The following is a 57,671-nucleotide window of genomic DNA, read 5'->3' as shown; positions in this document are numbered from 1 at the left end:
GTGCGGTTAGCGCCGGATTGTTGCTCACCATTGTTGTATCTATCTTGTCCCTGACCGGAGTTCTGTTGTTGAACAGACGAATCGGCAAGCTGCAGACCTTGCTGAGCAAGCATCTCTCTCAAGCGAGGTAAGGTTTGTTCAATCACATCTCTCGCTTGCTGATTACTCACCGTAAAGTGCACGTTTGCCACGTCATTATTCATGGTCATGCGGATTTTCATTTGGCCCAATTCTGGTGGGTCGAGACGAATGTCCAAGTTCTTAAGGTTCTTAGACATCATCATTTGTACTTTTTCAGCCACTTGCTCATTGGCTAGCTCTTTGGTGAGCTGTAAGGGCGCTTGTTGAGCAGCTTGAATTTCAGCTCGCGTAGGTGCTGAACCCACCGTTGCCGTACCTTGTGCACCAGCCGCAGAAGCGATCTGCTGAGCAAAGGTCGAATCTTTAGAATCTTCTTTAGCACCCGCTTTACCCAAACCAGACAGTGCTGCTGCACCGGCGCCCGCTTTAAGAAGCGTATCAGTCGAGCCTGCTTTTGTGGCAGCTGGCGTTGCATTCATCGCCATTCCTTGCGCGGTTAAAGCTGGATCCAACGTTGCTTGCTGCTGAGGTGAAGCCACATTAGCTTGCTGAGCTGCGGCCTGTTGGGCTGCATGTGCATTATTGGCGTGCAGCATTGCCGCCTTGTCCGTAAGAGCATTGTTTGCTGATTGAGAAGCGGCCTGCGCTGACACTTGTTGTGTAGCCGTCGCTACAGCTGCTGTTGATGCTGCCGCAGCTAAGGCTTTAGTTTCGCTTGAATCCGTATTATCCCAATCGATAGCAGTGGGTTCACCAGACGCACTGTTCGCAGCCGGAGCTTGACTTAGCAAAGCTGTTACTTGTTGTTGAACGTTAGCGAGCTGTTGATTCAACAAGTCTAGGTTAGAGGTCGCTTTAGCCAAAGCGGCTTGCTCATCAACCGTCAACTTAGCGCCACTTTGTTGCTTATCAAGCAAGCTATCGACAACAGACTGCTCTGATTCGATTTGTCCATTCAATTGGTTTAGCGCTTTGGTATGGGCATCTACTTGCTTTGCCAGTTCAATATCCACGGCTGACAATGCTTGGCTCTGCTCGGCAGCAACCGCACTAGCTGCATTCTTTTGGCTCAGCTCTCGGCTCATACTGGCTTCAATTTGTTCTGGAGTGACGCCTTTATCCATCAACTGTCGAATTTCAGTATCAGTTAGCTGAGAAACACCCTTACCTCCGGTAAGTACAGCGATTTCAGAATCGACTTCAAGGCTCTTCTCCTGATTTGCAGCCTTAGCTTGTTGTGTCGCCTTATCCGTAACGGAAACTCCTGCAACAGAAGCACCGGTGATATTACCTTGGGCTTGTTCTACCTGACCTTGCTGAGGCAAGCCTTTGCCGTTTGGCGCTTGATTTAGGGTTTTGTTTGCCTCATCCAATTGACCAAGCAATTTATTGCCTTCGCTCATCGCTGCATTGGCTTGCGATGCCTGCGTAGCACCATCTACCGCTGATGGACCCTGAGTTTGGGATTGAGCAATATGTTCTTTAGACTCGTTAGTCGTATCCTGCGCATCTTTACCATCTGCCTTATCTGCAACAGTCTTATCAGCGACAGTGCTATCAGTGCCCGAATTGGCTTTGAGCTGAGCCTCAGATCCAGACGCAGCCTCTGCTGATGTTTTATCAGCAGCTTTCTCGCCTTCTACTTCTGAAGCTGCTTGCTTGCTTTGCGCTTCGCTCACTTCGTCAGTAGCCTTTGATTCAGCGGAATCACCTTTGTTCGCTTCGGCTGACGCTTCACCTTCGGTAGATGTCTGTTTAGTATCAGGTTTCGCAGTGCTTTCTGTGTCTTTTGCTGCGACTTTACTGTCACTTTCTTCAAAGCCGAGCGCTTCTTTGAAGGACTCAAAGAAACCTTTAGAGTCGCCGGTTTCTTCTACCTTGGAAGAGGCAGAACCGGTGTCCAACAACGATGACATTTTGTTGGTCGCTGAATTTGAGGAAAGACTAACATTCATATATACAAGCTCTATCTACTAGCTTTGCTGCCATGAATCAGGCAACAAAAAGAAAGTCGGATGCTTTTCATGCCTTTGGTGGGCATAACGCGCAATTTTATATAAAACGGAGCAAGAAACATGCCTATAAGTTCGGTTTTCACAATATAGAGAACAGCACTGACGTCATTCGTGGCTTAGGATCACATCTTCTTTCGGCTGTATAACAGAGTCGAAAACTCATCCATTTGCTTTTGTTCTCTTCGATCTTGCAGCTTTGCTTTCTCTTTCTGCTTTTTCTCCATCAACCACTCGTAGGATTTACGTTTTTTGCGTAACTCCATCCAGTAGCCTTGGCAGTTGTCGACTTGATTTTTAAAGTGGTGCTCGGCTTCTCTCTGTTTGGATAATGTTTCATCCAACTGAGTTAAGAAGCGGTTCAAGTGACCATATTGGCTCGCCGTTAAGCCTGCCTTGCCGCGGTCAACGAGCTGCTGACAGTAATCCAGTCGATACTTTTCAATCTGCGCAACCTGCTCATAGTAGCCTTGCAGCTCAGAGTTCGCTTTGTTGAGCGCAAGTACCGCTTGGTTCTCTTGATCTTTGGCTTGATCGAGCAAAAATTCTAATGCGTTATCCATGACTAACCTTATTCACCCGTTAGCCACCCAATACATGTTTCAACATGTTGACGCACATGTCGTATGGGACGGTCTCTTTCATCTTCTGCTGCAAGTACTCATCCAGTTTTGGTTTCAACGTGAAGGCACTATCGATTGCTGGATCCGTTCCTGGCTTGTAAGCACCAATCGACACCAAATCTTGGTTTTTACGGCAGATAGACAGCACTTGCCTTACCGCTTTCGACATCAAGACATGTTCTTCAGTGGTGATTTGCGGCATAACACGACTGACGGATTTCTCAACGTCAATCGCTGGGTAGTGACCGGCATCGGCCATCTCACGAGATAACACAACGTGACCATCGAGAATCGCTCGCGATGCATCGGCAATCGGATCTTGGAGGTCATCGCCTTCGGTTAACACGGTAAAGAAAGCCGTGATAGAACCTTGTTCATCATTGCCGTTACCTGCTCGTTCCACCAGCGCAGGAAGCTTAGCGAAGACTGATGGCGGATAGCCCTTGGTTGCTGGCGGCTCACCCACAGACAGAGCAATTTCACGCTGAGCTTGAGCAAAACGGGTCAATGAATCCATGAGTAGCAGAACATCTAAGCCTTGGTCGCGGAAGTACTCGGCGACAGCCAACGCGGTTTGACAGCCTTTTAAGCGCATCAATGGTGATGAGTCGGCAGGAGCGGCAACAACAACCGAACGCTTACGGCCATCTTCACCAAGAATCTCTTCAATAAATTCTTTAACTTCTCGTCCACGCTCACCGATTAGGCCTACGACCACTACTTGCGCAGTTGTGCCTCGAGTCATCATGCCCAGAGTTACGGATTTACCGACACCAGAGCCAGCAAACAGACCGATACGTTGCCCTTTACCCACGGTTAGCAAACCATTAATCGCTTTCAAGCCGACATCGAGTGGTTCAGAAATCGGTTTACGAGCTAACGGGTTGATTGGCTCCGCATTAAATGAAGCGCGTTGCTCTGTATAGATTGGACCTAAACCGTCGAGTGGATTACCTACGCCGTCGATCACTCGACCGAGCAGTTCCATTCCAACAGGGATACCACTTTCGGTAGTCATTGGCGTGACGCGAGCGCCAGGTAAGATCCCGGTGATTTGCTCACTCGGCATCAAAAATAGGTTATCGCCAGAGAAACCGACGACTTCGGCTTCCATCTGACCAGACATGGTTTCGACTAAACACAAACTGCCGATTGGCGCTTTACAGCCGGTCGCTTCAAGCGTTAAGCCAACAACGCGTACTAATTTACCAGAGGCAATTGGTCGCGATTTTAGCCCCTCGACTTTGTACTGACTGAGACGATTCGCTAACTCAAGCATTACTCATGACCTTGGTGACGATTTGCGCCGCAGAAATTTTGAATAACGTTCTTTACACGATCTTCCATGCGGTAGTTAACGCTCGACTCACCCGCTTCAATTTGTACATCACCACGGTTGAGTGCTGGCTCTGCGACCAGCGTCCAATTACGGCAGTCCAATTCAGTCTCGCCATACGCAGAGCGAATGATCGCCACATCTTCCGGATTGAGTTTCAATGTGATTGCGTGACCAGAAATCGGCAACGACTCTACCGATTCTTTAACGGTATCTAATATGATTTGTGGGTTGGTTTGCACTTCAACATGAACCACTTCTTTGACCATGGTAAGCACCATGTCGACCAATTGCTTCTCCACCTGAGCGTTCATCAACTCTAATGGTTGAGCGAACTGGTTTGCCAGCCCCATGAAGACGGCCACCTGCTGTTGAATGTACTCTTGACCCGCGGTTACGCCTTCAAGCTTGCCGGCTTCGTTGCCTTCTTCGTGACCGGCAGCAAAACCTTCTTCTTTGCCTTTTTCATAGCCTTGCTTAAAGCCCGCCTCTTGGCCTTGATGCAGCCCTTCCTGATAAGCGCCTTGTTTAATCAGCTCGATTTGCTCTTCAGTCAGAACCAGCTCTTCATCTTCAATGGCTTCTTCAACCGTTGGCATCCAACTAGGGTCGTAGTTAAAAGCGGTTTCTTTGGCTTGTTTGCTCACGTCAGAGGTGTAGTCAGGCAGCCCCCATTTCTGAGGTTGGGCAACCGTATTATCTTCTTCAGGGCGAAGGAAGCCGCGTTTTCTATCACCTGACATATCAGTACCTATCTATGAGTGGCTTAACTGTATTGTGAATTCAAGCAGTTAAACTGAGTTAATCTGTGGTTCGAGATTGGATAAAGAAAAGCCCCAACAGTGTGGGGCTTTTGAGATTTCTGTATTAAAGGAACTCGTCGGCGCCACCAGACAGCATAATTTCGCCACTGTCTGCCATCTTCCTCGCGATACCCAAAATCTCTTTCTGAGCCGCTTCAACATCAGAGACTTTGACTGGCGGCATCGCCTCAATATCGTCTCTCATCATATCGGCAGCACGTTTAGACATGTTCTTGAAGATCTTCTCACGTAGACCTTCATCTGCACCTTTAAGTGCTTTCTGTAGAATATCTTGTGGAACATCACGTAGTAGTCGTTGAACACCTTGGTCATCAACTTCAATAAGGTTTTCAAAGACAAACATCAGATCTTGAATCTGTGTTGCCATGTCTTCGTCTTGGTCACGGATTTGATCCATCAAGACGCCTTCCACGTTGTTATCCATGTAGTTCATGATCTCAGCCGCGGCTTTCAGGCCACCAATTTTGGCAGCTTGAGCACCCGCTTGACCCGCGAACTGTTTCTCCATGATTTCATTCAGTTCAGCAAGCGCCGAAGGTTGAACTTCTTCAAGGTTGGCAATACGCATCATCAGATCCAGACGAACTCGCTCTGGGAACTGAGACAGGATCTCAGCCGATTGATCGGCATCGAGGTACGACAACACAATAGTTTGAATTTGAGGGTGCTCGTTGATGATAATGCTCGCCACCTGACGAGGATCCATCCACTTAAGCGAATCCAAACCTTTCGAACCTGTGCCGAGAAGGATTTGGTCAACAAGGTTATTCGCCTTGTCTTCACCCAGAGCAGCAACTAACGCATTACGCATGAAGTCTTCGCTGCCCATACCAATGTTGGTGTACTTCTGAATATCATCTAAGAAAGCACGGTGCACAGCGCCTACTTTCTCTTGGGATAGGTCTGTAGCTCGCGCCATCGCACTACCTACACGCTGAACCTGCTTTGGCTCTAGGTGACGAATAATACCAGCAGCATCTTCTTCATTTAAACTGAGCAACAAGATCGCAGCGCGCTCATCGCCTGAGATAGAGCCGATATCCACGCTAGAGACATCAAGCACTTCACCGCCTTCAGTTTGTTGTGGAACTATTTCGTTAGCCATCTACCATCCAATTCTTAACTACTTGAGCTGCTAGCTCTGGTTCATTCGCTACAAGTGCACGTACTGCTTTCAGCACGTCCTCGTCTTTATGAAGGTTTGGTAAGTCGATACTTGAACCAAATTCAAACAGCTCACCACCTTCAATATCACCACCAATTAAGCTGGTTTCGCCGTCGGCACCAATTGGCATGCCATCAGGTCCGTACATCTGTTCATCGTTGTCTGCTGCTGGGTTAAGCAGTTTCTTCATTGCAGGGCGAACAAGTACCAACACCACCACAATGATAACCAAGGCACTTGCAAACCAACGAACCCAATCATTGAAGTTTGGATGCTCCCAGATTGGTACATCAGCAACAACATCTGTTACTTGAGGTGCAAACTGCATGCTTAATACGTTGAGCAAATCACCACGAGTTTCATCAAAGCCCACCGTACCAATCAGTACTTGGCGAATCGCATTGATCTCGCTCGCCGGAATCGGAGTATGAACCACTTCACCCGTATCTGGGTTCAAGGATTGGCGGTCTTTGATCGCAACAGAAACCGTCTGACGATTAACCGTGCCGCTCTGTTTACGTTCATGACTGATGGTGGTGTCTAGCTCAAAGTTTCGAGTCGCTTCTTTGTGAACAGAGCCTTGACCTGTCATCGCGCCGTCTTTCATCTGAGCCACATCTTGTGGAATTGAGGCATCCGCTGGAGGCTGGTTACTCAACGCACCCGGAATACCCGCCACCGTATTTCCATTGTTGTAATCTTCTAAAGTGTATTCACTTCGAGTCGCCGGTGTATTCGGATCAAAACGTTTTCTGGTTTGCTCCACAGCACTGAAATCGAGCTGGATATCAACCTGAGCGGTGTAGTTACCAAACCCAAGAATAGGAATCAGGATGGAGTCAATTTTTTCACGCAGCGCTTGTTCTTGATTGCGCTCTAACTCGTGTTCTTTACGACGCGCCGCTGACATAGGGTCTTGAGAGCCTGAGCTCAACAATCGGCCATGCTGATCGGTCACCGTAATACGTGAGGTTTTCATTCCCGGAACGGCACTTGCCACCATATCCACAACAGAATCAACTTCTTGCTGCTTGAGGTTAGTACCTGTTTTTAGAGTTAGGAATACAGAAGCAGAGGCTTCTTGATTATGACGTACAAAAACACTCTGCTTCGGCAGGGCCAATAAAACCTGAGCTTTACGCACCTGTTTCATCTGCTCAATGGCTTTGGCAAGTTGTCTTTCGCGGCTTAATTTAAGGCGTTCTTGTTCTAAACGTTGTGATACACCAAAACCCATGTCTTGCATGAGGATGTCATCACCCGCGTTTCGCTCTTGATTCAAACCCGCTCGTACCATATTAAGCTTTAATGAGTTGTACTCACTCGCCGGTACTGAGATGGTATTGCCTTCAAGCGTGTACTGGATCTTTTGCAGATCCAAGTAATCAAGAACGGGGATCAATTCTTCTGTTTCGTAAGCCCCTAATGGACGCATTTCTGGCTCTTTTACCCAGAAAAACAGCATCACAATCAGCGCTACACAGATAGAGATAGAAAGGACTAAGACGACCTGACGAAGTAAATCGAGATCACCGACAGCCATATCGAACTTCGATGAACTGCGTTCACCTAGATCGGGATTTTGCCCTTCTCCGTCTAGCTCAGAGCCTGCAATCAGTGCGTGGTCATTGCTATCGCTTACGGTTAAATCTGTTGTTTGACTATTATCTGCCACTATTTAACTACCCAACTTATACCGGCATATTCATCAGCTCTTTGTACGATTCGACCAATTTATTTCTAATTTGGATCGTCGCCTCAAAAGCCACACTAGATTTATTACGAGCAATCATCACGTCCGATAGGGATACGCTTTGGTCGCCACTATCAAAACGAGCTTGAAGATCACCTGAGGTCTTTTGTAATGAGTTCACATTATTGATGGCATTAGTCAGCATGTTGCCAAAATCTGCACCGACCGCTTGCCCCGTTGCTGCGGGACGCGCGCTGGCAGCTTCGACCATCATCGCCTGCATTTCGCCTTGTAAACCATCTATTCTCATCTACTACCTCAGGAGTCAAAATTATGACCATCTATTTAGCTATATTATTGACAGAGCAATTAGCGTGCCACACATTAAATTGACTAGATATCGTATTACACTAGTCAGAAAGCTGACACTACTAATCTATCCTCAGTTTGGGATATCTATTCCAGCATCGCGCATTTTAGCCAACTTGTAACGCAGTGTACGAGGGCTAATACCCAGTTTTTCAGCCATATCTTTGCGTCGGCCATTACATGCAATCAGGGTTTCAAGAATGATCGCATACTCTTGATCTCTAAGCTCATTACCTAACCCTTCGCTGCTAGCCGCGATTTTATTGATTGGGTTTGCTTCGGTAATAGGCTTAATTTCTGGCGCAGCTACGTCACTGCCTTCGACGATTTGTTGTAGGCTGCTTGCGTCTTGCCAATCGACACCTTCAAGAAGGATATGCTCACCAGAGATGTTCTCTTGTTCGCTCAATATTAGCGCACGCTGTACCACATTGTCTAATTCGCGAACATTGCCCGGCCACGGATAATTGACGAGTTTGCTGATCGCTTGTGCTGACATAACGGGTACAGGCATACCAAGTTTGGTGCAGTGGCGCTCAACTAAGTGCTTGGCTAAAGGCTCAATATCGCCTTTACGCTCGCACAATGGAGGCCAAGAAATTGGGAATACATTCAGGCGGTAGTATAAATCCTCACGGAAATTCCCTTCAGAAACATACTGTTTAAGGTCTCGGTTACTGGTCGCTAATACACGAACATCCAATTTGATGCTCTTACGACTACCTAATCGCTCAACTTCGCGCTCTTGCAAAACACGCAGTAGTTTGGCTTGTAGGCTAAGATCCATTTCACTGATCTCATCCAACAGAATTGTACCGCCCTGCGCTTGCTCGAATTTCCCCGGGCAAGCTTGAATAGCGCCAGTAAATGCGCCTTTTTCATAACCAAACAGGGTCGCTTCCAACATGTTATCTGGAATAGCGGCACAGTTAATCGCAACAAATGGACCGTCTTTACGGCTAGAAGCATTGTGAATGTAGCGAGACATCACCTCTTTACCAGAACCACTCGGGCCCAACACCATGACGTTGGCATCGGTTTTCGCAACTTTATCAGCCAGCATCATTAGCTTGATACTTTTTTCATCAGCAACGATAGCGTCGCCGTTGTCATCCGACTTTACAGGCGCATAACGGCTGACCATGTTGAGCAGCACTTCTGGCGCAAATGGCTTTGCCATATAGTCGATAGCGCCCTCTTTCATTGCAGCAACGGCATCTTCGATGTTGGCGTACGCTGTCATTAGCAATACCGGCAAATTTGGCCAATGCTGCTTAATGTTTCTCAATAGTGCCAAGCCACCCATGCCCGCCATCTGCACGTCAGATACGACAATATCAACGGAGTTCGATTTTAATTTGACCAGAGCATCTTCCGCACAATCCGCTTCCAGCCATTCATAGCCAGCAAGCGCGAGTGTGTCGACAAGGGCTTCGCGTAGACCTTCATCATCTTCGACGATTAACACTTTGCTTTGAGCCATAGGATTCTCCAGTGTAAATTCAGTTAAAACTTATTAGTCTTCAGAAGAAGCACTTCTTTCAAGCGGTAGACACATGGTAAAGCATGCGCCGTCGCCTTCTTCTGATATCAATTCCAGTCGGCCTTCATGTGCTCGACATACCATTTGTACAACCGCTAAGCCTAGACCTGTACCTTGTGAACGAGTGGTAAAGAAGGGTTCCATTATTTTACCTTGAAGCTCTTTCGGTACGCCGGGGCCACTGTCTTGCACTGATATCTTAAGCTCGCCATTTACGGGCCTAAAAAACACATCGATCTGCGATTCCTTACCCGCAATTTGAACCGCGTTCAACACTAGGTTGCTTAACGCTGAGGCGATAGCATTGGCGTTGCCGAACATTTGAGTCTGTTCGCCCTCAACTTCTTGGCAATAATCAATCTGGTTAGTTTTCAATGCCGCTTCCACCATAGGGTGAAATTCAGTGATCAATTCAGCCACAGTAAATGGCTTAACGACTTTGTTGTCACCACCTTTGGCAAACAACAGCATGTCGTTCACTTGCTTCTCTAAGTCATGCAATCTATCCATAAGCTTAGATTGAAAACGCGTTTTTGTTGCCGGCGGCAGATTTGGCGCGGCAAGGTTTGATGCATACAGCATCGCACTTGAAAGCGGCGTTCGCACTTGATGGGCAAGCGAGGCCACCATTCTACCTAATGAAGACAAACGCTGAAGATCACTCACGCGAGACTGCAATAGTCGGGTCTCGGTCAGATCGGTAATCAAAATCAGCTGACCCGTGGTAGAGGCTGAAATCGCCAAACGCACTTTTCGCCCGTTCTTCAATGAGATCTCATGACCGTCATCGTCTTTTGGGTCAAAGGCACTTTGAATCACTGAAAACCACTTCTCGCCAACCAACTCAACACCAAGAATACGATGCGCTTCAGGGTTCGCTTCTCTCACTTCGCCGTGTGTATCTAACAAGATAACCCCAGCTGGCATCACGTCGAGTACTTGCTTATAGCGCTCAACCTGCTGTTCAACAGAATCTAGGTGTGATTGATTTTCTGGTTCGTTAGATACGCGCATGTCAAAAATTTGCCTCAAATACTAAAACAGCCTGAGACGTACAACACGAGTCAGGCTATTTGCTATATTTATCACATAGTTAAGCAAGCAACAACTCGACTATGGTTTATCTGTTCACTTAGCTAGAGTTACCAAATAGCTAAAAAGTGTGTGCTAGTTTTTCGTTTTCATCGAAAACTGGACACTATCGCTGCAAGTTATATTTACGCATTTTTTCAACCAGAGTGGTTCTACGCATTCCAAGCATGTCAGCAGCACGAGCAACAATGCCGCCCTGCGCTTCCAACGCTTGATTGATCATATTCACTTCCATATCCGCGAGTAGCTCTTTCAAGTTAACCCCTTCTGGCGGTAACTCTTGAGGCGCATTAGCATTGTCGGCAATATCATCTTGCTGATCAAAACTGAAATCTTCTGAGAATAAGTCAGCAAGTGCATCACGCTCTTGCTCCTCTTCAGATCCAAAGCTATTAAACTCTGGCTGGAACTCAGGGATATCGCTGTATCGATATTTAGTTGGCAGGTGATTCACATCAACCAAGCTGTTTGGATACAAGATAACCATTCGTTCAACCAGGTTCGCTAGTTCACGAACGTTACCTGGCCAGTAATGCTCCATCAAAGAGTTGATAGCACGAGCCGTGAAACAGATAGGCATGCTGCCTTCCGCTTCCATTCGAGTCATCAGCTCTTGAAGCAACAGTGGAATATCTTCTTTACGATCTTGAAGCGCCGGCATTTCAATCGGGAATACATTTAAGCGGTAGTAAAGATCTTCACGGAACGAATCATCGTCGATCATATCTTCAAGGTTGCGGTGGGTTGCCGCAATCACTCTAACATCAGCTTGTATGGTGCTATTGCCACCTACACGCTCAAAGCATCGCTCTTGCAGTACTCGTAGCAGCTTAACTTGCATCGCCATCGGCATATCGCCAATTTCATCAAGAAACAGTGTGCCACCTTCAGCCAATTCAAAACGGCCTTTACGTGCGGTAATCGCCCCAGTAAATGCGCCCTTCTCATGACCAAACAGTTCACTTTCAAGCAAATCAGGTGGAATCGCGCCACAGTTTACAGGAACAAAAGGCCCTGAACGACGTTTAGAGTGATAGTGAATGTTACGCGCTACGACTTCTTTGCCTGTACCAGATTCACCAAGAATCAGCACGTTCGCTTCCGTAGAAGAGACTTGTTCAATTAAGTGACGTACTTCTTGAATGCCAGCACTTTGTCCTACTAGGCTGCGAAACAGGGTGTTCTTGCGTGCCGAAGACACAACTTGAACACCTTTGCGGCCTAAGAAGTCTTTACAGTGTCTTAATGCATCACTTAATTGCGGGTAGTTAAGAGGAAGTTCAAGCTCACCAACATAGTTAGTCAACTCGTCAACCGGGTGATTGTTTTTGCCAATCACCAGTAAAGGGATGTGATTGGCGTGAACAAGCTTCTCATTCAGTAATGCGTTGAAGCCTTTACCTTTAATGGTACCAATAATGCAGCCGGCCCACTGTAGTGACCAGTCAACTTTACGTGCTTGTTCAGAGCTGATTACTTCGCAGCTCTCTCCTACAAACTCTAATATTGTGCTTAAATTGTGACGATCTTGAGCGTTATCGTCGACGACAAGCAGTTTTGCCAAACCTTGCATAAGTAGGAATTATTGCCTTTATTTTGGTGCGATGCGGAAAAACGGTGAGCAACGTAGTCTATAAAACAGTGAGATGTATCAATGATTATGGTCTACGTGGACAAATTTAGGAAATCAGCAACGAAAAAAGCCATTAGGCTATCTAATGGCTTCTATTTTATTTGATTAAAAAAATAAGGCAACCAACCAATTAAGGGATATGAGATTGGTTAAAACTGCAATTTTTCTTTAAATACCTACGTCAGCGGACGTCAAGTTGTGATATTCGTTCGGAATTTGGTCCCAAGCGCTCTTAATTTCGCGAATAATATCGATAACATCATCAATAGGCTGTGGGTCATTTTTGTGATTTGCCGCAGAAATTTGCGTGATCATGAACTCATAAAGTTGATCTAGGTTTTTCGCAATATCGCCACCATCGTCCATAGATAGGCAACTACGTAGGCTAATAATGATATCTAGAGCCTTACCAAGTCGCTCACCTTTCACTGGGATGTTGCCTGCTTGCATTGCCGCTTTGCCTTGAATCAAACGCTCGATAGCACCGGCCATTAGCATTTGTACAATCTTATGCGGTGAGGCAGCCGTTAGCTGACTATCCACTGATACCTTTTTATATGCCTGTAAAGAACCGCGCATAGTAAACCTCTTCTATAAAAACTTTTTGTATTGTTGAACTGATTTAGCGCCGTGACGGTATTTATGTAGGGTCTTACCTACTCGACTCGTCTCAGACTGCATCAATTCGACTAATTTTCTGGTTCTGGTAATGGCTTCAAACCATTCAGAACTTTGCTTAACGTCGGGATGTGAGTCGATTATTTGAACCACGTTTTGCAATAACTGTTCTCTGTTATCGACAAGCTGCGTTATTTCTTCAGCATTAATTTCACTAAATTCCAGTTTAGAGATAATTAGTTGATCGAGTTCACAAAGCTCTTGTAGCTGGCTATTCATCTATTAGCCCAACGCATTCATCATACTGCCCAGCTGAGATTGCATCTTACTGGTCGCATCTTGCATGGCTGTGAACTTAGAGTGGGTACGGCTCTCTAGGCTGTCCATGCGGCGGTCGAGCGCGCTTTGGTCATCAACCAAACGGTAGTTTTGCTCGACCAAGCTCTTTTCTCTAGTACGGATTGAACCCGTGATACCTGTGATACCTTGAATCGCATCTTCCACTTTTTTGGCGAAACCGTTGTTGCCACCAAAGAACTCACCCAACTTATCAAAGTTATTGTTGAGTTGACGGTCAAGCATATCGTAGTTGATTTCTAGCGAGCCTTGTCTTGTGGTGGTGATACCGAATTCAGTCAAAGACTTTAGATTGTCTGGCGCACCTTCGATACTTGATGAGAACACCCCTTTCAATCGGGAGTCGGCGTTACGCACTGTACTGTCACCAGAGAGCGGGCCTTTTTGACCAGTCGTTGGATCAACACCCGCGAGGTCTTTCGACACTTGATAGAACTGGTTATAAGAGCTCACAAAGGATTCGATATCTTGGCGAACACTGTTACGGTCGTACTCCACACCAATTTCTGCCGGCGGCTTATCTTTTGGCGTTTTTCCTTTCACCGTAATATCAATACCTTCAATGGCATCTTCAATCACATTGTTATTACTAGAGAGTTGAGCAACACCATCTAGGACAACCATAGAATCTTGGCCAGCCTGAACTTCAGTCATTCCACTATAGGTATCAAAAGATTGCTGTGCTTGTTCAAGATCTGCTTGCGCTTTATCGACCTTCTCTAAGAGCTCGCGCTCTTCGGGTTCTAATTTGGCACGCTCAATTTTCTTGGCTTGCTCTGCGGTGAGTTCGCCTTTTTGAACTTTCTCAGCCAACTCCGCTTTTTCTTGTGAAATCTTCTCTTCGATACGCGCTTGCTCAGCCTCAAGCTTTTGTTGGGCTTCTTTCGGTGTCACGTATGAATCGGTCAGAGTACCTGAGGCAGCATTTGACCACCCCGGCACATCGGGTGCCTTCTCTATCGCTTTTTCATCAAGCTCAAGTTCTGGTGTGTAGTAAGAATCTAAAAGCGTACCTGACGCGGTTTCAGTCCAGCCAGGGATATTATCTTCAGGCATCACAGACTTTGCCGCTTGAGCTGCGTCTAGGGCGGCTTGGCCGTCGGCGGCTGCTTGCTCACCGTAGCTGAGACTTTTAGAGTCTCCGTCAACATCTGAAGTAGAATCGGTTTGGGCTGCTGGGATGATATTGCCATCTTTATCGAGTGTTTCATTCGCATTTGGGTCATCGCTAGCGATCACTTCATCGATGAGTTCAACGGCTTTTCCTGCAGGGGTTAGAGCTAGAATATCTTGAGCAGCAACGCGCGCTTTCTCTAGCGCTTTAACACGTTCTTCAAGCGTTTTGTATTCGAGTTTTTTTAAGGGATTGGCAGCATCTGACTCAACATTAATGCTGATCTGCTGATCTGAACCAGACTGGTTCGAGGCAATAATAAGTCTTGGACCTTCGACATCGTTGATAATAGATGCACGAACGCCTGGGTTGCTATCTGCACCGTTGATACCACGAACAACTTCGATAAGTCTCGATCTGTCGCCAACTTGCACGTCAAAGCTGTCATCACCAAGCGAAACCTGCAGCTTACCTGGGCCAAATTTCATGTCCTCTGACAGTACATCAGAAGCCACTTTATGGCTTTGGGCAAGCTGCAACACATCGATGGCATATTTGCCAGCGATCGCTTCGGTAGTCGCGGTTGCAGAGACAAGCGCTTCATCGGTACTTTCCACTGTTCGCACAGCAAAAGCTTTTTCCTGACGAAAGTTTGTCATCAGGTTTTTCATCGAATCAAGGGATTCTCTGAGTCTTCCATAGGCACTAATGCTGGTATCGATTCGCGTTCGTTCATTGTCGATTCGTTGCTGTTTAGGTACACGCTCCGAATCAACAATTTTGCTGACCATGGAATTGATATCCATGCCAGACGAAATCCCCATTGGGCCAAAACTCATTAAATCACCTCAATAATACGACTTAAACCTTCACCTCAAATATTCGACTATTCGAGTTTTGGGCTGCTAGGCGTCTTAGAATTTCAAGCATTTCTTCATCAGGGATCTGGCGAATAATATCACCGGTTGTGGTCTCATAAATGGTAACCACATCTCTCCCAGATTCTTCATCGACCTTAAAAGCCACACCTTTATTGAGAGAGGAGATAAACTCGTTTACCTTCTCCACCATTTTGACTCGCTCTTCATCATTTAACTCTTGTCTATGTTGAGCTAATTGAATCGCCGCTTCGGTAGCTTCCTCTTTCGATTTCTCTACCTTGTCATAAGATGTTGCTTCTTTTAGTCGCGAAAGACTCGACGCACTACTACCTTCATCGCTTGCAATTTTAATGCCATTAGGTGAGCCATAAGGCTGGATGTTCGATGCGTTGGATGATATTTCCATAACACTCTCCCTCCCTCCTTTATGAGCCAAACAGTAAAACTCTACCCAGAGTAGAGTTTACCGCTACTTACCGAGGTAAGTTTAGCCCAATAAGCTTAGAGCTGCTGATGGTGACTGTTTTGCTTGAGCTAGGATAGAAGTACTCGCCTGTTGTAGGATTTGAGACTTCGTCATAGCTGTTGTTTCTTTCGCGTAATCGGTATCTTTGATACGGCTCTTAGACGCATTAACGTTTTCGTTGATGTTGTCTAAGTTGCTGATTGCATGGTCAAAACGGTTTTGGAAAGCACCTAGAGAAGCACGTTGGCTATCAACAGATTTTAGAGCACCATCAATGATAGATACTGCTTCGTTTGCACCTGCAACAGAAGTTACGTCGATATCGTTAACGGTAACGTCTTTACCAGCACCGATACCTAGTTCGCCCGCAAGGCTGCCGCCAAACTCAACATCACCTTCAACTTTTTGGCTTGAAGCGAAAAGTTGCAGTTTACCGCCTTCACCCACAGACGCTTTAACGTCTTGGCTTTGACCATTGATGTAAGTTGCTAGCTCTTCGATATCGTTGCCTTCTTTAGCAGAGATAGATAGCTCTTGCGCTTCACCAAACTTATCGTTGTATTTGATTGTTAAATCAGCACCCGCACCTACACGCCAAGAAGCATCTTTGCCTTCTGTAACGCCGTAGCTCTTACCACCCATGTCTTGAGTGTCAGTACGCATGTTGCTCATAGATAGCATTACTGCTTCACCTGAGTCAGCACCGATTTGGAAAGATTGGCTGCCGTAAGTACCGTTCAGAAGCTTGTTACCACCAAAAGAGGTCGTTTCAGCGATACGGTTAAGTTCTGTGTTTAGAGCAGAGACTTCTTCTTGGATCGCAACACGTTCAGATTTGCTGTTCGAACCGTTTGAAGATTGAAGAGAAAGGTCACGCATACGTTGCAGAATGTTGGTTGACTCATTCATTGCACCTTCAGCTGTCTGTGCAATAGAGATACCGTCATTCGCGTTTTTCACAGCCATATCTAGGCCACGACTTTGCGACGTTAAGCGGTTAGAGATTTGTAGGCCTGCAGCATCATCTTTTGCGCTATTGATTTTATAGCCAGAAGACAAACGCTCCATTGATTTTTGAGTACCTTCAGCCGCGCTATTTAGGTAGCGCTGAGCCGTCATTGCAGACACATTTGTGCTTACATTAATCGCCATAGTTGATCTCCTTTAGGCATTTTTTAATGTACTTATGTGACTCTCACCTCACACTAATACATGTCAATTTTGTTTATGCACCAGTGTCTCTCTCACCTTACATTGGTACATATCATTTCTCTCAATCCCTTTAACGGCGCCTTAATTAGAAGCTTTAATAAAAAATGCGCTTTTTTTCATATTCTTTTCAACAACAAAGGAAAGTGTGATCGGGCTTCAATTAATAGGGCGACATTCGCTAAAGTTGCCCCATTATTTAAGTTAATGAGCGTAGTGTTGAATATAAAGTCAGAAGAGATCCCTGATATCTCGTTCTACTCGATTCTGGGGTGACGAAAGACTGCTTCGATGTAGTAAGCGAGGAAACCATCATTTCCCAATTCCCGTCACTCCCTACAGTGAGGAGCGAGCGTGATAGGGAATCTCGCTTTCCAATCAACGACCAACACCAAAACTCCCCCCTTCTCCAAATTGCAGGCAATAAAAAACCCAGCCGAAGCTGGGTCTGTTTAGCGCTCATCTCTCACCACGAGCTAATTTGTGGAAGCCTAACGTTGACGCTTATAGTCAACGTGGCTTTTTAATCGATTAACCTAGTAGGCTAAGTGCCGAGTTCGGAGCTTGCTTCGCTTGAGCAAGAATCGAGCTTGAAGCTTGAGAAAGGATCTGAGACTTAGTCATCTGAGTCGTTTCTTTCGCGAAATCGGTATCTTTAATACGGCTCTTAGATGCGTTAACGTTCTCGTTAATGTTGTCTAAGTTGCTGATAGCGTGGTCGAAACGGTTTTGGAAAGCACCTAGCTCAGCACGGTGGCTATCTACATACTTAAGTGCCGCATCGATAATAGCTACAGACTCTTGTGCGCCGCCAACTGATGTTACGTCGATAGTATCAACCGTTACGTCTTTGCCAGGTTGCATGCCTAGTTCGCCAGCCAGGCTGCCAGAGAATGCCACTTCGCCTTCAACCTTGTTGTTACCAGTAAACATTTGTAGCTTACCGTCTTCAGTTACAGACGCTTTAACAGAGTCTTGTTGACCGTTGATGTACGTTGCTAGCTCTTCGATGTCGTCACCCGCTTTTGCGCTGATGTCGATTTCTTGTGCTTGACCGAAGTTATCAGTGAACGACATTTTTAGGTCGTTAGAGCCTGCTTGAACGTTCCAATCTTTATCTTTCGCGTTCTCAGTTTGGTAGCTCTTACCACCCATCTGAGCGTTATCAGAGCGCATGTCTTTCAGTTGAAGCATTACCGCTTCACCGTTGTCTGCACCGATTTGGAATGATTTAGTACCGTGAGTACCGTTAAGCAACTTGTTGCCACCAAAAGACGTCGTTTCCGCGATACGGTTCAGTTCGTCGTTCAGCGCTGTTACTTCTTCTTGAATCGCTACACGCTCAGATTTTGAGTTTGAGCCGTTTGAAGATTGTAGAGACAAATCACGCATACGTTGCAGGATGTTAGTCGTCTCATTCATTGCACCTTCAGCTGTTTGTGCAATTGAGATACCGTCGTTCGCGTTACGTACAGCAACATCAAGACCACGACTTTGAACGTTCAAACGGTTCGAGATTTGTAGACCCGCAGCGTCATCTTTTGCGCTGTTGATTTTTGAGCCAGAAGCTAGACGCTCCATTGATGTTTGTTGTGCGCTGTTTGCGTTGTTTAGGTAACGTTGCGCTGTCATCGCTGAAACGTTTGTATTTACATTCACTGCCATGGTGATTTCTCCAATTGATTTTCCGGTATAGCGGTTTCCGACGTCTCGGAAAACCAAGTAGTTCTCTCAAAGTTACTTTTAATAACGGCGCGAAAATCAGAAGCTTTAGAAAAACTTTCAAAAAACCACAAAAAAAATATTAATCTAATATTTATCAACAACTTAATTTTCATCATTTTCTAATACAGCGATAGATTTCAATTGGAAAAAGATCTTAATCTGTTCAGAAAGCGTACGAACCGCCGTCTAAATGGCTCAAGGTCGAGAAATGATCAATCGCCAAAGATCTCTGACTTACGCAAATCTTGTGTAATAGATGACATTATTTGTCGTGAAGAAGAACCATCAAATAGAGATTTGGAAAAGGTAGTGCGAGAAAGTTCACAGGAAAATAAATAGCAAAAACAAGAAATACAGAAAGGAAAAAGCCCCTTTTCCTTTGAGAGAACCGGGGCTAGTTGGCGCGTCAGAGCCTGTGTGGAGATCATCGAGAAATGAACACATTTCCGACTTGCCGTTGCATTCTTACTGCAAAAATGGATAGCAGGTGAGAGATGAGAGAGCTAAACATTCAATAGTAAGTATGCTTGCCAGTTTCCCTTGCTGCATGGCTCACGTCTGAACACGAGCAGCAAGTTCAACCAATAACTATTGCAATAATGACATTGCAGAGTTAGGCAACTGTTTTGCTTGAGCAAGTATTGAAGTACCTGCTTGTTGCAGAATTTGTGATTTGGTCATTTGCGTCGTCTCTTTCGCAAAGTCCGTATCTTTGATTCGGCTGTTTGAAGCGTCTACGTTCTCTTGTACGTTTGCCAAGTTATTAATACTGTGGCTTAGACGGTTCTGTTTTGCACCCAAATCAGCACGCTGTGAATCCACGTACTTCATTGCAGAATCAATCACGCTGATCGCGTTCTGTGAACCCGCAACGCTGGTTAAGCTAACATCTTGAACCGAGGTTGCGCTGCCTTCACTCTTAATACCTAGCTCAGACGCTAGACCACCAGAGATAGACATTGGGCCGTCAAGGTCAGGTTCAGCAACGAACAGTTGAATGCGACCATCATCAGTAACCGATGCGTTCACAAGATCAGACTGACCATTAATGTAAGTCGCAAGCTCTTCGATATCATCGCCCGCTTTGGTATTGATATCTAAAACGATGTCTTCACCCGCTTTGGTTTTGAATTCGAACTTAAGATCGCTCGCTGTTGGCGGCACTTCCCAGTTCTTATCTTTCGCGTTTTCTGAATCGAACGTAGTACCACCCATACGGTAGTCATCTGCACGGATACTTGTCAGAGCCATGATCATTGCTTCACCAGAGTTAGAACCGATCTGGAATGAAGCTTCACCGAATGAACCGTTCAGTAGACGACGACCACCAAACGATGTGGTTTCCGCAATACGGTTAAGCTCATCTTGAAGTGCCATTGACTCTTCGTTCAGTGCAGTACGCTCTGCCGGCGAGTTAGTGCCGTTTGATGATTGAATCGCTAGATCACGCATACGTTGTAGTACGTTAGTCGATTCGTTCATCGCGCCTTCTGCTGTTTGAGCAATCGAAATACCGTCGTTGGCATTACGCATTGCCACATCAAGACCACGAGACTGAGCGGTTAGACGGTTCGAGATTTGCAGACCTGCCGCATCATCTTTCGCGCTGTTGATCTTGTGACCAGATGACAAACGCTCCATAGAAGTCGCTAAGTCATTAGATGCTTTATTCAGGTAACGCTGTGCTGTCATAGCAGATACGTTAGTGCTTACATTGATAGCCATTTTGCTCTCCTTATGAGTTCGCAAAGTTTCTGCGAAGCGGCCAGCTTTACTCTCATATGGATAAGCACTGACCGTGTATTACTCGATAAACCCTATACAAGGTTTAAGATCTGTATTAATCATTTATAACCAACACAGATACAAGTTGTATGCCAAGTTTAATATCATATAAATAATTTTTTAATTATCTAAAAATCAGAAGCTTACAAACAACACTGCGCAATTATGATTTTCTACTATTAGAAGATGAAAAACATTCACCTTCCTTATTGCCGTTTTTTGCCGCTATTCTAGAAACATCATGCTTCGTACAAAAAAGCGGCAAACTGTGGCGTCATTCGCACGTATGGCATAGCACATACGGCAAGGAATCAACGCCATGGTGATCGACAAGCCACCATTAAATACCGATTGATCATTAAATATAGTTAAACAAGGTCAGGTCTTTGGTTTTGCCAAACGCTTGTTGAGAAGCTTGTAGTGCTCGAGAGTTTTCATTGAACTCAATGATCGCTTTCGAGTAATCCAAGTCTTCAAAGTTGCTTTTTGCTTTTGCTAAAGACAACTTGAAATCTTCATGTTGTTGCTCTTGAATATCCAAAGTACTCAAACGTGCACCAACATCGGTTCTTGCCTTGGTCAAATGGATAAACGCAGCGTGGAACTCTTCAGTTACTTGGTGCAGTTTCGCTGTTGCTGATGCATCCGATACCGGGTTTTCAGCCTGCTCAGCAGCCTCTTTGAACGTATCAAAGATAGAGAAAGTCTCTCGTGGTTCTAAGGTGATCGAATCACCTTTAGTGATTTGGCCTTTGATTTGAATATTCAGCCCTTCATAAACAATGCCTGTCGAAGGATCAAAATCTTCTGCCGCAACCACTGCGCCGTCTTTTTCAAGCTGATAAGCGAAATTGCCCGTCTGCATGTCGACAAACGTCACTTTATAAGTAGACCCATCTTCATCGCTGTTGGTCGCACGCCCGAGCAATAACTCAGACGCAGGTTCAAGCTCGTACTGAGGTTCGTAGTCACCGAACGGGTTGTCTATTTCCATAAACATCTTGCTGCCCGGATCATTCATTGCCATTTCAAAGCTGCTTGCCACACGCATCTTGCGTTGGTAGTCATCACCTTGATATGTCACATTTCCTTCGTTATCTCGAAAGAAAGGCTGATTTTTCGGCTTAGTGCCTGCAAACGTGTAGTTACCCGACTCATCTTGAGAGTTGGCTAAATGCAGGAAGTTATTCGCCAGTTCTTGAATTTCACGCTTCTTAGCTAAACGGTCTTCCGGAGAAAGCGCACCGTTGATCATTTCCATCACGGTTCGTTTTGCTTCATCAGCAAAGCCTTCAGTGTTAGAAACCAATACTTCATGATGCTCAAGACGGTTTCTGACTAGAGTAATCGCATCGACATACTGTTTAAGCTGTTCTGACTGCTGACCAATGTTCTGTAAATAGTGCGTCGCTAATGGGTCATCACTTGGCGACTGTAACTTCTTACCCGAAGCAAGTTGTGCTTGGTTGTGATGCACCTTGTTCTCTTGACGGCGCAAGTCGTTTTGTACTGACTGATAATTATGGAAGCTAGAGATACGATTCAACATTTATACCTTCCTATCTCAGAGCCAAAATAGTGTTAAACGTATCATTGGCTGCTTGCATGATACGTGAAGAAGCCATATACGCTTGCTGAAATTTCATCATGTTTGCCGCTTCTTCATCGAGGTTTACTCCCGAGATAGAAGCAATACGTTCTTGAGCCGACTGTTTTTCTAATGTCGCAATATCACTCAGGCGATTTGCCGTTGAAGACTTCAAGCCCGTATTAGTATTCAAGTTGTGGTAAAGGTCTAAAATCGTAGACTCACCATCATTCAACAGCTTTCCTGTTTGAAGATCTTGTAGCTTACGCAGGTTACCGTTGTCACCTTCTGATGGGACAAGGTTTGCCGTAAACTTATCATTTGCCACCGCACCGGGTGTGAGCTCAAACGTTGTACCGTTGATGGTCACTGGCCCTTGTGGCGGATACGGTTGAGGCTGCATTAAAATGTTACCCTTCGGATCCGTCACAGCAAACTGCTCACCTTTTGGTGAGACAATCACTTCAAACTCACGCAGTTGACCTGCTTCTAGGATTTTAAATCCCGCTGTACCCTTGGCAAACGTGGTCGATGCCTCATAACTTTGCGCAGCAATGTCTTTCGGGTCTTTGGTTTCCATATGAATCTGCGCAGCAAAATTACGCGTTGGACGCAGTAACAGTTTCTCTCCTAGTTCAGGAGGGTTACGTACTTCCACTCGCATGCCATCAAGATAAAAAGCACTACCGCTAGAGTCGGTCGCCATCTTAACGGTCTCACCGTTCGGCTTAGTCACGACATAATCACTGCCATCGTATTTCAGTCCATACTCACCGCCTTTTAAGGCAGAAGTATCATCAATGTATACCGCAACATCGGCTTTCGATTGCCCGCTAGCCGTGACACGAGATTTTGCCACCAGCTCTGAGTTCACGTCGGTAAACAAGCCCTTACCTACGTTGCCGTTAAGATCCAAACCTTGTTCTTGAAGACTATTGACCTCATATGAAAACGCGGTCGCCAAACGACCAAGCTCATCCATGATTGCTGGGATATGTTCGTCACGCATGTCTAGCATGGCGCCGATTTTTCCGTCGATATCACTGCTGGTGATCGGTTTTAAAGACTTACCTTCAACAATCGCTAGGCGGCGCTGATGTGCATCGGGTAAGCCATCAACCATCTTCAGCTGACTCGCTTCACTACCAGAGACCAAGGTATGGCCATTACCAATATGGACATTAAACCCTTCGGCATTTGAGCGTGGTGTCACCGTAACTTTGGTGTAACCAGAAAGCTCATTAATCAACTTTTCATGCTGATCTCGTAGGTCATTATGAGGCCCAGGAGTTCGCATCATTAAACGCTGAACATCACGGATCTCGTACGCAAGTTGGTTAACTCGCTCGATACCCATATCTAATTTTTTATTCGTAGAATCAGACTGTTGACGAACTGTTTCATGAAATTCATTCAAGGTTTTAGTTACAAGCCCTGCTTTCTCTAACACGACCTTACGCGCACCCACATCATTTGGGGTATCGGCGAGAGTCTTAACGGAATCAAACCATTCGTTGAGGTTTTCTGGAATCTTCTTTGAAGCGACCGACGACAACATGCTCGACAGCATATCGAGGTTGGCTTCGGTATCGCCTTTGTTGGCGGCATTGGTTGTCGATAAGTTAAGTTCTTTGACGGCAAACTGATCCCAAGAGCGGCGAACATTTTCCACATGTACCCCCATACCGTAGGATTGCCCACCGTACTGGCGCGGGTCATTCACACCTTGAATCACAGACTGGCGGCTATAGCCCTCTGTGTTGGCGTTAGAAATGTTATGACCTGTGGTGTTGAGCTGTCTCTGAGCCGTAAGAACACTTTGTGCCCCTACATTCAGAAGATCCGACGCCATAATGCCCCCAAAAAACTTAACAAAACCAGAATGAACTGATTAACTACAACCGTATATTACTAAGATAAAAGCAATATATATGCCAATACAAACAATGGAGAGTTAAAATACGATAATTTATTGAAGTGTAAGGAGATAACTATGGATTACGCGTAAGAACTGAAGGGGCGGAGAAGAAAAGAGCCTGCCAGTAGCAAGCTCTCTATGTTGATTGATGACGCTAGTTCATCTCATCAATCTTGGCTTTAACTCGTAAAACCTTGTCTGCATAGTTAGGGTCAGTTGCGTAACCAGCCTGATGAATGCCTTTGATGAAATTCTCTGAATTGCCTTGATGCTGTAGCGCTGTTTCGTATCTTGGATTTTCGTTCAAGAACTTCACGTAATCATTAAAGCTATCTTCGAAATTAGAGTAAGAACGGAAAGAAGCAGACTCTTTAACGGCGGTTTTGCCATGGAACTCAAGAGTTTGAGTCGCGACCTTATCGCCCTTCCAGCTTCTATCTGCTTTGATGTTGAATAGGTTATTACTGTTGCCCAAAGAGTTCTTAATCATCTTAGAACCCCAACCTGTTTCAAGTGCCGCTTGCGCCAGTAGCAGTGACGAGTCAACACCGAGTGCGCTCGCCGCTTTTTCAGCGTAAGGCTTCATCGACGTAACAAACGATTCTGGCGAATCAAATGAAGCGGGTTGTTTTGCTGCTGACATGGCTGTTGCTGACTTAGCAGATTGAACTTCAGAGACTTTCTCTTCTGAACGACCTGAGTATTGCGGTCTTTCCAGCGAGGTATCAAAACCTTCACTGCGAACCTTATCTTCTGTCGCGTCGCTTGCTTGACCCGCGCTTAACTGAGCTACAATCATGTCCGCAAGGCCTAATGAACCTGAAGCACTCAACTCACTCGCCATTTGGTCATCTTGCATCTGACGATAAAACTGCTCGTTCTGGCTGTTCAGCATATCCGACTTAAAGCTCGAGTTAGCATCGCGCATTGACTTAAACAACATCGAGGTGAAAATCGATTCAAACTGTTTCGCCGCCGCGGTTAATGCTTCTTTCTCGCTGCCTTCTTCACCGTTTACGGCTTGTTGACGAAGACGGTCTAAACTACCGATGTCGTGAATAAAGCCGATGTCATTGTTATTCTTAATCATGCTTTATTCCTTAGATAATGATCAATTGGCCTTCAATTGCACCGGCTTGTTTCAGTGCTTGAAGGATTGCCATTAAATCAGAAGGTGCAGCGCCTACTTCATTGACTGCGCGTACCAAATCGTCCAGCGTTAGGCCCGGTTCAAATTTGAACATCTTGCCATCGCCTTCCGTGATTTCGATATCAGAATCAGGAACCACTACCGTTTGACCACCAGAGAATGCATTCGGTTGGCTTACGTTGAGATTTTCTTTGATTGCAACCGTCATACCACCATGGGTTACCGCCGCCGCTCTTAGGCGAACGTGCTTACCAACCACAATCGTACCTGTACGAGAGTTGACGATGATTTTTGCAGAGCCTTCAGCAGGGTCGAACTCGATGTTTTCGATAGCCGACAAGAATGCTACACGCTGGCTGATTTCACGCGGTGCACGAACTTTTACTGAAGTTGCGTCTACCGCTGAAGCCATTTGTGGGCCTAGGAAATTATTAACCGCATCAGCCATACGCTGAGCCGTTGTGAAATCTGATTGGATTAGGTTGAAGGTGATGTAGTCACCACGACCGAATGGCGTTGGGATCTCTTGTTCAACCGTCGCACCGCTAGAGATGATACCAACGTTAGGGTTGTTACCGACAATCTTAGAACCGTCGTTACCTTGTGCACTAAAGCCACTTACCACCAAGTTACCCTGCGCGACCGCATACACTTGACCGTCTAGACCTTTCAAGAAGGTCTGTAGCAAGGTACCACCACGAAGGCTTTTTGCTGAACCGATAGAAGAAACGGTTACGTCAACTTCTTGGCCTTGCTTAGAGAATGCTGGCAGTTCAGCAGTCACAATAACAGCCGCGACGTTTTTGGTTTTTGGCTTAGTGCCGGGCGGCAATTGGATGCCAAAATTTTGCAGCATTGCGTTAAATGTTTGATCGGTAAAGGGAGTTGTCTCACCAGTACCCGGCAAGCCCGTGACCAAACCATAACCGACAAGTTGGTTACTACGAACACCCGCCACTTTTGCCACGTCTTTGATTCGCGCAGCATGGGCACTGGTGGCAAGAAATAGCATGCCGAATAGTACGAGTGTCAGTTTTTTCATTGAGTAACCTGTCTGTATTGCTCTAATTTATAATAGCTTAGCTAAATGTGGCTGAGTGATAGAGGCTGTCAGTATGTCGTCGTCCTATCAAGCTCTACAGAGATACATTAAAGAATCGTGCCAAGAATCCAGGCTCTTGCATATCTTTCTGTACGCCAGTCCCTGAGTACTGAATTCGTGCGTTAGAAACACGGTTTGAAGCAATGGTATTTTCGAAGTCAATATCGTCTGGACGGATGGTACCGCTTAGGCGGATGTACTCATCGCCGGTGTTCAGTGTCATCCACTTCTCACCACGAACCACTAGGTTGCCATTAGCTAATACTTCGATGACTTCAACGGTAATGTAGCCGCTGATGCTGTTACTTTGGTTGGCTGACGCATCACCAGCAAAAGTATTGGTGTTACTCAGATCATAAGAGAAGTTGTACTTGTCGATCGTCAGATCTTGACCACCAACAGCCAGCGGCTCCATTGATGCATCATTCGACTTAGACATGTCTGCGTTGGCTTTTTTGGTCGCTCGAGTATTCTCATCTAACGCTACAGTAATTATGTCACCAATACCACGCGGTTTTGAGTCGTCATACATGCTGCCAATGTGGTTCACATTAAACAGTGAGCCCGTTGCCGCTGCGTAATGCTCTGGTTTCTGCTTGGGGTTGATTGGCGCCCATGCAGGGTCACCAGCAATTGGATCGGTTCGCCCACGAAGCGTGTCAATAATGCCAGAGCTCTCTTGCGCCGACTTATCACCTTCCACAGCATCAACCACTGTGGTTGCATTTTCTTCTGCCGGAGTCTCGATCGGGTCCAGAACAGCACATCCCGACATAGACATAAACAAAGCTAAACAAAAAATACGTTTCATGGCGATATACTCTCAGCAGGCAGTGGTAAATGGGTCAATTAGCAAAAACAGATAGATTAATTAAAAAAGTAAACGGCGAATAAACCAATTACAGCTGTTGGTTAACAAAGCTCATCATCTTGTCTACTGACGAGATAACTTTCGAATTCATTTCGTATACACGCTGAGCTTCAATCATGTTTACCAGCTCTTCGGTTACGTTTACGTTCGATGTTTCTAGCATCGATTGGCGGATGTTACCCAGGCCATCAAAGCCCGGTACACCCTCTTGTGGGTCGCCACTCGCGCCAGTTGGCAAGTAAAGGTTTTGACCTACTGGCTCTAGACCACCTGGGTTTACAAAGTCAGTAATGGTAATTTGACCAACCACGACGTTGTTTTGCTCGCCACGTAGACGAACCGATACTTCACCGTCGTTACCAACCGTTACCGAGATCGCGTCTTCAGGAATCACAATTTCTGGTTGTAGAGGATAACCTTGGCCCGACGTTACGATCGCGCCTTCACCGTTCAGTGTGAACTGACCATTGCGGCTGTAACCTGTTTCACCGTCTGGCATTTCAACTTGGAAGAAACCGTCGCCTTCAATCATCATGTCTAGGCTGTTAGATGTCGTTTGTGCGTTACCGTGAGTGTGCACTTTTTGAGTCGCGACGACCTTAGAACCGGCACCCAGCATCAAACCACTTGGCAGCTCAGTATTCTGAGACGATTGACCACCCGGTTGATTAATATTCTGGTAGAACAGATCTTCAAATACCGCGCGGCTCTTTTTAAAACCAATGGTCGAGGCGTTGGCAAGGTTGTTCGAAATCGTTGAGATATTGGTTTGTTGGGCGTCTAAACCCGTTTTACTTACCCATAATGCTGGATGCATAGCAATGTCCTTTAAATTCTATTAGCTCATACGAAGCAGTGAATCAGACGACTTGTCCATTTCCTCTGCTGTGCTCATCATTTTGACCTGCATTTCAAACTGACGTTGTAAGTCAATTAGGCTGGTCATTTCACCTACGGCATTTACGTTACTGCCTTCGATAGCACCTTTTAGCAACGTTACCGCTGCATCTGCTTCGTATGCCTGATCTGGGTTTTTCGAACGGAATAGACCATTCGTGTCTTTAAACAAACTTTGGTTGTCTGGACGTACAAGCTTAATACGATCAACCACGGCCAATTCTTCAGCTGGAGCGCCTTGAGGAATCACCGAAATCGTACCGTCTGTACCAATTTCTACTTTGCTGATTGGGATTGGCAGCGTGATTGGTGCATCGTTTTCACCAAGCACTAAGTGACCGCTTGCGTTGGTTAGTAAACCGTTTTGGTCCACCCTTAGGTTACCGTTACGTGTTAAACCTTCACGGCCAGTATTGTCCATCACTGAAATCCAACCATCACCTTGAATGGTAACGTCTAGATCTCGGCCAGTAGTAACCACACTACCCTGAGCGAAATTATGACCCGGACGCTCTGTCATGCTGAAAACACGAGTAGGCATGCCTTCGCCATACGCTTGCATTGAACGTGCCTGTGCTAAATCAGCACGGAAACCCGTTGTACTTACGTTGGCAAGGTTGTTTGCACGTAGCTGCAAAGCTTGCATATTTTGCTTAGCGCCACTCATGGCAAGAAACAGTGCGCGATCCATAATTTTGCTCCAAAAATCATCTTCTGGGGCTAATAAAGCAAACACTGTGCCAATATTTTTAACTGTTATTTATCAATAATTTAAATAGAAAACGAACAAGAAGGGTGATCATCAAAGGATCATTGAGGAAGAATTGTTGCCAGTGGCATTACCGGGCGGCAATAGGGGCGGCAAATAAAAAGACAAACAACAATACCCAATTCAATAACATTGAATTGGGTATTCGCAGATGATTCAAACGCTTTAAACGATTAACGAATCTGAAGAATATTCTGTTGTAGCTGGTTGTGTACTTCTAGAGAACGCGAGTTCGCCTGGAAGTTACGTTGAGCAGAAATCAAATCAACCAGTTCTTGAGTCATATCGATGTTCGACTGCTCTAGCGAGCCGTTGTTGATGCTACCAAATGAACCTTTGTTCGATTCACCCCAGATCTTGTCACCAGAGTCGTTGGTAGAATCCCATTGAGTACCTCCTTTCTTATCCAGACCTTGCTCATTTGGTACACGAACCAAGCCTACACGGCCAAGCATCACGTTTTCACCATTTGAATAAGTACCTAGAACACTGCCGTACTCATCGAAATCGATTTTTGTTAAGAAACCTGTTGTCGCGCCATCTTCATCAAACTTAGTCAATTCAAACGGAGCGGCAAACTGAGTTGAAGAATCTAAACCAAACTTAAGCACTTGAGTTGGATCAGCACCGTTCAAGTCAATAGGGTTCGCACCAGCACCCAGTGGTTCCGAGTTAATCGGCTGACCATTGTTTAGGCTTGCTAACGTACCGTCATTGTTGAACTTCATTGTGTGACCAACATGACCTTGTGCATTCGTCGCATCACCACCAGTAATGTTGACCGGCTTTTCACCGTTCTCATCTGACATGGTGTAGTACGTTTGCCAAGTGTTTGGTTGAGTCTGATCTTTGAGGTAGTAAGTCGTTAACTTGTAAGACTGACCCATAGAATCGTATACCGTCGAAGACGTTGCACGGTTATAAGTATCAGCATCTTTGAAGTTAAATGCAGCCGGGTCTTTAAGATCACCGTTTGCAGGAAGGTTAACCCCTACTTCAATGTTTTCTGTCTGTTTTGGCTTACCAAACTCAGCAGGAATGTCGAGAGGCTTTGGCGCGTAAGAAAGAACTTCACCCGAGTTTGGATCAACATCGTAACCTAAAAGAAACTCATCGTTAGCGGTAACCATGTAGTTGTCTTTGTTTAGGTGAAATGCACCATTACGCGTTAATTCGTTAATCTCTGGCACCATGCGGTCTTTCGATACTGCAAAGAAACCTGTACCACTTACACGTAAGTCCATTGGGTTGTTCGTATAAATACTTGAACCTTCGTGGAACTGTTGCGCCACTTGGCTAGCTTGCGCACCGCCACCTGCCGTCGTTTTTGCGTTAGTGAACAACGAGCTTGAGTAAACATCACCAAACTCGGCACGAGACTCTTTAAAGCCAAATGTGTTCGCGTTCGCAATGTTGTTACTGGTTGTATTCAGGTCTAATTGTGCAGCGGATAGGCCGCTTAAAGCTACATATGACATTCCATTATTCTCCTAATCTATCTAGCTAGCATAGTCACTCAATAAAGAGCTACGCTTTACCAACTTCTAGTACTTCAGCAAGTCGTACTGGCGATGTGAAACCAGCCAGATTGAGTAGTACGTTGCCATCGCCCTTACCAAGAAGCACACTGTTCACGTTCGCATAACTGGAAACTTGGAACTCTGTGTTCTCGCCATCCAGCAAACCCGACGCTTTCACGTTGTATTTACCGGCCGGCAATGGGTTACCGTCTTCGTCTTTTCCGTCCCATTCAACACGTGTATCACCAGATGGTTTAGAGCCGATATCAAATGTGCGAACCAATTGGCCAACTTCGTTCTCAACACGGACCATTACATTGTCCATTGCCTGAGGAAGCTTAACCATTGCCGCCATACCGCCATCACCGGGTTTTACACCTGCCGCACCAGGAACCAATACATCACGCCCAACTAAAGAGGAGGCCTGAAGAGCTTGGTTAGAGGTCATTGATGAATTCAAGCTTTCAAACTGTGTATTCATTTTGCCAATGCCATCTACAGTCGCAAATGAAGCCATTTGCGCAATCATCTGGTCATTGCTAACCGGCTTGAAAGGGTCTTGTTGTGCTAGTTGCTTAGTCAACAAAGATAAGAAATCTTCTTGTTTAAGATCCTGCTTACCTGTTGTTTCATCGGGCTTTTTAGCGCCATCTTGAAGACTCTTCAGCTGGTCAACATAGGACAAGCCGCTTTGACCAACATTGTTGTTGATTCCAGCCATGTGCTACCTCCTTATCCTTATTGACCCATCTGCAGCGTACGCAGCAGCATTTGTTTACTCGAGTCAGCAACCTGTACGTTCGTTTGGTACGCACGTGATGCCGAAATCATGTTTGCCATTTCTTCCATAACGTTGACATTAGGCTTGTAGATATAGCCTTCGTTGTTCGCTAATGGGTGATCCGGGTTGTACTCCGCGCTTAGCGGCTTATCGCTTTCCACAATACCTAATACTTTCACAGGCACAGTGTGACCACTGTTGCGTGCTTTATTTAACTCAGCGCCGAACACTGCGTGACGAGCCTTGTAAGTTTCTTCAGCAGAACTACTTACACTGTCCGCGTTCGCAAGGTTGCTCGAGGTCGTATTTAGACGAACAGATTCAGCACTCATCGCAGAACCAGTCACATTGAATACATTGAATAAACTCATCTAATTATTCCCCTTTAATCGCTTTAGTTAAATTCTTGAACTTACTTCCTAAGAAGTCGAGAGAGGCTTGATGCCTAATTTGGTTTTGCATGAAAAGGTTTCTTTCCAAATCCAAATCAACCGTGTTGCCATCTCCTGTATCAGGTTGGGTAGGAATACGATACTTCGTTTCCCCGTTCACCGTTGTTGAGGCAGAAATGTGCCGACCATCTGTACGGCTAAGACCAATGCTTGCCCCAGAACTTGCCGCTTGCAGTGATTTCTTAAAGTCTAGTCCCTTTGCTTTATACCCAGGCGTGTTTGCTTGCGCGATATTGGTGGAAAGCACCTCAGCGTTACGCTCACGTACACCAACTGTGTGCTGGTGAATGCCCAAAGCATTGTCAAAAGAAATAGCCATGTAAACCTCAACTCAAGAACTGACTGTTATGAAATAACCAAAGCAATATATATACCAACTTTTAAAACGAGGCGGTCTATCAATGCTTTTACAGGTTACTCGTGGGTAAACTTGCAATATACAAGCCAAAAAATAGAGTAAATTGGAATGTCACTCTGACTTAAAGATATAGCTTAAGCAGGAAAAAGAAAAACCAGCACTTGGCTGGGTTTTAAATTTAGACGGTAACGTTACACCTAATATGGGTGCCACTCGTTACTTTAATTTGTAGATGATGCCTGGATTACAGCGAACCATTTCAAAACGATCGGTTAAGCCTGTTAACGATTCAGACGCACCCAACAGTAAGTAACCACCAGGGTTCAGGCTATTTGCCATCTGGTTAAGTACCTTTGACTTCATATCAGGCGAGAAATAAATCAGCACGTTACGACAGAAAATAATGTCGAACTTGCCTAACAATGCATAGCTGTCCATCAGGTTCTGAGGGCGGAAGTTCACCATGCGCTTGACGTTATCTTTCACTTTCATACGGCCATCGCCCGCATCTTCAAAGAAAGTACGACGGCGCTCTGGAGAAAGTCCACGTCCCAATGCAAGGTTGTCATAAGCGCCAGTACGGCACATATCCAACATACTTGCTGAGATGTCAGTTGCGGTAATCGATACATTTGGCAGCATACCTGGCTTACGAGCTTGAGTTTCAAGAATCGTCATTGCCATTGAGTATGCTTCTTGGCCTGAAGAGCTTGCCGCAGACCAAATCTTAATAGGACGTTTATTTGCCGCTATTTCCGGTAGAAGCTTATCCGCAAGCACAGCAAACGGGTAAGTATCACGGAACCAAAGTGTCTCGTTCGTCGTCATGGCATCGACAGCAGCCACACGCAGCTCACGGTTTCGACCTGTTACTACATCTCTCAACAAATCAGACAAAGAAGCTAACTTAAACTTCGTTACTAATGGGCTTAGACGACTGCGCACTAAATACTGCTTGCTGTCACCTAATACAATGCCACATTGAGATTCTAAGAAACGGCTGAAATCGCGATACTCTTGATCACTTATTGTTATAGCAGTCATTAATGTCTCTTTTAGTTAGTTAACGCAGCTTTTACAGCTGCACCAAGCTCATCTGGGTTGAATTTAGCGATGAAGGAGTTAGCTCCAACACGCTCAACCATGGCTTGGTTAAATACACCACTCAACGATGAGTGTAAAATTACGTATAAATCTTTAAGTTCGGCGTGACGACGAATCTCAGCAGTCAGCGTATATCCATCCATTTCTGGCATTTCGATATCAGAAATCACCAATGAAATCTGATCGTAAATACTGCCTTCTGATGACATCTGTATCAGCTTCTCGTAGGCTTCTTTACCATCCTTCACCGAGATAACTTCAAAACCAATCGACTCAATAGCACGTTGAACCTGCTTACGAGCAACGGTCGAGTCATCAGCAATCAAGATGCGGCGAACCAGTTCTTTCTCTTGTTCTACTTTCGCAATATCTTCAGCAATCTTGCTGTCCATTGTTTCATCAACAGGAGAAATTTCTGCAAGGATCTTCTCAACATCAAGAATTTCTACCAATTCATTATCAATGTTGGTTACCGCTGTCAGGTAGTTAGCTCTACCTGCGCCATCTGGCGGCGGAAGAATCGATTCCCAGTGCATGTTAATAATGCGCTCAACTGAACTTACCAAGAAACCTTGAATGGTTCGGTTAAACTCAGAGATAACCACAAAACACTTTTCAATATCCGTTGTAGGACGGCCACCAATCGCTAAGCTCAAGTCGATCACAGAGATCGTTTGGCCACGAATGTGTGCTACACCTTTAACCAGTGGGTTCAAGTTTGGCATCTTTGTCAGCTTAGGGCATTGCAGCACTTCTTTTACTTTAAAGACATTAATGCCGTAACGCTGACGCCCCATTAGGCGAAAGGTTAGTAATTCTAATCGGTTTTGACCGACGAGTTGCGTACGCTGATTCACCGAATCAAGAATACCCGTCATGAGCTCATCTCCATATCAAACTTTTTTGTATAAAAAGTGTTAGTCTACTGCAGGCTACGAACCACCAGAGAAACGGAATGACGTATTATAAAACAAATTTGCCACCTCTTTCCATAGCAATGTGTAGAGCTACTTTTAAAACTGTCGCTAAGTTTATCGGCATTTTATCAATATTGTTTAGTTTTTTTGTACAAGCTGCGACCCCAGAACAAATTGAGATGATTCAGTCTGCAGCGGAGCAACATATCCTTGATACAGTTGAGCAGCCACAAGGTGGCGAACTCTTTGTTAATTCAGCAAATGTTGACTCAAGAATCAAAGCGACAGACTGCCCAGTGCCTTTAGAGACCAGCGCTTCAACAACCACCAATACCCGCAGCAGTATTACGGTTTTAGTGCAATGTGTTCCTGATGAGTGGCGAGTTTATGTACCGGTGCGCCTTTCGATGTCGGTGCCTCTTGTCACCACCACTCGCTCACTCGCGAGAGGCGAAATCGTCGGTCAATACGATGTCACCACCGCTATGATTTCTCTTAACAAGTTTCGTCGCCAAGGTTTCACAGCTCCACATCAGGTCATCGGCGCTAAGGTAAAAAAGAACCTAAGACCGGGCGATGTTGTAGAAAGAGGTGATATCTGTGTCGTGTGCCGAAACGAGAAGGTTATCATACAGGCAGTAAAAGGTGGCATGACCATTACCACCAAAGGAACTGCGCTTACCGATGGCTCTATGGGTGATCAAGTAAGAGTGAAAAATGATAAATCACAGCGTATAATTGAAGGGATTGTTACCAGCATGTCTGAAGTCACGGTTTACTTTTAACTCTTTACTTCTAAATTGACGGTATCGTTAGCGATTTCACCCTCAACTCTAACGCCAAATATAACGGCTGCGGTGTTTTGTCCCTTTTCGACTATTGAGCTAAAAATTGCTAAAGTATTCGAACCCTTGGTCGATATTGACTGTACAGGTTCCCATTTTTGAAGAAAAAGGCTTAACTATGGCAGGCATTGATAATATTCGTTCAGGGCAAACCCTAACGACCACTAACCGATCAGCAGTACGCTCTGATTCTAGTTCTGAGGCATCACGCTCTGATGTATCAACTAAATCACCAGCAAGCAAAGATGCGGTTTCACTGAGCCAACAAGGCAAAGCGATTGGTCAGCTCCACCAAGATATGGCAGCACAGCCAAGCTTTGATTCTGTGAAAGTAGCAGCGATCAAAGAAGCAATTGCGAATGGTTCATACACTGTCGATCCAGAGAAACTGGCTGACAACATGATCAAGTTCGAAGATGAATTAAAAGGCCTTTAAGAAAACACTAACTTTTGATTGAAGTTATTGTCTTAAAGTACACGAGGTTATGAATAGGTTTACGTTATGGCGGCACTAGCAGATTTAGTTAATTTTCAACTTCAAAATGCCAAAGCCTTATCTGAATTACTAAGTTCAGAGAAAACCGCTATTACGAGCCGACAATCAAACGATATTGAGCGAATCGCCAAAGAAAAAGTAGTCCTTGTTGAACAATTAAGATCAACCGATCAGCGAATCGCGACCCATACCAATATCTCAGAACTGACCGAGAATCCTGAACTTGCTCAGTTAGTCACAAAGATCCAGTCGATAGTGCACGATTGCCAGCAAGCGAACCTTGTTAATGGCGAAGCCTTGAATCGAGCACACCTTAGCTTCAAAAAACTCAGCAATATGATGCAGCAAAGCCACGGTAAAATTGGCATGACCTACAATGCCGGTGGTCAAACGCATACTATTTCCACGCTGGGAACCAACGTAAAAGCCTAGTTAAGCTACCTCTTCAACAACACTCCTACTTAAGTCTGTATCTCAGGCTATTTCTGTCGTTGTTCTTTATCAAAATTTCTAATCAGCCTTTGAACACCCTGACAAAATCGATAAACAAAAAAGCGGCAAGTATTTTCATACTTGCCGCTTTTACATCCATATTAGTTATTGGTTGCCGATATGCCATCTGGAAAGCGAGTAGCAACCAATATCACTGAATATTCAATTCGAACACCGAAATTAGAACAGTGTTTGTTGTCTCTTCTCAGGTACTGCCTGAACTTCACCGTAGTTACGTAGCTGATCCATCTTGCGAATATCCAACTGAAGCTCTGTTACGTAGCTATCACCCACAGGGTAACTGCGCACCACTTCTGCGCCACGGATAACACCATCAACCGCACCTGACGTACGCTCTGTACCAAGCCGTTGATCTTCAAGTTCTGCTCGACCGCTTACTCGCATGCCGTAAACCTGTTCAGCAAGCTCACGATAAGCATCGATCTTAGAGGCTCTCATCGCGCGGATACGTCTCTCTTCGTCGTTACGACCTTTCTGCTCACTGATACTCGCATAGCCAACAGCCACTAAGAAATCATCAGGTCTCATGCTCTGCAATGGCTGACAGCCAACAAGCAATAAAGCGGCAACAACAAACATTAACTTCTTCATCTCGAACTCCTAAGGGCGAAGAATAACAGTATAAGGCTGACTGATCGTTGGATCGGAACGAATGATCACGCCATCTTGAGTTCGAATACTGTTGAGAGTATCTAGGTCACGGCCAATACGGTCTGCAGGTAAGAAGCCTTGTGCCGTCGCCACTACAATTCGAGTTTGCATGCCAACAACGCGAGCATTTACTAGTACACCGCCTTCTTGGCGAAGCATGGTGCCTGTCAGTACATACTGTACGTCTTGCTCTTGAGCTAAGTCTTTCCAATCGCGGCTCAACGCAAAGTCACCTTGGTGAGTCACTTGGATAGAGCCAGTAGTTTTAAAATCAACTACCTTGAAGCCACGACGCTGAAACTGATGAATGAAGCCTTCTGATACCGAGTTGCCTAGCCAGTTCGTTGTGTCCATGTGCTGCAGGTCCACAAACGAAGTAATTGCTATTGGCGTTCTCGCTGAAATACTTGTATTCGAAATGATCAAATCTTCAGTCATACTTTCCACAAAAAAATCCATGGTATGACGAGGGCTGTCCATCAACATAAACTGACTGCCTGAATATTCAGACTTGCCGTTATAGATCGGCGAATAAGCGCATGATGTCAGTAACATGACACTCATTACTACGAGCCATTTTTTCATTCTCTAATCTCCAGATAGTTTTAGTGCCACCTGTTCCAATATGTTCTCACCATTATTCTTTTCAATGGATTACAATGTTGGAACAGTCTTTGCTTTTCATTAATGGTTCAGATTAAGAAAAACGCACTTAAGTCAGCTTCAAGCTTATAGTTATTTGTTAAGCAATATTTATACCCAACTGGTAACGAATAGATGAAAAAAATAATTTCTTACTTATTTTCAATAAGTTCACTGATAACCATAAGCTTCAGTGCTCATGCCTCTTGGTATGAGGTTACCGGTACCGCAGCCATCGTATCGTCAGAGGAAACGGCAAGGGTCCATGCTCTGGAAGACGCGGTATATAAAGCGATCCAGTTCTCAGGAGCCGATATTGGTAGCATTGCCAACCTCACGCCCTACCTCGACGCAAACAAAAAAGAGTTTCAATTTACCAATCATGAAGTGCGCTACATCTTGGTAGAAAAAGAGAAAAAACGCAGTGGCAATATAATGATCACCGCAAGGATCGATATCTATCCTTCGGCAAATGCTTGCCATGAGAGCCAATATAAGAAGACATTTTTGGTCGGCAACATCGATGTGACTTCCCCACAGCAAGCTGTAATGGGCAGAATCTATAACATCGGTGATGATTTTGGTCATGTCGTAGATCGACAGCTGGCGCAAGAGTCTCGCAGCTTTGTTTCCGTTGGCACGACCAATTACGACATCGACAAACGTCGACCTGAAGTGATCAAGATGATCGCCCAAGACACTGGCGCACAATACATCATTGGTGGCGACATTACCGATTTAACCGCGACCATCGAGTCCAAACTGTTGAAAGACGACATCATCAATCGCCAGTTTGCGTTAGAGATGCAAGTCTTCGATGGTAAAACAGGACATCAGGTTTACAACCGTAGCTATCGTGAAGTGGCAAAGTGGCCATTTGCTAAGACCAGTGAAGTGGACACCCGCAGTGCTCGTTTCTGGGCATCAACCTACGGCAGTATGATGCTGCGTGTTAGCCGCAATATTATGTTGGACTTGGAATCTGAAGTGTCATGTAAGATCACGCTTCCAGAGGTGGCAGCGGTATTTGGTAACACGGTGACCATTGATTTAGGTCGAATGCATGGTGTTCAACAAGGTGACAAACTGCAACTGTGGCACACAGGTTCGTTTATCGACCAACGCGGCTTGCCACGTAATAAGGTATCTCAAAGCGATATCACACTGACCGTTTCTCGCGTTTATGAAAACGAAGCAGAACTGACGATCGACCAACCAAGCCTTGCTGGAAGCATTCAAATTGGTGATGTGATGCAGAAAATCATGTAGTTAGCGGCACGCCCGCCTCACAGTTTCTAATAAAGCCTTAGCACTTTTGTTAAGGCTTTATTTTTTTTCATGGGTATTAGTTTCGGTTTTGTAGTATTTGGCGTAATCTTATTAATAACATAATCATCACTTAGCAAACTATGAGTCAGAATAATCTAATTGGTGCTACCGGTTACCGCTTTATCTCGAAAGGTAAAACCGCTTTTAAGATCCACATCCATACTCCCGAAGATACGGTGCTGCATCGGTCGGTCGGTTTTGTTCGTATGGGTGAAGACAAAGCACTAAAGAAAACCATTAAATTAAGAGATGAACTGGGCAGACAGCTTTGGGGTAAATTTTGGCCCAAAGTCCTCAAAGAGCCCTTCCTGATGACGCGCCTGCCTCATAGTTTAGAACCCAAAATTGTATTCAAGCCAAATCCAACTCAGAGTGATCCTGAGCACCGCGACGAGTGCTACATCGCTAAGTGGCGCGTCTTCTCTGAGAATGGTGACTACAAGTACAAAACCAAGGTATGTTCAATCAGAAAGCACGGCCGACTTGCAGCTTATAGCCAAACCAAACGTGCGCTGCTTGATGCTCACAAAGACGTAATTGATCTACTTATATTTATGGGACGATTGAACAGCATCGACTTAAAATAGGCTTAAATCCGATTAAGCTGACCGCCCATATTTTTCAGATACAAAAACAGCCGCACATTGCGGCTGTTTTTAATTTATGACGATCCATCGTGGCAATTTAGAGTATTGCTACATACAAAATCGATTACCTAGTTTCGGCATATCTCAGCCAGTGTCGCCAATCGGCGCTTAGACTCTTTCACATAAGGGTTGGCTTGATCCCATGCGTAACCCGCCAGAATTGAGCACACCATCTGCTTAATCTTTGGATTTGGATCTTGATAGAAAATCACATCCTGCAAAGTACCTGAGTACCACCCCTCAACATACGTTCTAAAGGTGTTTACACCAACCATCAAAGGAGCGGCATAATCGCGTTCCCAATCTACCTTCTCACCGTTAAGTTGCTTTTCGACACACTCAACCGCAAACTGTGCCGACTTCATCGCAATCGTCACGCCTGACGAGAACACCGGGTCAAGGAACTCGCCGGCATTGCCAAGCAACGCGTACTTATCCGTCGCCAAATGTTTTACATTGGCAGAATAGCCACCAATTTCACCCCCAGGGTTTGGATACTCGGCGCTTGCCAGTATCTCAGCCAAGCCCGGCTCTTCCGCTGCCAGCTGTTTAATTGCAGCAATCTTGTCTTCTGGATAGGACTCAAAGAACTTAGGCTCTCCTACGACACCAAACGAAGAGACACCGTTACTAAACGGGATCAACCAATACCAAACATCAGGGTTGGTTGGATGCACAGAGATAAGAATTTTATTTCGGTCATATTCAAGATCGGTATCCACCTCTGCAATATGATCGTTAATGTGCGTAAAAATAGCTTTGCGTGGAGGGAGCGATGACGGCTCTGCCAAGTTAAGCATTTTTGGTAGCACTCGACCAAAACCACTGCCATCCAGAACGTATTGCGCTTCTATCTGATAACGCTCTCCACCCAGCACTTGTACATCTAAAATGGTGCTGTCGTCGGTGAAATTAATGCCCATTAACTCATGTTGGTAATCAATGCAGACACCCTGCGCCTCAGCCGTATCTGCCAAAACCTTATCAAAGGCACCTCGCTGAACCTGAAACGTAGTTCCAGGGCCAGAAGAGAACTTGTCTTCAAAATTAAACGCCGTATAAACGCCATTTTTGCGAAAGGCAGCGCCATCTTTGTATTGGAAGTTAGCGTTGATCACTGCGTCAGTCATCCCAGCCTGTTCAATCACTTCCATACAAGCTGGTAATAGGCTTTCACCAATAGAAAAGCGAGGGAATACGCTCTTTTCAATCACTCGAACATCGATGCCTTTTTTATGAAGTAAAGACGCAGCAATAGACCCTGATGGCCCAGCTCCGATGATCACCACTTGAGTTGATAGTTTTTTCATTATTTAAGCCATGTTTGTTATTTTTATTGCGCGCCAGCTTTCAATTCAAGAAGCGTGTGACCAAGACCGATATCGTCGGTGCGAGTTACCACTTCAAAGCCCGCTTCTTCAACGATCTCTAAGAAATCTTCACTGCGGTAAAAACGGCTGTTGCCATTTGCCAAGCAGGTAAAGTAGAGAGACGTCGCGTTTAAGCTATAAGAAGCCGCATCGTATTTCTGTGCATCCCAAAACAGTTCAAGGATATAGACAGTCGCGTCTTCTGACATATGAGAGCGAACGCGCTTTAATATGCTCAGAATCTCCATTGGCGAGAAACAATCAAGGAACTGACTCATCCACCAAACATCCGCGCCCGTTGGCAGAGTTTGCTGTTTATCGAGCATATTCGCTGGGAATGGCGTGACTCGCTCTTGATGACCATGCTTTGCCGCGTTTGCCATTGCCATTTCTAGCTGCTGTGGCAAATCAACAATCGTCACCTCAACGTCCGCATCATGGTTGCAGCATTGCATCGCCCACTTACCCGTGTTGCCGCCGATATCCACCAGCGACTTAGGTTTCTTGCTGAAGACTTTTTCAAGTAACACAGGGAACGAGCGATCCGAATAGAAGTGATCAAACTTGAACCAACTCTCTTTTGCTTTTTCTGGCAATTGAGACAAGCCTTGGTAAATGGTTTCCCAATCACCCAACTCTTTCAAGCCTGCAGGTGTGCCTTCTTCAATCGCTTCTGTTAGATGCATCATCGCGGCATAACAAACATCGGCTGTGAAATCCATGTTTGCGTTAGTCATACCATCATGCAGAAGGTAGAAACCAAGGTTAGCCATTTTGTAGTTAGGCTTTTCCCAAGTCACAATATGAGCACTTAACGCCATATCGAGCAGGACTTTCACGCCGTACTCAGAGACACCGGTCGATTCAGAGATAGACTCTGCTGGTAAACCCTCGTTGCCCGCGTCATCTAACGCTTTCAAAATGCCTAAATCACGAAGTGTACGAGCAGTATGAAAAACAATCGGAGCGAAAGACAATTTCTGCGCTTCTGTTTTTGCTTCTAATGCGTTGAATGGATCTAATTTATATTCCGACACGAAAAACCTAACTTTAAATAATAGAGAGTTACTCAGCTGCCATTTGCGCAAGCTTACGTTTAATATCAACGTTTAAGTTATTAACCCAACGGTTGTAATTACGGTGTATTTCACCATCGTCGTACTTCAAATTCTCTGATTCAACGTAAAGAATAGAGTAAAACTTATCACTATAAGGAATTTCAACCACAGCGTGGTGCGAACGAACATACAATTCAGCGCGGATCAAACCAGGCTTTATTTCTGAAACCAACCAGCCTCGATTTTCAGCAGATTCAGAAATAGCTGATTTAACCTGTTTACTTTGAAGATTCAGTGCAACTGGAGTATCCTCAACATTCATTACAGGTTGGACGCGTCCACATCCTGCAAGAACGAATATGAATAACATTGAAACTGCTATTTTTAGTAATTTCATTTAAATTCCTTATCTGTGTTTATTTATAAGCGCGCATAGTATTTAGTTAGACTCAAAGCAAATCAATACTCTATGTCAAATCAATCCCAATTAATGTCGTTTAATATTGAGAAATGGTCTGCAAATTCAGCGGGGCTCAATTCTATTGCTGAATGGCAAGCGTGGAGCACTAATTTAGATTGGCCACAAGATGGCTCAACTGAATTTAAAGCTATTCCTCCAATGATGCGCCGCCGAATGAGTGTGCAAAGCAAACTTGCTGTCCAAACCGCGTTAACCCTATTAAAAGACACCTCGATTGATTATCTGGTCTTTGCTAGCCGACATGGTGAGTTGCATCGAACCGCCACTTTGATTCAGTCGATATTAGAAGGTGACGATGCCTCACCAATGGCGTTCTCGCAGTCGGTACATAATACCGCAGCTGGTCTAACCACCATTGCCGCCAAAGCACCGATTCCACTGACTTCAATAGCCGCAGGGCAAGATACTTTCCATAACGCTCTGATCGAAGCTTATCTTTACCTTCATCAATATCCGTCGCATCGAGTGTTAGTTATCGATTTCGACCAACCTCTGCCCGAGCTCTACCAAGAGTACGAAACACAGAACTTTGCTGATTATGCGCTGGGCTTAGTGCTCACCGCTGGCAGTGAATACTCTATTACTAGGACAGTAGAGACCAACCAAGCACCTTCCGTGTTACCACAAGGGTTACAAACGCTCCAACATATCTTATTAGGTACAAATAGGTGGGCTATTGCTGGCAAGCACCAAACTTGGTCTTGGGTAAATAACACCGAGACAGGTACAGCGTAATGAGCAGAGTAGACCAGTATTGGCGAGTATTCGCGACAGGCCTCTGCTTTACCATCTTTGGTTTGGGTGGCTTAGTATTGAGCTTCTTAATCTTACCGACTATCGCGCTAACCAATCCCAATACCATTAAAAGAGAGCTTAAAGCACAGCGATTAATCCGTTTCTCATTCAATGCGTTTTGCCAGATCATGAAGTTCACCGGAGCAATCGATTACCGAATTGATGGTGCAGAACTACTGCGTAACGACCGTAACTGCATTATCGTCGCCAACCACCCAAGTTTGATTGACTATGTGCTGATCGCCTCTCAACTTCCTCAATGTGATTGCCTCGTCAAAGCGGCCATTTGGGAAAACCCTTTTATGAAAAGGATTGTCAAAGCGGCAGGTTATATACCGAACCAAGCCCCTGACGATCTTTTAGAGCGCTGTGAAGAACGCTTCTCACGTGGCAATGTCATGCTGATTTTTCCCGAAGGAACTCGCACAACGCCAGGAATTGAACCATCCTTACAGCGTGGGGCGGCACAAATCGCGACTCGAACACAAACCGATTTACGCGTGATTCATATTACGGTTTCTCCGACATTCTTAACGAAAGAGAAAAAATGGTATCAAGTTCCTGCGTCGAAGCCCTTTTTTCATGTCGCGGTGAAAGGTAAAATAGAAGTCGAACCATTTATTGAAGGCTCAAATAATTTAACTTCGGCAGCAAGGCGCCTTAATCATCATCTTGCACAAACAATTTTCCCTTCCGAAGAAAACATTTAGCGTATCAATAACATAACAGGCGATATCGGCATTTCGAAAATACCTCATATAATGTAGAATCGCCCCCTTAAAGCAGCATTCAGATAAAGCATTAAGTAGGCCAAAGTGGAAACATTACACAACGAACTGAAACAACTGATCATCGACGCATTGAACCTTGAAGACATGAGCATTGATGAGATTGAAACGGAAGCTCCACTATTTGGTGATGGACTTGGACTAGACTCTATCGATGCCCTTGAGCTTGGCCTTGCTATCAAGAAAAAGTACAACATTGTTATCGATGCAGATGATTCAAACACTCGACAGCACTTTGCGTCAGTTGAAAATCTAGCGAACTACATCTCTTCTCAAACGAATAACTAGACAGATCTTTATGACACAAGCTAACCAACAAGAAGTATACAACCAGGTTAAAGATGCGCTTATTGAGCTGTTCGAGCTTGACGCTGAAGATATCACCCCTGAAGCTCATCTCTATCTTGATCTAGACCTAGACAGCATTGATGCCGTTGATTTGGTCGTTCACCTACAGAACGTCACAGGTAAGAAGATAAAACCTGAAGAGTTCAAAGCAGTGCGCACCGTTAATGACGTTGTCGAATCTGTGGTTGAACTATTGAAGGACGCCTAATGCGTCCTCTGCTGACTTTACTGTCGGCAATTATACTTTTCACTTATCCAATAGCGGTTTACTTTGGACTCAACAAGTTTGGCTTACAAACCGTTGGTATTGCCTTAGCCGCTATCTTTGCTGTACGCATTTTCACCGGCGGTCAGGCTAAAATCAAAGAGCTAAAACACCTAGCTTGGATCAGTGGAAGTGCCGGTATTGTTCTGCTGGCTTTAGGCTTAGCCTTTAAGCAACACGGCTGGCTAACCTATTATCCCGTTATCGTTAATGTTTGTATGCTGGTTGTATTCGCTTCGAGCCTATGGCAACCACAAACGATTATCGAACGTCTTGCTCGCCTTCAAGAGCCTGAACTTCCGCAAAGTGGCGTTGATTACACACGAAAAGTCACCAAAGTGTGGTGCTTGTTCTTTGTTATCAATGGCTCTATTGCCCTTTACACCTGCTTCCAACCGCTAGAAGTATGGACCCTATACAATGGCTTACTCAGCTATCTGTTTGCAGGGTTACTCTTTGCAGGAGAGTGGGTAGTAAGACAGCGCATTCGTCAGAGTTAAATTGTTATGACCCAAACCGTATCTTACACCTCGTTGTCTGAGCTTCTTAGCCAGGACAGAGCCCCTGAATCTATTGTCTGCTTTGACGACAATAGCGAGATTACGTGGCAAACATTTAACGACGACTTATCTCAACTCGTACAATTTTTGTCTTTATCCCCTTTTCAACGAATCGCGATTTGTACCCAAGACAGCTACCTATTTGCGGTGGCCTTTTTGGCATGTACAGCAGCCAACAAACACATCATCTTACCGGGCAACTACCAGCCATGTGCGCTTGCTGAGTTAAGTAAGCAGTTTGATTGCCTGCTAGTTGATAACTCGATTGGCGAAGTTGAGGTGAATGACGTTCGTAATATCCAAACCTTATTGGATTCAAACACTGAAGCACAAAAACCTCTAACCGAGAATCTTACGACCATTGATTTGGCAACAGTCCCATTAACTCTGTTCACTTCAGGTTCAAGTGGCACGCCAAAAGCGATAGATAAAACGTTAGAGCACCTCGATATTGAGACCGCTCAGTTACACAAGAACTGGGGTGAGTTACTCAAGGGAAACCAAATCCAAAGCACAGTTTCTCATCAACATATCTATGGTTTGCTGTTTAGAATCTTATGGCCACTATGCTCTGGTGTTCCATTTGCTCGACACAACCTTGAATACCCAGAACAGATCTTATCTCACGCAAATCAAAACTGTGTACTGATCAGCAGCCCAGCGCTACTTAAACGATTAAAGCATGAGACCAACAAGGTACAACTTGCAGGAATCTTCTCTTCGGGTGGTCCATTGCCTACCGAGTCGGCTCACCAGTCACGAGATCTGCTTGGTCATTTACCGATTGAAGTCTTTGGTAGCACAGAAACCGGTGGCATCGCATTTCGTCAGCAAGAGAGCGCTCAAACGCCTTGGCAGCTTTTTGCCTGTATTGAGGCTAGTCTCAACAGTGAGAGTTGCATTAAGTTATTGTCGCCGTACATCGATAAGAATAACTGGTATCAAACCTCTGATGAGTGCGAGATGGTCTCGGAGAATCAATTCATATTGAAGGGCCGAACGGACCGAGTGATCAAGATAGAAGAAAAGCGAGTATCACTGGTTGAAGTGGAAAAGCGACTGGAGCAACTGCCTTGGATAAGTGAGTGCGTGGTTATTCCATTTGAGGAGCCTGAGCGATTAATATTAGCCTCTGTTTTGGTATTATCAGATCAAGGCCAAGCGAAACTCGCGACCATGAGCAGAGGCAAGTTCTGGTTGATGCTGCGTTCAGAACTCAGAAAATGGTTAGAGCCAATCGCCATCCCGAGAAAGTATCGTGTGGTTGATGAGATTCCCCTCAACAGCCAAGGCAAGCGATTAACCTCTCATATCGAACAGCTAATAAAATCATAGAAACCGCTGATCGTATTTTACACTGAGATTATCTTTTTATATTTTTGTCAGAACACCCATTTTCAGCCCAAGGATTCTAAGCACACGCTATGGATAAGAGAAAGCCAAACATCATTGCTGTTGACACTGCAGAGAATGAATCGACCCTGACGCTCCATGTTATTGGAGACATCACCGATTTTAAGGGGCACTTCAAGAGTTTCCCTATTCTTCCTGGCGTCACGCAGATTGATTGGGCGCTTTACTATGCAGTCCAAGAGCTTAATGTCCCTGGTTGCTTTAAAGGCATGGAGGTTATCAAATTCCAAGAGCCTATCCTGCCCGACTCGACCATTCAGCTATCACTCAAGTGGGACGCCGACAAAGATAAGTTAAGCTTCAGCTATACCTCGAACAACGGTGAACAAACTCACTCTTCAGGAAAAATGAAGCTGGGAGAGAAAAGTGAATAGCACTCCCGTCGAGGCTAATTCTCAACACCACACAAAAGAAAGCAGCTACAAGGCTTGCTTCCTTATCCCGTGCTTTAACCATGGCGCAACCATGCCGGCTGTGGTGTCGTCACTTCATCATTTTGAGTTACCGATCATCATCGTTGACGATGGCAGTGAACTCACAACAAAACAGTTTCTGTCTCCCCTAGCAGAGAATTCAAACGTAACCTTGGTGACGCTTGAACAGAACCAAGGTAAAGGCGGCGCAGTAAAAGCCGGAATCAAAAAAGCGCAGCAACTAGGCTTTAGCCACGCTATTCAGATAGATGCTGATGGGCAACACGACCTGGAAGCCTTGCCAACATTGATTGAGGCCTCACAAGCTAAGCCACAACGTCTGATATCAGGCCAGCCTATCTACGACGACAGCGTACCCAAAGCAAGGCTCTATGGGCGCTACGCGACACATATCTGGGTATGGATAGAAACCCTTTCTTTATCAATTAAAGACAGCATGTGTGGCTTTAGAGCGTATCCTATCAACCAAACTCAAACTGTGTTGAATAAGTACGATGTTGGTTCGAGAATGGACTTCGATATCGAGATTTTGGTTCGCCTGTATTGGGAAGGTTGCGACATAGACTTCGTTGAAACGCGCGTTATCTATCCTGAGAACGGCATCTCTCATTTCGATGCGTTGTGGGATAACGTCAAAATCAGTTGGATGCATACACGTCTATTCTTCAGCATGCTGCCAAGAGCACCAAAACTGATTGCTCGCCATTTCAAATCCGATTCAGCTGATAATAACCCAAATTTATCGACTGATTCAGAGCCGCAAGCTTCTGAACAACCACACTGGTCCCGCACTCAAGAACGCGGCACAGTATTAGGCATTAAGCTGTTATTAGCCATTTATACCTTGTTAGGTCGCGGTGTGTTCAACCTCATTCTGCGTGGTGTGATGCGTTACTACCACTTGACGGGCCAGCGTGCGCGAAACGCTTCCGAACAATATCTATTCCAATTAAAAGCCTATGCGGAACAGCAAAATATTGAGCTCCCCGGAGAACTAACCAGTTACAACCATCTGCTTTCATTTGGCCATACGATGCTCGACAAGCTCGCGGCATGGAAAGGTGATTTCTCGGCAGATAACCTGACTATTCATGGCCAAGACCAGTTCGAGAGCATGGTGGCAAATAAGCAAGGTGTGCTAATCCTTGGATCTCACCTTGGCAATATTGAGCTGTGCCGAGCTTTAGGTCGCAGACACTCGAACATCAAAATCAACGCCCTGGTTTTTACAGAACACGCCGAACGTTTTAATTCCGTGATGAAAGCGGTTAACCCGCAGTCTGATTTAAATCTGATTCAGGTGACATCGATGGGGCCTGATACCGCTATCTTGTTACAACAGAAACTAGAGCAAGGCGAATGGATCGTGATTGTTGGCGATCGAACTTCCACCAGCAAAGAGAGCCGCTCAGTATGGGCTGAGTTCTTAGGTAAGGAAGCTCCATTCCCTCAAGGTCCATTTATGTTAGCCTCGGTTCTCAAAGCACCCGTATTTTTGCTGTTTGGGTTACGTGACGACTCACAATCTAAGCCGCATTTTAATGTCTATTTCGAGCATTTTAGCAACAAGATCGAGCTACCAAGAAAGACTCGCGAACAATCTTTACAGCAAGTCGTGCAAAAATACGCAAATCGACTTCAGCACTACACACTGCAAGCACCGCTTCAGTGGTACAACTTTTTTAATTTTTGGACATTGAGCAAGCACCATGACGAAAAAGAATCCAAATAGCATCACCTTTGGTGCCGAGCGCCTCACGATTGAGGATGTTGTCGCTATCTCACAAGGCGCAAAAGCCTCGATGAACACAAGTGAAGCATTCACATCTAAGATCGACCGTGGTGTCGCTTTCTTAGAACGCCTATTGAAAGAAGAAGGTGTGATTTACGGTGTAACGACGGGTTACGGTGACTCATGTACGGTTGCGATTCCGCCAAACCTAGTTGACGAGCTACCACTGCATTTAACACGTTTTCACGGCTGTGGTTTAGGTGAAATATTGTCTCACGAACAAGCTCGTGCAGTATTAGCAACGCGCCTGTGTTCGTTATCACAAGGTGTCTCTGGTGTGACTCACGATCTACTCAACCAGATCGTTACCCTAATCAACCAAGACATCTCACCACGCATTCCTCAAGAAGGATCGGTGGGTGCCAGTGGCGACTTAACACCTCTGTCTTACTTAGCCGCAGCACTGATTGGTGAGCGTGATGTAATCTACAAAGGTGAAGTGCGCCCAACCAGTGACGTCTACAAAGAGTTAGGAATTAGCCCTATCAAACTTAAGCCAAAAGAAGGCTTGGCGTTGATGAATGGTACGTCTGTAATGACGGCATTAGCTTGTATCGCTTACAAGCGTGCGGAATATCTAGCTCAGCTATCAACTAAGATCACCGCTATGGTATCAGTCGGTATGCACGGCAATGACTTCCATTTCGATGAAGCGCTGTTTGCAGTCAAACCTCATCCTGGTCAACAACAAGTTGCTGCATGGCTGCGTGATGATCTGCAAGCGGATCGCCCGCCACGTAACAGTGATCGCCTCCAAGATCGTTACTCTCTGCGCTGTGCTCCACATGTTATCGGCGTGGTTCAAGACTCTCTGCCTTGGCTACGCCAAATGATCGAGAACGAGCTAAACAGTGCCAACGACAACCCAATTATCGATGGTGATAATGAGCGCGTACTGCACGGTGGACACTTCTACGGTGGACACATTGCAATGGCGATGGATACGTTAAAAACTGCAGTTGCGAACCTTGCTGATCTGCTTGACCGTCAAATGGCTCAGCTGATGGACTACAAGTTCAACAACGGTTTGCCATTCAACCTAACGGGTGCTGAAGGCGAACGTAAGCCAATCAACCACGGCTTTAAAGCAGTACAGATTGGCGTTTCAGCTTGGACAGCAGAAGCATTGAAACACACCATGCCAGCAAGCGTATTCTCTCGCTCAACTGAGTGTCACAACCAAGATAAAGTGAGTATGGGCACCATCGCAGCTCGTGACTGTTTACGCGTTCTAGAGCTAACCGAACAAGTGGCAGCAGCGTCACTACTGGCGGGGACACAAGCACTCGAACTTCGTAAGCGCCACAATGAGCTTGATGAGCACCACATGAGTGAGAACCTCAAGCACATTCGCGACGAAGTGCTTAAGGAGTTTGAATTTATCGTAGAAGATCGACCACTTGAAGGCGATCTACGCCACTTCATTGCTCGTATTCAAAGTCAGCACTGGTCACTTTACTCATAAAGTAGCCAACCCTTTACGCAATATTGTTGAGAGCGATTTATGTCTGAAATCCTTCACCCATTACAATCTGAGGTGACGCTTATCACCTCATTCCAAGATGCCGACCCAATGGGCGTGATCTATCACGGCAACTACTTCCGATTCTTTGAAGAAGTTAGGCGCATCATGATGGATAAGATTGAGTACAACTACCATGAGATGAAGGATTCTGGCTACATGTGGCCTATCATCGATACCCGCGTGAAATACATTAAGGCGATACCGTTTAATCACAAGATTAAGGTAACGGCGAAACTCACCGAGTGGGAAAATCGCCTGCGCGTCGATTATGAAATTCATGATGCTCTAACCGGTGCTCGAATGACACGTGCTCACACCATGCAGGTTGCCGTCACCATCGAAGAACAAGAGATGTGCTTTGCCTCACCCAAAGTGTTTACTGACAAAGTCGAACACTGGCACCAATTTGGTTGCTTACCTCTAGCAACTGAACATCAAACACAAACCTCTAACCCACAGCAGGTGAACCATGAATCTGTTTAAACGCAGTCGCAAATACATCAATATCGCGCTAATTGGACTTACTGCGATGATGGCAAGCGGCCTTGTAAGCGCCAAAGAAAACTCTGCTGCTGTCAATTCTATTTCAGAGCTGCAGACGGTGCTCAGCGAAAATAGTATTGTGCGTGGTGAGTTCACTCAAACACGCAATATGGAGATGTTCGCCCAGCCTTTAACGTCACAAGGTACATTTCTGTTAGACAAATCAAGTGGCTTACTCTGGACACAAACCACTCCGTTTCCCGTGAACTTAGTGCTCACCGATAACAAACTGAGCCAAAGGTTTGCCGATCAACCCGCAAAAATCATCACCGACAAAGAAAATCCAATGGCGTTTTATTTCAGCCATATCTTCTTGTCAGTGTTTCATGGGGACACGCAAAAACTTCAGGAACAGTTCGCACTCAATTTTGAGCCCGCAACTAACACCAGCTCTGATGAAAATGTACAAGCATGGACACTGACTCTAAAGCCCAAAAATGCACCGATGAATGCGGTGTTTGAGGCTATCACGCTGCAAGGCAACAGCGATATTGAACGTATTGAGTTGAAAGAGATTCGTGGAGATAGCACAATGATCGAATTCAGTCAGTTAAGCCATCTACCGGAAGTATTATCAGATGCTGAAGCGAAACAATTCCAACTCTAGTCTTGCCCTTGTTTGGCTTGTTGTTGTAATGCTGTTTAGCGGGTTGTTGACCAAACAATTCGCTTTTTCTTCGTCGGTACCGATTGAAAGCAACATTCTAAAGTTACTGCCCGAAAACCAGCAAGACCCAATGGTAGAGCAAGCCTTTCAGCAGATATCCAGCTCGATGAGCGAGCAAGTGGTATTTATCATAAGCGCTCCCGATATCGAACAAACCATGGTTGCGACCGACGCTTTTGAAAAAGCTCTCAACCAAAGAACTTTTTCAAGTCAGCCAACTCTGTTTAAGCAAGTTCAAGGTAAAATCAACGCCAGCACTCAAAGCCAGTGGAGCGATTTCTATTTTCGTCACCGATCTCAACTGCTGACCCAACAACAAAAAGAGACGCTGACACACTCGCCTGATTCGCGAGCTCAATATGTCATTCAGTCTCTGTACAATCCATTCTCAGGCGTCACTGCAGCAGAGTTATCTCTCGACCCATTCTTGTTATTTCGCGACTACATCAGTGCTATTGGCGTCCAATCAAGTAACTTTGTTCTGAAAGAGGGCTATCTCACGGCCCAGTCGAATGAGCAAACTCATATTTTAGTCACGGCTACTCTGGCGGACTCACCTTATAGCTTGGCGATTCAAGAACAACTTCCAGATCTTGATTCAATTGAGCGCGAGGTCGAAAAACAATTTGGCGTCAAGGTGCAGCATACTGGTGTGGTGTTCTACGCCAATTACGGTACCGAAAGCGCGAAATCAGAAATCAGTACCATTGGTTTGGGCTCATTGGCAGGCGTTATTTTATTGGTGTGGCTGACATTTCGTAGTGCGCTACCACTTGCCTTATCTTTACTCTCAATCAGTACAGGATTATTGGTTGCACTGGCAAGCACTGTCGCTATCTTTGGTAAGGTGCATCTATTCAGCTTGGTGTTTGGCGCTAGCTTGATTGGCGTATCCATCGATTACTCTTTTCACTATCTCACTGACCGTTTGGCCGCAGGAAGCCACTGGCAGAGCGATAAAGGCCTAAAGCATATTTTCATTGCCATCACTCTAGGTTTAATCACCAGCTTAATCGGATACTTAGGGCTACTGGTTGCGCCATTCCCAGGCTTGCAGCAACTGGCTCTGTTTTCGTCGATTGGACTGATCGCAGCTTACGCCAGTGTGGTGTGCTGGTACCCCGTTTTAGCGGTAAAACCAGGCCAAGAGCGCCCTCTTCCCCTGTCGAAACTTTGGCATACTTGGTTAAGCCTTTGGAGCAACCAAAAATTTAGAATTGGCTTACCGTTAACAGTGACTGTCGTTAGCTTGATGTCACTCAGTCAAATTCGTTACGACGACGATATTCGCCAGCTTCAGGCTATGCCCGAACAACTCAAACAACAAGAGCAAGCCATTACTGAGATATCAGGGTTAGGCAGTGGTCAAAATATGCTTTTGGTCACAGCTCAGAGCGACCAAAAGCTACTCAAAAAATTGACAGAAATCACCACAAGCTTAGATTCGCTGGTCAATAGCCAAGGTATCTCCGGGTATCGCAGCATCAATCAACACTTGTTAAGTAAACAAGAACAGCATGATAACTATCAGTTGGTTGAACAACTCTATAGTCAACAAAGCCATATATTACAAAGCTCTCTCGGTTGGTCTACGTTTCCAGAACTACCAAAATTCGAACCAATCACGGTATCTGGATTTTTGGAGTCTCCAGTCTCAGAGCCTGTTCGACCACTTTGGTTAAAACCTATCGACGGGCAAGCAGCGTCGGTCATTTTGATAAAAGACGTCACTGATGCTGAGCTGTTCTCACAGTGGTTGGAGTCAGATTTTGCTCAGAAGCAAGGTGTGAAACACCTCAATAAAGCGGATGAAATCTCCTCTCTTTTTGCTGAGTACCGCGTCAAGATTACCGAGCTGTTATTGATAGCATTGGCAGCTATTGGCATGCTGTTAGGCTGGCGCTATGGTGTGAAGCAAAGCCTGTTAATGCTGTTGCCTTCATTGATTGCAGGCGTAGCAGGTTTGGCGGTCACGGGCATTTTAGGCTCGACACTGAACCTATTTAACCTGCTTGGTTTGATTCTGATTTTAGGGATTGGCATAGACTACACCCTATTCTTTGCTGAGCAAAAGAAATCGCTGAGCACCTTATTAGCGATCACCTTGTCAGGTCTCACAACACTACTTTCATTCGGCTTACTGTCGCTGAGCCAGACTCATGCTATTCATAGCTTCGGGGTGACGGTTCTGACAGGGATCTTTGTCGCTTGGCTGCTTTCTCCACTCGCGATCAACAGTAGTAAAAACGTAGAAGGACCAATTACTCGAGAGGCTTTTAGATGATCCAGACATTAAAGGTAACCTTCGCCATACTAGTGGGCATTCTAATGAGTGCCTGCTCGATGGTTTCTCAGCAGCCAAGTGGTGCGAGCGTGTCTATCGATCAAGACACCGATCTAGCACTACCACTGCCAGCTGAACTGGGATACTCATTAACAGCCAGTCAGTTGATTAGCGCTACGTGGGAAAATGATACACAGCAGCTTCCGGTTCAAGTCGAAGTCACACCAGGTAAAGTGGTTTTGGCGGGGTTCTCCTCTTGGGGTACTCGCATTCTATCGCTGCAATACCAGAATCAAGTAATTGATACGCAGGTTTTGTCTGGGCTTGGCGCAACTTTGCCACAACCTGAACAGGTGCTATTTAATTTAATGCTTACCTTATGGCCGGCTGAAGCATGGGCTCAGCCTTTACAAAGCATAGGTTGGCACCTAGTCGATACCGACAAAACAAGAACCGTATTTGATGAAAACCAACAGGCAATCATTCAAATTGATTACCAAACAGATCCTGGTACACACAAAACGGCAGGCGACATTGTTTTCAAACATTTGACCCTGGGCTACAACATCACCATACAAACGTTGAACTCAACGATTGTCGACAATCCAAGTAAGAGTTGAACACTATGCCTATTTACATCCAAGACTGTGGTTTCCACTCAGCGCTAGGCTCAGAGATTGCCGATATTCATGGCTGTCTAAAAGACGAGCGTGAATCAAATATGGTCGAAGTGCACGATATGCTGAACGATGGTAAACACACTGTCGTTGGTCAGATCGCGGGTGAACTACCACCGATTCCTTCAGATCTTACGCAATACGCCACTCGCAACAATCAACTGGCGCTGTCGGCTCTTCACCAAATTGAAGATTCTATCGAGCAAGCCAAATCTCAGTTTGGCGCAGATAGAATTGCTGTTGTTATTGGCACCAGCACATCTGGGATCTCCGATGGTGAAGCAGTCTTCAAACAAAAATTGGCAAACGGCGAGTTTCCAGCAGATTACCATTACTCAAAACAAGAGCTTGGTGATACCTCAGAGTTCGTTAGCCAGTATTGCGCATTAACGGGGCCAAACTACGTCATATCTACGGCTTGCTCATCCAGTGGCCGCGTATTTCTGACCGCCCAGCGCTTATTAGATTCAGGTATGGCTGATGCCGTGTTAGTGGGTGGTGTGGATACATTGTGTAAGCTGACACTCAATGGTTTCCACGGCCTTGAAGCACTCTCAACAACACATTGTAAGCCATTTAGTGCAACCCGAGAAGGTATCAACATAGGAGAAGCAGCGGCATTTATGTTGCTCAGCAAAACAAAGTTAGCCGGTGTTAATGCAGCACAAGACACGTCAAACATTGCCTTATTGGGCTGTGGGGACAGCTCTGATGCACACCACATTTCAGCGCCTCACCCTGAAGGCAATGGTGCTGAACAAGCAATGAAAAAAGCGTTACATTCTGCACAGTTAAACGCAGAAGACATTGGTTATATCAATGCACATGGTACAGCAACGCCACTCAATGACTCGATGGAAAGTAAAGCCATTCATCGTATTTTTGCAAACAAGGTTCCCGTCAGTTCTACCAAACCGCTGACCGGGCATACTCTAGGCGCAGCAAGTGCGATTGAGGCTGCAATTGCGTGGCATATTTTGAAATATGACTTACCGCTTCCCTTACAAAAATGTCAGGATAAAGCTGAAGATATTGAGATTGATTTGGTAAACTGTTCACAGAAACTTAAAGCAAAGAACATCTTAAGCAACTCGTTTGCTTTTGGTGGCAACAACATTAGCCTGATTTTTGGTGTAGTAAATGACTGATATCCCTTCTGTAGACCAACTTCTCCCTCACGATGATCCGATGATATTAATCGATCGTGCTATCAGCGTAGAGGCGTTGTCGATCCACTGTCAGGTCGATATTGGTGACCATAATCTGTTCTTTGACGCCGAATCTCAAACGGTACCAGCATATGTTGGAATCGAGTTTATGGCGCAGTCTGTAGCGGCATGGTCTGGATATCACGCACTTAAAAACGGCACCACGCCCCCAATCGGATTCTTACTCGGCTCTCGTCGCTATAAATCACTGTGTGATGAGTTTACTCAAGGTCAGACCCTTGATATCTACGCCGAACAGATGATGGAAGACAGCGGTATGGCTGTGTTTACCGCAAGAGTCGAAGACCGAGGTGAGTTAGTGGCTCAATGCCAACTCAACGTCTACGTGCCGACCGAACAAAAATTACAAGAAATGAAAACTAGGAGCCCATCATGAGCCGTCAGGTTTTAGTCACTGGTGCCAGTAAAGGTATTGGTAAAGCGATCGCTATTCAACTCGCGAAAGACGGGTTTGAAATCGCCGTTCATTACATGGGTGACAAGCAAGGTGCTGAAGAGACGCTAAAGTCGATCACCGAACTGGGTGGCGCTGGACGTCTTATTCAATTTGATATCAGCAAACGAAGCGAGTGTCGCGAAAAGCTTGAGTCTGATATCGCTGAACATGGTGCTTACTATGGTGTAGTGAACAACGCGGGCATTACTCGTGACACTGCATTCCCCGCGATGACGGAAGAAGAGTGGGATGGTGTGATCCATACCAACCTAGATAGCTTCTACAACGTACTTCACCCTTGTGTAATGCCTATGGTTCAAAAGCGTAAAGGTGGCCGTATCGTCACTCTAGCGTCGGTATCCGGCATTATGGGTAACCGTGGTCAAACTAACTATGCTGCAGCAAAAGCGGGGGTGATTGGCGCAACTAAGTCTCTTGCTCTAGAACTCGCAAAACGCAAGATCACGGTAAACTGTGTCGCTCCTGGCTTAATTGACACAGGTATGGTTGACGAGCACGTGAAAGATCATGCACTTCCTCAAGTACCACTGCGCCGTATGGGTGAGCCGGAAGAAGTAGCCGGCCTAGTCAGCTACCTAATGTCTGATATTGCAGGCTACGTAACTCGCCAAGTGATTTCAGTAAATGGAGGCTTAGTATGACCCGCCGCGTTGTTGTAACTGGAATGTCTGGTGTTACTGCTTTTGGTAACGACTGGCAACAGATAGAGCCTAAGCTAAAGGCCTGTGAAAATGCGACTCAATATATGCCAAGCTTCGAGCAATATGATGGTCTCAACACAAAACTTGCCGCGCCTATTGATGACTTCCAACTGCCTAAACACTACAAGCGTAAGCAAGTGCGTGGCATGGGCCGTGTATCACGCCTAGCTACCGTTGCGACTGAGAATGCATTGGAGCAAGCCGGCTTAATTGGTCACGATGTATTGACCAATGGCGAAACTGGTATCGCTTACGGCTCTTCAACTGGCAGTACCGATGCGGTTGGTGCTTTCGGAGTAATGCTGAACGAGAAGTCGACACGAGCAATCACAGCAACCACTTACGTTCAAATGATGCCACACACAGCCGCGGTAAACGTAGGTCTGTTCTTTGGTCTGCGTGGCCGCGTGATTCCCACCAGCAGCGCCTGTACTTCAGGAAGCCAAGCCATTGGTTACGCCTATGAAGCGATCAAGCATGGTTACCAAACCGTAATGGTTGCCGGTGGTGGTGAAGAGTTATGCCCAACTGAGTCTGCCGTTTTCGATACCCTTTTCGCTACCAGTTTAAAAAACGACACACCCAAGAAATCCCCTAGCCCATACGACAGCGAGCGTGATGGCTTGGTTATCGGCGAAGGCGCTGGAACCCTGATCCTTGAAGAGTACGAACATGCTGTTGCTCGTGGCGCAAAGATCTACGCAGAAATCATAGGTTTTGCGAGCAACTGTGATGCGGCTCATGTGACTCAACCTCAGATGGAAACCATGCAAATCTGTATGGAGAAAGCATTGAGAGACGCACAACTTCCAGCTGAGAAGATTGGCTATGTTTCTGCGCACGGTACTGCGACTGAAAAAGGTGATATTGCAGAGAGTAACGCGACAGCGAATATCTTTGGTGAAGTACCAATCAGCTCTCTTAAGAGTTACTTTGGCCATACGCTTGGTGCATGTGGTGCAATTGAAGCGTGGCTCAGCCTAGAGATGATGCATAGCGGTTGGTTCAGCCCAACCCTAAACCTTAAGAATGTCGATGAACAGTGCGGCAAGCTCGATTACATCACGGGCTCAGGTCGCGAATTGGATGTTGAATACTTGATGAGCAACAACTTTGCTTTTGGTGGAATCAACACCTCTATCATCTTCAAGAAAGTCTAAGCTTAGCTACATAAAACGCTAAGTAAATAAAAAGGTTCATCGCGGATT

57 protein-coding genes (1 of these 57 running past the window's edge) are annotated in these 57,671 nt (G+C 45.5%); 22 read left to right on the top strand and 35 right to left on the bottom strand.

From position 1 onward, the window contains the following. From AB4307_RS04860 to AB4307_RS04715, 30 genes are all read right to left on the bottom strand, one after another. Positions 1-2,036, bottom strand: the 5' portion of a protein-coding gene (locus AB4307_RS04860) for a flagellar hook-length control protein FliK (RefSeq protein WP_102429083.1). It extends 94 nt beyond the left edge of the window; 2,036 of the gene's 2,130 nt are visible here — the first part of the coding sequence; it begins with the start codon at positions 2,034-2,036; its stop codon lies beyond the left edge, outside the window. 182 nt (positions 2,037-2,218) lie between these two features. Further along, on the bottom strand, positions 2,219-2,656 hold the full coding sequence (fliJ, locus tag AB4307_RS04855; RefSeq protein ID WP_372131288.1) for a flagellar export protein FliJ: 438 nt from the start codon (positions 2,654-2,656) through the stop codon (positions 2,219-2,221). Between the two features lie 19 nt (positions 2,657-2,675). Beyond that, positions 2,676-3,995, bottom strand: a complete 1,320-nt coding sequence (gene fliI / locus AB4307_RS04850) for a flagellar protein export ATPase FliI (RefSeq protein WP_017060680.1) — start codon at positions 3,993-3,995, stop codon at positions 2,676-2,678. After that, positions 3,995-4,795, bottom strand: a complete 801-nt coding sequence (gene fliH, locus AB4307_RS04845) for a flagellar assembly protein FliH (RefSeq protein WP_017060681.1) — start codon at positions 4,793-4,795, stop codon at positions 3,995-3,997. Before fliH ends, fliI begins: the two co-directional genes overlap by 1 nt. Before the next feature lie 124 nt (positions 4,796-4,919). Further along, entirely contained in the window at positions 4,920-5,981 is a 1,062-nt protein-coding gene (gene fliG / locus AB4307_RS04840; RefSeq protein ID WP_017060682.1) for a flagellar motor switch protein FliG, read from the bottom strand. Then, positions 5,974-7,716 carry a flagellar basal-body MS-ring/collar protein FliF gene (gene fliF, locus AB4307_RS04835; protein ID WP_017064120.1) on the bottom strand — a complete coding sequence of 581 codons (1,743 nt, stop codon included), beginning with the start codon at positions 7,714-7,716 and terminating at the stop codon, positions 5,974-5,976. Before fliF ends, fliG begins: the two co-directional genes overlap by 8 nt. A gap of 16 nt (positions 7,717-7,732) precedes the next feature. Next, entirely contained in the window at positions 7,733-8,044 is a 312-nt protein-coding gene (gene fliE / locus AB4307_RS04830) for a flagellar hook-basal body complex protein FliE (RefSeq protein WP_017060684.1), read from the bottom strand. Positions 8,045-8,176: 132 nt separating this feature from the next. Beyond that, positions 8,177-9,586 carry a sigma-54-dependent transcriptional regulator gene (locus AB4307_RS04825; RefSeq protein ID WP_372131286.1) on the bottom strand — a complete coding sequence of 470 codons (1,410 nt, stop codon included), beginning with the start codon at positions 9,584-9,586 and terminating at the stop codon, positions 8,177-8,179. 33 nt (positions 9,587-9,619) lie between these two features. Continuing rightward, on the bottom strand, positions 9,620-10,660 hold the full coding sequence (locus AB4307_RS04820; protein ID WP_017060686.1) for a sensor histidine kinase: 1,041 nt from the start codon (positions 10,658-10,660) through the stop codon (positions 9,620-9,622). Between the two features lie 184 nt (positions 10,661-10,844). Continuing rightward, positions 10,845-12,311, bottom strand: coding sequence for a sigma-54 dependent transcriptional regulator (locus AB4307_RS04815; protein ID WP_017064122.1), 1,467 nt, complete (start codon positions 12,309-12,311; stop codon positions 10,845-10,847). Positions 12,312-12,539: 228 nt separating this feature from the next. Then, a complete protein-coding gene (fliS, locus tag AB4307_RS04810; protein WP_004736194.1) occupies positions 12,540-12,950 on the bottom strand; it encodes a flagellar export chaperone FliS in 411 nt (136 codons plus the stop codon). A 12-nt stretch (positions 12,951-12,962) separates the two neighbouring features. Beyond that, positions 12,963-13,268 carry a flagellar protein FliT gene (gene fliT, locus AB4307_RS04805; RefSeq protein ID WP_372131284.1) on the bottom strand — a complete coding sequence of 102 codons (306 nt, stop codon included), beginning with the start codon at positions 13,266-13,268 and terminating at the stop codon, positions 12,963-12,965. A gap of 3 nt (positions 13,269-13,271) precedes the next feature. Next, the gene (gene fliD / locus AB4307_RS04800) at positions 13,272-15,299 is read right to left on the bottom strand and encodes a flagellar filament capping protein FliD (protein WP_017066379.1); all 2,028 of its coding nucleotides are present in this window, start codon (positions 15,297-15,299) and stop codon (positions 13,272-13,274) included. Between the two features lie 22 nt (positions 15,300-15,321). Then, complete coding sequence (gene flaG / locus AB4307_RS04795) at positions 15,322-15,747, bottom strand: flagellar protein FlaG (protein WP_017066380.1); 426 nt, start codon at positions 15,745-15,747, stop codon at positions 15,322-15,324. An 81-nt stretch (positions 15,748-15,828) separates the two neighbouring features. Then, positions 15,829-16,959: a flagellin gene (locus AB4307_RS04790; RefSeq protein ID WP_017066381.1), complete on the bottom strand. Its 1,131-nt coding sequence runs from the start codon at positions 16,957-16,959 to the stop codon at positions 15,829-15,831. Positions 16,960-17,547: 588 nt separating this feature from the next. Beyond that, positions 17,548-18,681, bottom strand: coding sequence for a flagellin (locus AB4307_RS04785; RefSeq protein ID WP_048616124.1), 1,134 nt, complete (start codon positions 18,679-18,681; stop codon positions 17,548-17,550). A gap of 648 nt (positions 18,682-19,329) precedes the next feature. Further along, complete coding sequence (locus AB4307_RS04780; protein ID WP_372131282.1) at positions 19,330-20,466, bottom strand: flagellin; 1,137 nt, start codon at positions 20,464-20,466, stop codon at positions 19,330-19,332. Between the two features lie 418 nt (positions 20,467-20,884). After that, on the bottom strand, positions 20,885-22,075 hold the full coding sequence (flgL, locus tag AB4307_RS04775) for a flagellar hook-associated protein FlgL (protein ID WP_017064129.1): 1,191 nt from the start codon (positions 22,073-22,075) through the stop codon (positions 20,885-20,887). A gap of 10 nt (positions 22,076-22,085) precedes the next feature. Next, the gene (gene flgK / locus AB4307_RS04770; RefSeq protein ID WP_372131280.1) at positions 22,086-23,966 is read right to left on the bottom strand and encodes a flagellar hook-associated protein FlgK; all 1,881 of its coding nucleotides are present in this window, start codon (positions 23,964-23,966) and stop codon (positions 22,086-22,088) included. Positions 23,967-24,186: 220 nt separating this feature from the next. Continuing rightward, the gene (gene flgJ / locus AB4307_RS04765; RefSeq protein ID WP_017084509.1) at positions 24,187-25,122 is read right to left on the bottom strand and encodes a flagellar assembly peptidoglycan hydrolase FlgJ; all 936 of its coding nucleotides are present in this window, start codon (positions 25,120-25,122) and stop codon (positions 24,187-24,189) included. Between the two features lie 10 nt (positions 25,123-25,132). Then, on the bottom strand, positions 25,133-26,224 hold the full coding sequence (locus AB4307_RS04760; protein ID WP_048609564.1) for a flagellar basal body P-ring protein FlgI: 1,092 nt from the start codon (positions 26,222-26,224) through the stop codon (positions 25,133-25,135). Positions 26,225-26,318: 94 nt separating this feature from the next. Further along, on the bottom strand, positions 26,319-27,095 hold the full coding sequence (gene flgH / locus AB4307_RS04755; protein ID WP_017066181.1) for a flagellar basal body L-ring protein FlgH: 777 nt from the start codon (positions 27,093-27,095) through the stop codon (positions 26,319-26,321). 88 nt (positions 27,096-27,183) lie between these two features. After that, positions 27,184-27,972: a flagellar basal-body rod protein FlgG gene (gene flgG / locus AB4307_RS04750; protein ID WP_017062259.1), complete on the bottom strand. Its 789-nt coding sequence runs from the start codon at positions 27,970-27,972 to the stop codon at positions 27,184-27,186. 21 nt (positions 27,973-27,993) lie between these two features. Then, positions 27,994-28,743, bottom strand: a complete 750-nt coding sequence (gene flgF / locus AB4307_RS04745) for a flagellar basal-body rod protein FlgF (protein WP_017056855.1) — start codon at positions 28,741-28,743, stop codon at positions 27,994-27,996. A 251-nt stretch (positions 28,744-28,994) separates the two neighbouring features. Beyond that, positions 28,995-30,299: a flagellar hook protein FlgE gene (flgE, locus tag AB4307_RS04740; protein WP_017062260.1), complete on the bottom strand. Its 1,305-nt coding sequence runs from the start codon at positions 30,297-30,299 to the stop codon at positions 28,995-28,997. 49 nt (positions 30,300-30,348) lie between these two features. Then, a complete protein-coding gene (gene flgD / locus AB4307_RS04735) occupies positions 30,349-31,062 on the bottom strand; it encodes a flagellar hook assembly protein FlgD (RefSeq protein ID WP_010439286.1) in 714 nt (237 codons plus the stop codon). A 17-nt stretch (positions 31,063-31,079) separates the two neighbouring features. Next, positions 31,080-31,493 carry a flagellar basal body rod protein FlgC gene (gene flgC / locus AB4307_RS04730; protein WP_004736176.1) on the bottom strand — a complete coding sequence of 138 codons (414 nt, stop codon included), beginning with the start codon at positions 31,491-31,493 and terminating at the stop codon, positions 31,080-31,082. Between the two features lie 4 nt (positions 31,494-31,497). Continuing rightward, positions 31,498-31,893, bottom strand: a complete 396-nt coding sequence (gene flgB / locus AB4307_RS04725) for a flagellar basal body rod protein FlgB (RefSeq protein WP_004736175.1) — start codon at positions 31,891-31,893, stop codon at positions 31,498-31,500. A gap of 255 nt (positions 31,894-32,148) precedes the next feature. Continuing rightward, the gene (locus AB4307_RS04720; RefSeq protein WP_004736174.1) at positions 32,149-32,976 is read right to left on the bottom strand and encodes a protein-glutamate O-methyltransferase; all 828 of its coding nucleotides are present in this window, start codon (positions 32,974-32,976) and stop codon (positions 32,149-32,151) included. Positions 32,977-32,987: 11 nt separating this feature from the next. Next, a complete protein-coding gene (locus tag AB4307_RS04715) occupies positions 32,988-33,914 on the bottom strand; it encodes a chemotaxis protein CheV (protein WP_017066180.1) in 927 nt (308 codons plus the stop codon). Positions 33,915-33,991: 77 nt separating this feature from the next. Between AB4307_RS04715 and flgA the strand changes: the two genes are divergently transcribed. From flgA to AB4307_RS04700, 3 genes are all read left to right on the top strand, one after another. After that, a complete protein-coding gene (flgA, locus tag AB4307_RS04710; protein ID WP_017064135.1) occupies positions 33,992-34,738 on the top strand; it encodes a flagellar basal body P-ring formation chaperone FlgA in 747 nt (248 codons plus the stop codon). Between the two features lie 178 nt (positions 34,739-34,916). Beyond that, positions 34,917-35,234 (top strand): flagellar biosynthesis anti-sigma factor FlgM, encoded by a 318-nt coding sequence (gene flgM / locus AB4307_RS04705; protein ID WP_017062263.1) that lies wholly within the window; start codon positions 34,917-34,919, stop codon positions 35,232-35,234. A gap of 66 nt (positions 35,235-35,300) precedes the next feature. Then, a complete protein-coding gene (locus AB4307_RS04700) occupies positions 35,301-35,726 on the top strand; it encodes a flagellar protein FlgN (RefSeq protein ID WP_017062264.1) in 426 nt (141 codons plus the stop codon). Between the two features lie 240 nt (positions 35,727-35,966). Here the strand turns inward: AB4307_RS04700 and flgP are convergent, their stop codons facing one another. Next, the gene (gene flgP, locus AB4307_RS04695; RefSeq protein ID WP_016791311.1) at positions 35,967-36,398 is read right to left on the bottom strand and encodes a flagellar assembly lipoprotein FlgP; all 432 of its coding nucleotides are present in this window, start codon (positions 36,396-36,398) and stop codon (positions 35,967-35,969) included. Between the two features lie 9 nt (positions 36,399-36,407). Then, a complete protein-coding gene (locus tag AB4307_RS04690; protein WP_017064137.1) occupies positions 36,408-37,043 on the bottom strand; it encodes a FlgO family outer membrane protein in 636 nt (211 codons plus the stop codon). 192 nt (positions 37,044-37,235) lie between these two features. On the opposite strand from AB4307_RS04690, the gene flgT reads away from it, so the two are divergent. Beyond that, positions 37,236-38,369 carry a flagellar assembly protein FlgT gene (flgT, locus tag AB4307_RS04685; RefSeq protein ID WP_017062267.1) on the top strand — a complete coding sequence of 378 codons (1,134 nt, stop codon included), beginning with the start codon at positions 37,236-37,238 and terminating at the stop codon, positions 38,367-38,369. A 140-nt stretch (positions 38,370-38,509) separates the two neighbouring features. Continuing rightward, positions 38,510-39,016 (top strand): Fe3+-citrate ABC transporter substrate-binding protein, encoded by a 507-nt coding sequence (locus AB4307_RS04680; protein ID WP_123301878.1) that lies wholly within the window; start codon positions 38,510-38,512, stop codon positions 39,014-39,016. Between the two features lie 128 nt (positions 39,017-39,144). Here AB4307_RS04680 and AB4307_RS04675 read toward each other — a convergent pair whose 3' ends face one another. The 3 genes from AB4307_RS04675 to apeA are packed head-to-tail and all read right to left on the bottom strand — an operon-like array spanning position 39,145 to position 41,901. Then, entirely contained in the window at positions 39,145-40,386 is a 1,242-nt protein-coding gene (locus AB4307_RS04675) for an NAD(P)/FAD-dependent oxidoreductase (protein WP_136974758.1), read from the bottom strand. A 23-nt stretch (positions 40,387-40,409) separates the two neighbouring features. Beyond that, a complete protein-coding gene (locus AB4307_RS04670) occupies positions 40,410-41,483 on the bottom strand; it encodes a methyltransferase (protein WP_065584069.1) in 1,074 nt (357 codons plus the stop codon). A gap of 28 nt (positions 41,484-41,511) precedes the next feature. After that, positions 41,512-41,901 carry an ApeA family protein gene (apeA, locus tag AB4307_RS04665; protein ID WP_017062271.1) on the bottom strand — a complete coding sequence of 130 codons (390 nt, stop codon included), beginning with the start codon at positions 41,899-41,901 and terminating at the stop codon, positions 41,512-41,514. 72 nt (positions 41,902-41,973) lie between these two features. Here apeA and AB4307_RS04660 point away from each other — a divergent pair, with 72 nt between their 5' ends. The 17 genes from AB4307_RS04660 (at position 41,974) to AB4307_RS04580 (ending at position 57,623) form a co-directional block, all read left to right on the top strand. Then, on the top strand, positions 41,974-42,720 hold the full coding sequence (locus AB4307_RS04660; RefSeq protein ID WP_170963074.1) for a beta-ketoacyl synthase chain length factor: 747 nt from the start codon (positions 41,974-41,976) through the stop codon (positions 42,718-42,720). Next, complete coding sequence (locus tag AB4307_RS04655) at positions 42,720-43,490, top strand: lysophospholipid acyltransferase family protein (RefSeq protein ID WP_017062273.1); 771 nt, start codon at positions 42,720-42,722, stop codon at positions 43,488-43,490. The genes AB4307_RS04660 and AB4307_RS04655 overlap by 1 nt, the downstream gene beginning before the upstream one ends. 105 nt (positions 43,491-43,595) lie before the next feature. After that, a complete protein-coding gene (apeE, locus tag AB4307_RS04650) occupies positions 43,596-43,856 on the top strand; it encodes an ApeE family acyl carrier protein (RefSeq protein WP_004736154.1) in 261 nt (86 codons plus the stop codon). 10 nt (positions 43,857-43,866) lie between these two features. Further along, positions 43,867-44,124, top strand: a complete 258-nt coding sequence (locus AB4307_RS04645) for an acyl carrier protein (RefSeq protein ID WP_004739745.1) — start codon at positions 43,867-43,869, stop codon at positions 44,122-44,124. Continuing rightward, positions 44,124-44,681, top strand: coding sequence for a COG4648 family protein (locus tag AB4307_RS04640; protein WP_017062274.1), 558 nt, complete (start codon positions 44,124-44,126; stop codon positions 44,679-44,681). Before AB4307_RS04645 ends, AB4307_RS04640 begins: the two co-directional genes overlap by 1 nt. 6 nt (positions 44,682-44,687) lie before the next feature. Beyond that, positions 44,688-46,076, top strand: coding sequence for an AMP-binding protein (locus tag AB4307_RS04635; protein WP_372131277.1), 1,389 nt, complete (start codon positions 44,688-44,690; stop codon positions 46,074-46,076). An 89-nt stretch (positions 46,077-46,165) separates the two neighbouring features. After that, on the top strand, positions 46,166-46,528 hold the full coding sequence (locus tag AB4307_RS04630; RefSeq protein WP_372056809.1) for an ApeI family dehydratase: 363 nt from the start codon (positions 46,166-46,168) through the stop codon (positions 46,526-46,528). Beyond that, the gene (locus AB4307_RS04625) at positions 46,521-48,320 is read left to right on the top strand and encodes a glycosyltransferase family 2 protein (RefSeq protein ID WP_372056811.1); all 1,800 of its coding nucleotides are present in this window, start codon (positions 46,521-46,523) and stop codon (positions 48,318-48,320) included. The genes AB4307_RS04630 and AB4307_RS04625 overlap by 8 nt, the downstream gene beginning before the upstream one ends. Continuing rightward, entirely contained in the window at positions 48,298-49,845 is a 1,548-nt protein-coding gene (locus AB4307_RS04620; protein ID WP_017062278.1) for an HAL/PAL/TAL family ammonia-lyase, read from the top strand. The genes AB4307_RS04625 and AB4307_RS04620 overlap by 23 nt, the downstream gene beginning before the upstream one ends. A gap of 39 nt (positions 49,846-49,884) precedes the next feature. Then, on the top strand, positions 49,885-50,388 hold the full coding sequence (locus AB4307_RS04615) for an acyl-CoA thioesterase (RefSeq protein ID WP_017062279.1): 504 nt from the start codon (positions 49,885-49,887) through the stop codon (positions 50,386-50,388). Beyond that, a complete protein-coding gene (gene apeL, locus AB4307_RS04610; protein WP_102393640.1) occupies positions 50,375-51,055 on the top strand; it encodes an ApeL family LolA-like protein in 681 nt (226 codons plus the stop codon). The genes AB4307_RS04615 and apeL overlap by 14 nt, the downstream gene beginning before the upstream one ends. Continuing rightward, complete coding sequence (gene apeM / locus AB4307_RS04605; protein WP_048659798.1) at positions 51,027-53,399, top strand: ApeM family transporter; 2,373 nt, start codon at positions 51,027-51,029, stop codon at positions 53,397-53,399. Before apeL ends, apeM begins: the two co-directional genes overlap by 29 nt. After that, positions 53,396-54,019, top strand: a complete 624-nt coding sequence (gene apeN, locus AB4307_RS04600) for an ApeN family LolB-like membrane protein (RefSeq protein ID WP_029235193.1) — start codon at positions 53,396-53,398, stop codon at positions 54,017-54,019. The genes apeM and apeN overlap by 4 nt, the downstream gene beginning before the upstream one ends. Before the next feature lie 5 nt (positions 54,020-54,024). Continuing rightward, positions 54,025-55,224 (top strand): beta-ketoacyl-[acyl-carrier-protein] synthase family protein, encoded by a 1,200-nt coding sequence (locus AB4307_RS04595; protein ID WP_017062283.1) that lies wholly within the window; start codon positions 54,025-54,027, stop codon positions 55,222-55,224. Beyond that, the gene (locus AB4307_RS04590) at positions 55,217-55,681 is read left to right on the top strand and encodes a hotdog family protein (RefSeq protein WP_017062284.1); all 465 of its coding nucleotides are present in this window, start codon (positions 55,217-55,219) and stop codon (positions 55,679-55,681) included. The genes AB4307_RS04595 and AB4307_RS04590 overlap by 8 nt, the downstream gene beginning before the upstream one ends. Next, positions 55,678-56,403: a 3-ketoacyl-ACP reductase FabG2 gene (locus AB4307_RS04585; protein WP_017062285.1), complete on the top strand. Its 726-nt coding sequence runs from the start codon at positions 55,678-55,680 to the stop codon at positions 56,401-56,403. Before AB4307_RS04590 ends, AB4307_RS04585 begins: the two co-directional genes overlap by 4 nt. Next, the gene (locus tag AB4307_RS04580) at positions 56,400-57,623 is read left to right on the top strand and encodes a beta-ketoacyl-ACP synthase (RefSeq protein WP_017062286.1); all 1,224 of its coding nucleotides are present in this window, start codon (positions 56,400-56,402) and stop codon (positions 57,621-57,623) included. The genes AB4307_RS04585 and AB4307_RS04580 overlap by 4 nt, the downstream gene beginning before the upstream one ends. Positions 57,624-57,671 lie beyond the last annotated feature (48 nt).

The organism is Vibrio sp. 10N.261.52.C2 (assembly GCF_041471425.1).
In the GTDB taxonomy this organism is placed as follows: domain Bacteria; phylum Pseudomonadota; class Gammaproteobacteria; order Enterobacterales; family Vibrionaceae; genus Vibrio; species Vibrio crassostreae_C.
The sequence above is the reverse complement of the archived record's forward strand: the minus strand, read 5'-3'. Positions and strand labels throughout refer to the sequence as shown.

What these genes read in the sequence shown, in the direction of transcription:
- fliJ (WP_372131288.1), bottom strand. Translation starts at nt 2,656, where the DNA reads ATGGATAACGCATTAGAATTTTTGCTCGATCAAGCCAAAGATCAAGAG.
- fliI (WP_017060680.1), bottom strand. Translation starts at nt 3,995, where the DNA reads ATGCTTGAGTTAGCGAATCGTCTCAGTCAGTACAAAGTCGAGGGGCTA.
- fliH (WP_017060681.1), bottom strand. Translation starts at nt 4,795, where the DNA reads ATGTCAGGTGATAGAAAACGCGGCTTCCTTCGCCCTGAAGAAGATAAT.
- fliG (WP_017060682.1), bottom strand. Translation starts at nt 5,981, where the DNA reads ATGGCTAACGAAATAGTTCCACAACAAACTGAAGGCGGTGAAGTGCTT.
- fliE (WP_017060684.1), bottom strand. Translation starts at nt 8,044, where the DNA reads ATGAGAATAGATGGTTTACAAGGCGAAATGCAGGCGATGATGGTCGAA.
- AB4307_RS04825 (WP_372131286.1), bottom strand. Translation starts at nt 9,586, where the DNA reads ATGGCTCAAAGCAAAGTGTTAATCGTCGAAGATGATGAAGGTCTACGC.
- AB4307_RS04820 (WP_017060686.1), bottom strand. Translation starts at nt 10,660, where the DNA reads ATGCGCGTATCTAACGAACCAGAAAATCAATCACACCTAGATTCTGTT.
- AB4307_RS04815 (WP_017064122.1), bottom strand. Translation starts at nt 12,311, where the DNA reads ATGCAAGGTTTGGCAAAACTGCTTGTCGTCGACGATAACGCTCAAGAT.
- fliS (WP_004736194.1), bottom strand. Translation starts at nt 12,950, where the DNA reads ATGCGCGGTTCTTTACAGGCATATAAAAAGGTATCAGTGGATAGTCAG.
- fliT (WP_372131284.1), bottom strand. Translation starts at nt 13,268, where the DNA reads ATGAATAGCCAGCTACAAGAGCTTTGTGAACTCGATCAACTAATTATC.
- fliD (WP_017066379.1), bottom strand. Translation starts at nt 15,299, where the DNA reads ATGAGTTTTGGCCCAATGGGGATTTCGTCTGGCATGGATATCAATTCC.
- flaG (WP_017066380.1), bottom strand. Translation starts at nt 15,747, where the DNA reads ATGGAAATATCATCCAACGCATCGAACATCCAGCCTTATGGCTCACCT.
- AB4307_RS04790 (WP_017066381.1), bottom strand. Translation starts at nt 16,959, where the DNA reads ATGGCGATTAATGTAAGCACAAATGTGTCTGCAATGACGGCTCAGCGC.
- AB4307_RS04785 (WP_048616124.1), bottom strand. Translation starts at nt 18,681, where the DNA reads ATGGCAGTGAATGTAAATACAAACGTTTCAGCGATGACAGCGCAACGT.
- AB4307_RS04780 (WP_372131282.1), bottom strand. Translation starts at nt 20,466, where the DNA reads ATGGCTATCAATGTAAGCACTAACGTATCTGCTATGACAGCACAGCGT.
- flgL (WP_017064129.1), bottom strand. Translation starts at nt 22,075, where the DNA reads ATGTTGAATCGTATCTCTAGCTTCCATAATTATCAGTCAGTACAAAAC.
- flgK (WP_372131280.1), bottom strand. Translation starts at nt 23,966, where the DNA reads ATGGCGTCGGATCTTCTGAATGTAGGGGCACAAAGTGTTCTTACGGCT.
- flgJ (WP_017084509.1), bottom strand. Translation starts at nt 25,122, where the DNA reads ATGATTAAGAATAACAATGACATCGGCTTTATTCACGACATCGGTAGT.
- AB4307_RS04760 (WP_048609564.1), bottom strand. Translation starts at nt 26,224, where the DNA reads ATGAAAAAACTGACACTCGTACTATTCGGCATGCTATTTCTTGCCACC.
- flgH (WP_017066181.1), bottom strand. Translation starts at nt 27,095, where the DNA reads ATGAAACGTATTTTTTGTTTAGCTTTGTTTATGTCTATGTCGGGATGT.
- flgG (WP_017062259.1), bottom strand. Translation starts at nt 27,972, where the DNA reads ATGCATCCAGCATTATGGGTAAGTAAAACGGGTTTAGACGCCCAACAA.
- flgF (WP_017056855.1), bottom strand. Translation starts at nt 28,743, where the DNA reads ATGGATCGCGCACTGTTTCTTGCCATGAGTGGCGCTAAGCAAAATATG.
- flgE (WP_017062260.1), bottom strand. Translation starts at nt 30,299, where the DNA reads ATGTCATATGTAGCTTTAAGCGGCCTATCCGCTGCACAATTAGACCTG.
- flgD (WP_010439286.1), bottom strand. Translation starts at nt 31,062, where the DNA reads ATGGCTGGAATCAACAACAATGTTGGTCAAAGCGGCTTGTCCTATGTT.
- flgC (WP_004736176.1), bottom strand. Translation starts at nt 31,493, where the DNA reads ATGAGTTTATTCAATGTATTCAATGTGACTGGTTCTGCGATGAGTGCT.
- flgB (WP_004736175.1), bottom strand. Translation starts at nt 31,893, where the DNA reads ATGGCTATTTCTTTTGACAATGCTTTGGGCATTCACCAGCACACAGTT.
- AB4307_RS04720 (WP_004736174.1), bottom strand. Translation starts at nt 32,976, where the DNA reads ATGACTGCTATAACAATAAGTGATCAAGAGTATCGCGATTTCAGCCGT.
- AB4307_RS04715 (WP_017066180.1), bottom strand. Translation starts at nt 33,914, where the DNA reads ATGACGGGTATTCTTGATTCGGTGAATCAGCGTACGCAACTCGTCGGT.
- flgA (WP_017064135.1), top strand. Translation starts at nt 33,992, where the DNA reads ATGACGTATTATAAAACAAATTTGCCACCTCTTTCCATAGCAATGTGT.
- flgM (WP_017062263.1), top strand. Translation starts at nt 34,917, where the DNA reads ATGGCAGGCATTGATAATATTCGTTCAGGGCAAACCCTAACGACCACT.
- AB4307_RS04700 (WP_017062264.1), top strand. Translation starts at nt 35,301, where the DNA reads ATGGCGGCACTAGCAGATTTAGTTAATTTTCAACTTCAAAATGCCAAA.
- flgP (WP_016791311.1), bottom strand. Translation starts at nt 36,398, where the DNA reads ATGAAGAAGTTAATGTTTGTTGTTGCCGCTTTATTGCTTGTTGGCTGT.
- AB4307_RS04690 (WP_017064137.1), bottom strand. Translation starts at nt 37,043, where the DNA reads ATGAAAAAATGGCTCGTAGTAATGAGTGTCATGTTACTGACATCATGC.
- flgT (WP_017062267.1), top strand. Translation starts at nt 37,236, where the DNA reads ATGAAAAAAATAATTTCTTACTTATTTTCAATAAGTTCACTGATAACC.
- AB4307_RS04680 (WP_123301878.1), top strand. Translation starts at nt 38,510, where the DNA reads ATGAGTCAGAATAATCTAATTGGTGCTACCGGTTACCGCTTTATCTCG.
- AB4307_RS04675 (WP_136974758.1), bottom strand. Translation starts at nt 40,386, where the DNA reads ATGAAAAAACTATCAACTCAAGTGGTGATCATCGGAGCTGGGCCATCA.
- apeA (WP_017062271.1), bottom strand. Translation starts at nt 41,901, where the DNA reads ATGAAATTACTAAAAATAGCAGTTTCAATGTTATTCATATTCGTTCTT.
- AB4307_RS04660 (WP_170963074.1), top strand. Translation starts at nt 41,974, where the DNA reads ATGTCAAATCAATCCCAATTAATGTCGTTTAATATTGAGAAATGGTCT.
- AB4307_RS04655 (WP_017062273.1), top strand. Translation starts at nt 42,720, where the DNA reads ATGAGCAGAGTAGACCAGTATTGGCGAGTATTCGCGACAGGCCTCTGC.
- AB4307_RS04645 (WP_004739745.1), top strand. Translation starts at nt 43,867, where the DNA reads ATGACACAAGCTAACCAACAAGAAGTATACAACCAGGTTAAAGATGCG.
- AB4307_RS04640 (WP_017062274.1), top strand. Translation starts at nt 44,124, where the DNA reads ATGCGTCCTCTGCTGACTTTACTGTCGGCAATTATACTTTTCACTTAT.
- AB4307_RS04635 (WP_372131277.1), top strand. Translation starts at nt 44,688, where the DNA reads ATGACCCAAACCGTATCTTACACCTCGTTGTCTGAGCTTCTTAGCCAG.
- AB4307_RS04630 (WP_372056809.1), top strand. Translation starts at nt 46,166, where the DNA reads ATGGATAAGAGAAAGCCAAACATCATTGCTGTTGACACTGCAGAGAAT.
- AB4307_RS04620 (WP_017062278.1), top strand. Translation starts at nt 48,298, where the DNA reads ATGACGAAAAAGAATCCAAATAGCATCACCTTTGGTGCCGAGCGCCTC.
- AB4307_RS04615 (WP_017062279.1), top strand. Translation starts at nt 49,885, where the DNA reads ATGTCTGAAATCCTTCACCCATTACAATCTGAGGTGACGCTTATCACC.
- apeL (WP_102393640.1), top strand. Translation starts at nt 50,375, where the DNA reads ATGAATCTGTTTAAACGCAGTCGCAAATACATCAATATCGCGCTAATT.
- apeM (WP_048659798.1), top strand. Translation starts at nt 51,027, where the DNA reads ATGCTGAAGCGAAACAATTCCAACTCTAGTCTTGCCCTTGTTTGGCTT.
- apeN (WP_029235193.1), top strand. Translation starts at nt 53,396, where the DNA reads ATGATCCAGACATTAAAGGTAACCTTCGCCATACTAGTGGGCATTCTA.
- AB4307_RS04595 (WP_017062283.1), top strand. Translation starts at nt 54,025, where the DNA reads ATGCCTATTTACATCCAAGACTGTGGTTTCCACTCAGCGCTAGGCTCA.
- AB4307_RS04590 (WP_017062284.1), top strand. Translation starts at nt 55,217, where the DNA reads ATGACTGATATCCCTTCTGTAGACCAACTTCTCCCTCACGATGATCCG.
- AB4307_RS04585 (WP_017062285.1), top strand. Translation starts at nt 55,678, where the DNA reads ATGAGCCGTCAGGTTTTAGTCACTGGTGCCAGTAAAGGTATTGGTAAA.
- AB4307_RS04580 (WP_017062286.1), top strand. Translation starts at nt 56,400, where the DNA reads ATGACCCGCCGCGTTGTTGTAACTGGAATGTCTGGTGTTACTGCTTTT.